Origin of the sequence: Pandoraea sp. PE-S2R-1, assembly GCF_002179865.1 — a bacterium.
Classification (GTDB): domain Bacteria; phylum Pseudomonadota; class Gammaproteobacteria; order Burkholderiales; family Burkholderiaceae; genus Pandoraea.
Genome location: NZ_NGUR01000017.1, coordinates 115,343 through 170,612, shown reverse-complemented (window position 1 = coordinate 170,612; position 55,270 = coordinate 115,343). Strand labels below are relative to the sequence as shown.

The 55,270-nt window shown below is 63.7% G+C and carries 60 protein-coding genes and 1 tRNA gene (2 of these 61 cut by a window edge); 24 read left to right on the top strand and 37 right to left on the bottom strand.

Translation table 11 applies throughout. The annotated features are described in order from the left end of the window. Positions 1-56, bottom strand: the 5' end (the start) of a protein-coding gene (locus tag CDV44_RS24770) for a glutathione peroxidase (protein WP_087691322.1). It extends 460 nt beyond the left edge of the window; only the first 56 of its 516 coding nucleotides appear in the window; it begins with the start codon at positions 54-56; its stop codon lies beyond the left edge, outside the window. 215 nt (positions 57-271) lie between these two features. Between CDV44_RS24770 and CDV44_RS24765 the strand changes: the two genes are divergently transcribed. Together CDV44_RS24765 and proC are read left to right on the top strand one after the other, a co-directional pair. Beyond that, a complete protein-coding gene (locus tag CDV44_RS24765) occupies positions 272-985 on the top strand; it encodes a YggS family pyridoxal phosphate-dependent enzyme (protein WP_087691321.1) in 714 nt (237 codons plus the stop codon). Between the two features lie 112 nt (positions 986-1,097). Then, on the top strand, positions 1,098-1,910 hold the full coding sequence (gene proC / locus CDV44_RS24760) for a pyrroline-5-carboxylate reductase (protein WP_087691320.1): 813 nt from the start codon (positions 1,098-1,100) through the stop codon (positions 1,908-1,910). Between the two features lie 130 nt (positions 1,911-2,040). On the opposite strand, the gene ubiA is transcribed toward proC, so the two are convergent. From ubiA to CDV44_RS28115, 7 genes are all read right to left on the bottom strand, one after another. Next, a complete protein-coding gene (ubiA, locus tag CDV44_RS24755) occupies positions 2,041-2,913 on the bottom strand; it encodes a 4-hydroxybenzoate octaprenyltransferase (protein WP_087691319.1) in 873 nt (290 codons plus the stop codon). 96 nt (positions 2,914-3,009) lie between these two features. Continuing rightward, a complete protein-coding gene (locus tag CDV44_RS24750; protein WP_087691318.1) occupies positions 3,010-4,404 on the bottom strand; it encodes a 4Fe-4S binding protein in 1,395 nt (464 codons plus the stop codon). A gap of 170 nt (positions 4,405-4,574) precedes the next feature. Next, entirely contained in the window at positions 4,575-5,411 is an 837-nt protein-coding gene (locus CDV44_RS24745; RefSeq protein ID WP_058375887.1) for an FTR1 family protein, read from the bottom strand. Between the two features lie 52 nt (positions 5,412-5,463). Beyond that, positions 5,464-5,787 carry a cupredoxin domain-containing protein gene (locus CDV44_RS24740; protein WP_087691523.1) on the bottom strand — a complete coding sequence of 108 codons (324 nt, stop codon included), beginning with the start codon at positions 5,785-5,787 and terminating at the stop codon, positions 5,464-5,466. Positions 5,788-5,889: 102 nt separating this feature from the next. Beyond that, a complete protein-coding gene (locus CDV44_RS24735; protein WP_087691317.1) occupies positions 5,890-6,501 on the bottom strand; it encodes an iron transporter in 612 nt (203 codons plus the stop codon). A gap of 470 nt (positions 6,502-6,971) precedes the next feature. Then, positions 6,972-7,433 carry an Lrp/AsnC family transcriptional regulator gene (locus tag CDV44_RS24730; RefSeq protein WP_087691316.1) on the bottom strand — a complete coding sequence of 154 codons (462 nt, stop codon included), beginning with the start codon at positions 7,431-7,433 and terminating at the stop codon, positions 6,972-6,974. After that, the gene (locus tag CDV44_RS28115) at positions 7,433-7,582 is read right to left on the bottom strand and encodes a hypothetical protein (RefSeq protein ID WP_170936096.1); all 150 of its coding nucleotides are present in this window, start codon (positions 7,580-7,582) and stop codon (positions 7,433-7,435) included. Before CDV44_RS28115 ends, CDV44_RS24730 begins: the two co-directional genes overlap by 1 nt. Before the next feature lie 449 nt (positions 7,583-8,031). Here CDV44_RS28115 and CDV44_RS24720 point away from each other — a divergent pair, with 449 nt between their 5' ends. Genes CDV44_RS24720 through CDV44_RS24705 form a run of 4 tightly spaced genes read left to right on the top strand, consistent with a single transcriptional unit; the run spans position 8,032 to position 11,040 of the window. Then, complete coding sequence (locus CDV44_RS24720) at positions 8,032-8,826, top strand: amino acid ABC transporter permease (protein WP_087691314.1); 795 nt, start codon at positions 8,032-8,034, stop codon at positions 8,824-8,826. Continuing rightward, positions 8,823-9,476, top strand: a complete 654-nt coding sequence (locus CDV44_RS24715) for an amino acid ABC transporter permease (RefSeq protein ID WP_087691313.1) — start codon at positions 8,823-8,825, stop codon at positions 9,474-9,476. The genes CDV44_RS24720 and CDV44_RS24715 overlap by 4 nt, the downstream gene beginning before the upstream one ends. Continuing rightward, complete coding sequence (locus CDV44_RS24710; RefSeq protein WP_087691312.1) at positions 9,460-10,188, top strand: amino acid ABC transporter ATP-binding protein; 729 nt, start codon at positions 9,460-9,462, stop codon at positions 10,186-10,188. The genes CDV44_RS24715 and CDV44_RS24710 overlap by 17 nt, the downstream gene beginning before the upstream one ends. Positions 10,189-10,245: 57 nt before the next feature. After that, positions 10,246-11,040 carry a transporter substrate-binding domain-containing protein gene (locus tag CDV44_RS24705; protein WP_087691311.1) on the top strand — a complete coding sequence of 265 codons (795 nt, stop codon included), beginning with the start codon at positions 10,246-10,248 and terminating at the stop codon, positions 11,038-11,040. A 131-nt stretch (positions 11,041-11,171) separates the two neighbouring features. On the opposite strand, the gene CDV44_RS24700 is transcribed toward CDV44_RS24705, so the two are convergent. Then, on the bottom strand, positions 11,172-11,684 hold the full coding sequence (locus CDV44_RS24700; RefSeq protein ID WP_087691310.1) for a DUF6622 family protein: 513 nt from the start codon (positions 11,682-11,684) through the stop codon (positions 11,172-11,174). A gap of 270 nt (positions 11,685-11,954) precedes the next feature. Here CDV44_RS24700 and CDV44_RS24695 point away from each other — a divergent pair, with 270 nt between their 5' ends. Then, on the top strand, positions 11,955-12,422 hold the full coding sequence (locus CDV44_RS24695) for a cytochrome c family protein (protein WP_087691309.1): 468 nt from the start codon (positions 11,955-11,957) through the stop codon (positions 12,420-12,422). Positions 12,423-12,428: 6 nt separating this feature from the next. Here CDV44_RS24695 and CDV44_RS24690 read toward each other — a convergent pair whose 3' ends face one another. The 4 genes from CDV44_RS24690 to CDV44_RS24675 form a co-directional block, all read right to left on the bottom strand. Further along, on the bottom strand, positions 12,429-13,001 hold the full coding sequence (locus CDV44_RS24690; protein ID WP_087691522.1) for an isochorismatase family protein: 573 nt from the start codon (positions 12,999-13,001) through the stop codon (positions 12,429-12,431). 17 nt (positions 13,002-13,018) lie between these two features. Next, positions 13,019-13,450 carry a MarR family winged helix-turn-helix transcriptional regulator gene (locus CDV44_RS24685; RefSeq protein WP_058375897.1) on the bottom strand — a complete coding sequence of 144 codons (432 nt, stop codon included), beginning with the start codon at positions 13,448-13,450 and terminating at the stop codon, positions 13,019-13,021. A 103-nt stretch (positions 13,451-13,553) separates the two neighbouring features. Then, positions 13,554-14,093, bottom strand: coding sequence for an STM3941 family protein (locus tag CDV44_RS24680; protein ID WP_087691308.1), 540 nt, complete (start codon positions 14,091-14,093; stop codon positions 13,554-13,556). Between the two features lie 172 nt (positions 14,094-14,265). Then, positions 14,266-14,350 (bottom strand) — tRNA-Leu (locus CDV44_RS24675). A 92-nt stretch (positions 14,351-14,442) separates the two neighbouring features. Here CDV44_RS24675 and CDV44_RS24670 point away from each other — a divergent pair. The 6 genes from CDV44_RS24670 (at position 14,443) to CDV44_RS24645 (ending at position 19,766) form a co-directional block, all read left to right on the top strand. After that, a complete protein-coding gene (locus CDV44_RS24670; RefSeq protein WP_087691307.1) occupies positions 14,443-14,646 on the top strand; it encodes a hypothetical protein in 204 nt (67 codons plus the stop codon). Positions 14,647-14,791: 145 nt separating this feature from the next. Continuing rightward, positions 14,792-15,505, top strand: a complete 714-nt coding sequence (locus CDV44_RS24665) for a chromate transporter (protein WP_087691306.1) — start codon at positions 14,792-14,794, stop codon at positions 15,503-15,505. Between the two features lie 10 nt (positions 15,506-15,515). Then, entirely contained in the window at positions 15,516-16,040 is a 525-nt protein-coding gene (locus tag CDV44_RS24660; protein WP_058375900.1) for a chromate transporter, read from the top strand. Between the two features lie 122 nt (positions 16,041-16,162). Next, positions 16,163-17,512: an ergothioneine biosynthesis protein EgtB gene (gene egtB / locus CDV44_RS24655; RefSeq protein ID WP_087691305.1), complete on the top strand. Its 1,350-nt coding sequence runs from the start codon at positions 16,163-16,165 to the stop codon at positions 17,510-17,512. Then, positions 17,512-18,495, top strand: coding sequence for an L-histidine N(alpha)-methyltransferase (gene egtD / locus CDV44_RS24650; RefSeq protein ID WP_087691304.1), 984 nt, complete (start codon positions 17,512-17,514; stop codon positions 18,493-18,495). The genes egtB and egtD overlap by 1 nt, the downstream gene beginning before the upstream one ends. Before the next feature lie 428 nt (positions 18,496-18,923). Continuing rightward, positions 18,924-19,766, top strand: a complete 843-nt coding sequence (locus CDV44_RS24645) for a DUF4088 family protein (protein ID WP_058375902.1) — start codon at positions 18,924-18,926, stop codon at positions 19,764-19,766. Positions 19,767-19,817: 51 nt separating this feature from the next. Here CDV44_RS24645 and CDV44_RS24640 read toward each other — a convergent pair whose 3' ends face one another. After that, on the bottom strand, positions 19,818-20,711 hold the full coding sequence (locus CDV44_RS24640; protein WP_087691303.1) for a DMT family transporter: 894 nt from the start codon (positions 20,709-20,711) through the stop codon (positions 19,818-19,820). 96 nt (positions 20,712-20,807) lie between these two features. Next, positions 20,808-21,770 carry a hypothetical protein gene (locus CDV44_RS24635; RefSeq protein ID WP_141118805.1) on the bottom strand — a complete coding sequence of 321 codons (963 nt, stop codon included), beginning with the start codon at positions 21,768-21,770 and terminating at the stop codon, positions 20,808-20,810. Positions 21,771-22,593: 823 nt separating this feature from the next. Here CDV44_RS24635 and CDV44_RS24630 point away from each other — a divergent pair. Next, positions 22,594-23,070 (top strand): nitrate reductase associated protein, encoded by a 477-nt coding sequence (locus CDV44_RS24630; RefSeq protein ID WP_087691301.1) that lies wholly within the window; start codon positions 22,594-22,596, stop codon positions 23,068-23,070. Positions 23,071-23,104: 34 nt separating this feature from the next. On the opposite strand, the gene garD is transcribed toward CDV44_RS24630, so the two are convergent. Further along, on the bottom strand, positions 23,105-24,637 hold the full coding sequence (garD, locus tag CDV44_RS24625; RefSeq protein WP_212677154.1) for a galactarate dehydratase: 1,533 nt from the start codon (positions 24,635-24,637) through the stop codon (positions 23,105-23,107). A 450-nt stretch (positions 24,638-25,087) separates the two neighbouring features. Here garD and kdgD point away from each other — a divergent pair, with 450 nt between their 5' ends. Together kdgD and CDV44_RS24615 are read left to right on the top strand one after the other, a co-directional pair. Then, positions 25,088-25,999 (top strand): 5-dehydro-4-deoxyglucarate dehydratase, encoded by a 912-nt coding sequence (kdgD, locus tag CDV44_RS24620; protein ID WP_087691300.1) that lies wholly within the window; start codon positions 25,088-25,090, stop codon positions 25,997-25,999. Between the two features lie 10 nt (positions 26,000-26,009). After that, on the top strand, positions 26,010-27,584 hold the full coding sequence (locus CDV44_RS24615; protein ID WP_087691299.1) for an aldehyde dehydrogenase (NADP(+)): 1,575 nt from the start codon (positions 26,010-26,012) through the stop codon (positions 27,582-27,584). Between the two features lie 109 nt (positions 27,585-27,693). On the opposite strand, the gene CDV44_RS24610 is transcribed toward CDV44_RS24615, so the two are convergent. The 9 genes from CDV44_RS24610 to CDV44_RS24570 all read right to left on the bottom strand — a co-directional run bounded on the left by CDV44_RS24610 (position 27,694) and on the right by CDV44_RS24570 (position 34,689). Beyond that, positions 27,694-28,329, bottom strand: a complete 636-nt coding sequence (locus tag CDV44_RS24610; protein WP_087691298.1) for an antibiotic biosynthesis monooxygenase — start codon at positions 28,327-28,329, stop codon at positions 27,694-27,696. 28 nt (positions 28,330-28,357) lie between these two features. After that, the gene (locus CDV44_RS24605) at positions 28,358-28,666 is read right to left on the bottom strand and encodes a UBP-type zinc finger domain-containing protein (RefSeq protein ID WP_039367056.1); all 309 of its coding nucleotides are present in this window, start codon (positions 28,664-28,666) and stop codon (positions 28,358-28,360) included. A 12-nt stretch (positions 28,667-28,678) separates the two neighbouring features. Continuing rightward, positions 28,679-29,959 (bottom strand): NAD(P)/FAD-dependent oxidoreductase, encoded by a 1,281-nt coding sequence (locus tag CDV44_RS24600; RefSeq protein ID WP_087691297.1) that lies wholly within the window; start codon positions 29,957-29,959, stop codon positions 28,679-28,681. 41 nt (positions 29,960-30,000) lie between these two features. Further along, a complete protein-coding gene (locus tag CDV44_RS24595) occupies positions 30,001-30,318 on the bottom strand; it encodes a GNAT family N-acetyltransferase (protein ID WP_058375910.1) in 318 nt (105 codons plus the stop codon). A gap of 125 nt (positions 30,319-30,443) precedes the next feature. Then, a complete protein-coding gene (locus CDV44_RS24590; protein WP_087691296.1) occupies positions 30,444-31,265 on the bottom strand; it encodes an alpha/beta fold hydrolase in 822 nt (273 codons plus the stop codon). A 60-nt stretch (positions 31,266-31,325) separates the two neighbouring features. Continuing rightward, positions 31,326-31,739 carry a DoxX family protein gene (locus CDV44_RS24585; RefSeq protein WP_087691520.1) on the bottom strand — a complete coding sequence of 138 codons (414 nt, stop codon included), beginning with the start codon at positions 31,737-31,739 and terminating at the stop codon, positions 31,326-31,328. A gap of 2 nt (positions 31,740-31,741) precedes the next feature. Next, entirely contained in the window at positions 31,742-33,661 is a 1,920-nt protein-coding gene (locus CDV44_RS24580; RefSeq protein ID WP_087691295.1) for an amidohydrolase, read from the bottom strand. 48 nt (positions 33,662-33,709) lie between these two features. After that, positions 33,710-34,012 (bottom strand): DUF1427 family protein, encoded by a 303-nt coding sequence (locus CDV44_RS24575; protein ID WP_087691294.1) that lies wholly within the window; start codon positions 34,010-34,012, stop codon positions 33,710-33,712. Positions 34,013-34,026: 14 nt separating this feature from the next. Continuing rightward, entirely contained in the window at positions 34,027-34,689 is a 663-nt protein-coding gene (locus CDV44_RS24570; RefSeq protein ID WP_058375915.1) for an isochorismatase family protein, read from the bottom strand. A gap of 219 nt (positions 34,690-34,908) precedes the next feature. Here CDV44_RS24570 and CDV44_RS24565 point away from each other — a divergent pair, with 219 nt between their 5' ends. After that, positions 34,909-35,811: a LysR family transcriptional regulator gene (locus CDV44_RS24565; protein WP_087691293.1), complete on the top strand. Its 903-nt coding sequence runs from the start codon at positions 34,909-34,911 to the stop codon at positions 35,809-35,811. A 4-nt stretch (positions 35,812-35,815) separates the two neighbouring features. Here the strand turns inward: CDV44_RS24565 and CDV44_RS24560 are convergent, their stop codons facing one another. The 7 genes from CDV44_RS24560 to CDV44_RS24530 form a co-directional block, all read right to left on the bottom strand. Continuing rightward, positions 35,816-36,850, bottom strand: a complete 1,035-nt coding sequence (locus CDV44_RS24560; RefSeq protein ID WP_141118804.1) for an anti-sigma factor — start codon at positions 36,848-36,850, stop codon at positions 35,816-35,818. Beyond that, complete coding sequence (locus CDV44_RS24555; RefSeq protein ID WP_058375918.1) at positions 36,850-37,404, bottom strand: RNA polymerase sigma factor; 555 nt, start codon at positions 37,402-37,404, stop codon at positions 36,850-36,852. The genes CDV44_RS24560 and CDV44_RS24555 overlap by 1 nt, the downstream gene beginning before the upstream one ends. 226 nt (positions 37,405-37,630) lie before the next feature. Continuing rightward, the gene (locus tag CDV44_RS24550; RefSeq protein WP_087691292.1) at positions 37,631-38,023 is read right to left on the bottom strand and encodes a hypothetical protein; all 393 of its coding nucleotides are present in this window, start codon (positions 38,021-38,023) and stop codon (positions 37,631-37,633) included. A gap of 271 nt (positions 38,024-38,294) precedes the next feature. Next, on the bottom strand, positions 38,295-39,260 hold the full coding sequence (locus CDV44_RS24545; RefSeq protein ID WP_087691291.1) for an ABC transporter permease: 966 nt from the start codon (positions 39,258-39,260) through the stop codon (positions 38,295-38,297). Further along, positions 39,257-40,156: an ABC transporter permease gene (locus tag CDV44_RS24540; protein ID WP_087691290.1), complete on the bottom strand. Its 900-nt coding sequence runs from the start codon at positions 40,154-40,156 to the stop codon at positions 39,257-39,259. The genes CDV44_RS24545 and CDV44_RS24540 overlap by 4 nt, the downstream gene beginning before the upstream one ends. Further along, the gene (locus tag CDV44_RS24535) at positions 40,153-41,232 is read right to left on the bottom strand and encodes an ABC transporter ATP-binding protein (RefSeq protein WP_087691289.1); all 1,080 of its coding nucleotides are present in this window, start codon (positions 41,230-41,232) and stop codon (positions 40,153-40,155) included. Before CDV44_RS24535 ends, CDV44_RS24540 begins: the two co-directional genes overlap by 4 nt. Positions 41,233-41,258: 26 nt before the next feature. Beyond that, positions 41,259-42,434: an extracellular solute-binding protein gene (locus CDV44_RS24530; protein WP_087691288.1), complete on the bottom strand. Its 1,176-nt coding sequence runs from the start codon at positions 42,432-42,434 to the stop codon at positions 41,259-41,261. Between the two features lie 289 nt (positions 42,435-42,723). On the opposite strand from CDV44_RS24530, the gene CDV44_RS24525 reads away from it, so the two are divergent. From CDV44_RS24525 to CDV44_RS24515, 3 genes are all read left to right on the top strand, one after another. Then, positions 42,724-43,998 (top strand): glucarate dehydratase family protein, encoded by a 1,275-nt coding sequence (locus tag CDV44_RS24525; protein WP_087691287.1) that lies wholly within the window; start codon positions 42,724-42,726, stop codon positions 43,996-43,998. A 108-nt stretch (positions 43,999-44,106) separates the two neighbouring features. After that, positions 44,107-45,282, top strand: coding sequence for a porin (locus CDV44_RS24520; protein ID WP_249277705.1), 1,176 nt, complete (start codon positions 44,107-44,109; stop codon positions 45,280-45,282). 213 nt (positions 45,283-45,495) lie between these two features. Then, positions 45,496-46,239 (top strand): FadR/GntR family transcriptional regulator, encoded by a 744-nt coding sequence (locus tag CDV44_RS24515; protein ID WP_087691286.1) that lies wholly within the window; start codon positions 45,496-45,498, stop codon positions 46,237-46,239. A 35-nt stretch (positions 46,240-46,274) separates the two neighbouring features. Here the strand turns inward: CDV44_RS24515 and CDV44_RS24510 are convergent, their stop codons facing one another. Further along, positions 46,275-46,832, bottom strand: a complete 558-nt coding sequence (locus CDV44_RS24510; protein WP_249277730.1) for an MSMEG_1061 family FMN-dependent PPOX-type flavoprotein — start codon at positions 46,830-46,832, stop codon at positions 46,275-46,277. Positions 46,833-47,016: 184 nt separating this feature from the next. On the opposite strand from CDV44_RS24510, the gene CDV44_RS24505 reads away from it, so the two are divergent. Both CDV44_RS24505 and CDV44_RS24500 read left to right on the top strand, forming a co-directional pair. Further along, on the top strand, positions 47,017-47,805 hold the full coding sequence (locus CDV44_RS24505; RefSeq protein WP_087691284.1) for an AraC family transcriptional regulator: 789 nt from the start codon (positions 47,017-47,019) through the stop codon (positions 47,803-47,805). A gap of 179 nt (positions 47,806-47,984) precedes the next feature. Further along, complete coding sequence (locus tag CDV44_RS24500) at positions 47,985-48,965, top strand: dienelactone hydrolase family protein (RefSeq protein WP_087691283.1); 981 nt, start codon at positions 47,985-47,987, stop codon at positions 48,963-48,965. Positions 48,966-49,069: 104 nt separating this feature from the next. Here the strand turns inward: CDV44_RS24500 and CDV44_RS24495 are convergent, their stop codons facing one another. From CDV44_RS24495 to CDV44_RS24480, 4 genes are all read right to left on the bottom strand, one after another. Then, the gene (locus tag CDV44_RS24495; protein ID WP_087691282.1) at positions 49,070-51,583 is read right to left on the bottom strand and encodes a TonB-dependent receptor; all 2,514 of its coding nucleotides are present in this window, start codon (positions 51,581-51,583) and stop codon (positions 49,070-49,072) included. A gap of 73 nt (positions 51,584-51,656) precedes the next feature. Further along, the gene (locus CDV44_RS24490; RefSeq protein ID WP_087691281.1) at positions 51,657-52,745 is read right to left on the bottom strand and encodes a FecR family protein; all 1,089 of its coding nucleotides are present in this window, start codon (positions 52,743-52,745) and stop codon (positions 51,657-51,659) included. Next, positions 52,742-53,209 (bottom strand): sigma-70 family RNA polymerase sigma factor, encoded by a 468-nt coding sequence (locus tag CDV44_RS24485; protein WP_087691280.1) that lies wholly within the window; start codon positions 53,207-53,209, stop codon positions 52,742-52,744. Before CDV44_RS24485 ends, CDV44_RS24490 begins: the two co-directional genes overlap by 4 nt. Before the next feature lie 168 nt (positions 53,210-53,377). Further along, positions 53,378-53,932 carry a hypothetical protein gene (locus CDV44_RS24480; protein WP_087691279.1) on the bottom strand — a complete coding sequence of 185 codons (555 nt, stop codon included), beginning with the start codon at positions 53,930-53,932 and terminating at the stop codon, positions 53,378-53,380. Between the two features lie 55 nt (positions 53,933-53,987). On the opposite strand from CDV44_RS24480, the gene CDV44_RS24475 reads away from it, so the two are divergent. Both CDV44_RS24475 and CDV44_RS24470 read left to right on the top strand, forming a co-directional pair. Continuing rightward, positions 53,988-54,839, top strand: coding sequence for a hypothetical protein (locus CDV44_RS24475; protein ID WP_371328813.1), 852 nt, complete (start codon positions 53,988-53,990; stop codon positions 54,837-54,839). 178 nt (positions 54,840-55,017) lie between these two features. After that, positions 55,018-55,270, top strand: partial view of an AzlC family ABC transporter permease gene (locus tag CDV44_RS24470; RefSeq protein WP_087691277.1) — the 5' end (the start) only. It continues 479 nt past the right edge of the window; 253 of the gene's 732 nt are visible here — the first part of the coding sequence; it begins with the start codon at positions 55,018-55,020; the stop codon falls past the right edge of the window.

Below are 55,270 nucleotides of genomic sequence, written 5' to 3'. Positions count from 1 at the left end.
ACGGAAAAGTCATAGACCTGACGTGCCTGTGTTGCCTGCTGTGAACTCGCGCTCATCTTTGACTCCCTTTGATTGTCGGCACGCGCAGTCTGCCACAATTCGCGTGCCGTTCTGCGGCCATGCCCCTTCGTTATTGGGTAGCACCTTGTTTTTTGCCGGGGTAGCACCTCCCCATACGCACGGCTATAATCGTTGGCCTGCACCCCCATCGGCGTGCCGGTGATGCACTTCTGCTCCCGCCCTCCGCCCCATCGACGCCCGAACTCGCCTCATGTCGACCATCGCCGCTCACCTCGACGCCGTCCTCTCCCGGATCGCCCAAGCTACCGCCAACGCCCATCGCCCAGCCGGCAGCGTGCAATTGCTCGCCGTCTCGAAAACCTTTGGGGCCGACGCGGTGCGCGATGCCATGGCCGCCGGGCAACTAGCCTTCGGCGAAAACTATGTGCAAGAGGCCCTCGACAAGATCGCGGCGCTGGCCGGCGCGACGGTCGACGGCAAACCGCTCGAATGGCACTTTATCGGGCCGCTGCAAAGCAATAAGACCCGCCCGGTCGCGGAACACTTCGCCTGGGTCCACTCGGTCGACCGGCTCAAGATCGCGGAACGCCTGAGCGCGCAACGTCCCGCCGATATGCCGCCGCTTCAGGTCTGCCTGCAAGTGAATATCAGCGGTGAAGCCAGCAAGAGCGGCATTCCCCCGGCCGAGGTGCCGGAGACGGCGCGCGCGATTGCCGCCCTGCCCAACCTGCAACTGCGCGGCCTGATGGCCATTCCCGAACCCGATGACGACCCCGTGCGCCAACGTGAGCCGCTGCGGGCGATGCGCGAACTGTTCGATGCGCTGCGCGCCGACGGTATGGCGCTCGACACACTGTCGATGGGCATGTCCGGCGATCTGGAAGCCGCCATCGCGGAGGGTGCGACAATGGTGCGCATCGGCACCGCAATTTTCGGGGCCCGTGATTACGGGTCCCACGCCTGAGGCACTACGGATTTAGCGCGCGCAGGCGATTTCGGATGACGGACGAGTCGCAGACTCGCCACGGCATGACACGGTAACGACGCAAACGACTCACGCAACGCAAAGGATGGTTATGAGAATTGCATTCATCGGCGGCGGCAATATGGCCAACGCCCTGATCGGCGGACTGGTGGGACGCGGCACGGCACCGCGCGACATTCTCGCGATCGACGTCAACGAATCGACCCGCGAGGGCCTCGTCAAACAATACGGCATCGAAACCGCCAGCGCGCCCAACGACCGCCTGCGCGACTACGACACGCTGGTGCTGGCCGTGAAGCCGCAAGTCCTCAAGGACGTGGCCCAAGCCCTGCAACCGCATCTGAACACGCAACTGGTCATCAGCATCGCAGCCGGTATCCGCGCGTCGGATCTGGCCCGCTGGCTCGGCGGCCATAACCAGATCGTGCGCTGCATGCCGAACACGCCTGCCTTGATCGGCATGGGCATCACCGGGCTGGCAGCCCTCTCGGGCGTGGATACGGATCAGCGCAAGCGCGCCGAAACGGTGCTCGGCGCCGCCGGTCAGATCGTCTGGGTGGAAAAGGAAAGCCAGCTCGACGGCGTCACGGCGATCTCGGGCAGCGGTCCGGCCTATGTGTTCTATTTCATCGAAGCCCTTGAGCAAGCCGCACAAGAACTGGGCTTCTCGCCGGAACAAGGCCGCCAATTGGCCATCGCCACGTTCACCGGCGCATCACAACTAGCCGCGCAATCGAGCGAACCCGCCAGCGTGCTGCGCGAGCGCGTGACCTCGAAGGGCGGCACCACGTTCGCCGCACTCAGCTCGTTCGATCGCGATTCGATCAAGGCCGCCATCGTGCGCGGTGTGCACGCCGCCAATACGCGTGCGAAGGAACTGGGCGACGAACTCGGCGATGCCTGAAGGTAACTAAGGTTCGACCTCACCGGCACGACCTGCCGGTGAATGCAAAAACGGCGCGAATGATCGACAGATCACCGCGCCGTTTTTCTTTTCTGCGCTCTCCGCAGTTGCGCGCCGCAAGCGCGCGCCTTCAGCCGTGCGCTGTCAGCAGGTAATGTCCGGCGATACCGGCGAAGACTGCTGCGCCGAGCCAGTTGTTATGACGGAACGCCGCAAAGCACGGCATACGCTCGCGCTCGCGAATCAGGAAGTAGTGATAGATGGCGCAACCCACCGCCACCGCGATGCCCAGCCAGAACGGCCAGCCGAAACCCAGATACGCACCCACACCCGCCTGAATGCCCAACGCCACAACGTAGCAAAGCATGATGGCGGCAACGTCGAAGCGGCCGAAGGTGATGGCGGATGTCTTGATGCCGATCTTCAGATCGTCGTCGCGATCGACCATCGCGTATTCGGTGTCGTACGCCACGGACCAGAACACGTTGGAGAGCAGCAGAATCCACGCCAGCATCGGCACTTGGTCCTGCACGGCCGCAAACGCCATCGGAATACCGAAGCCGAAGGCGACGCCCAGATACGCCTGCGGAATCGCCAGAAAACGCTTGGTGAACGGATACGTGCCCGCGACGAACAACGCCGGGATCGACAGCCACTTGGTCAGCGCATTGAGCGGCAGGATCAACAGGAAGCTCGCCAGTGCCAGCGTGGCCGCGACGGCCACCGCTTCCCACGCGCGAATGCGGCCCGAGGTGATCGGGCGCTCCTGCGTGCGCTTAACGTACTTGTCGAAGTCGCGGTCGGCGTAATCGTTGATCGCGCAACCGGCCGAGCGCATCAGGAAGGTGCCGAGCGTGAAGATCAGAACGAGCAGCGGATCGGGATGTCCGTTGGAAGCGATCCACAGCGCGGCGAGCGTCGGCCACAACAGCAGCACGGTGCCGATCGGCTTATCGAGTCGAACGAGTCGGAAGTACAGCGGAAGGCGTTGAGCGAGCAACATGGGCGGCACACAGGGAGACTTGTGGCGACATTGTAGGTCACGCGCCGGATGCCCGCCAATGCGGGGTTCCGGCCAGCGAGACCATGCTTACCGGATTTACCAGATCCAGAACATCAGCAGCCAGAGCCAGTTGACCAGCGCCAGCGCCGCCACGATGCCAGCCATGCCGGCAAGACGACGGCCCAGCGTGCGCGCATGGCGGCCCGTCACGCGCCAGCCCAGCCACAGGCTCCACAGCGTGGTGGCGGCCAGAATGGTGGCACGCACGTCATTGGCCCAGTACACCGGCAGATGCTCGGCGCGCAGCAGGCTGACGGTGGTCGCCGACAGGCCGATGAACACGCCTGCGCCCGCAATCGGAATCAACGCCTGCACCAGATGGTTGAAACGCGAGGTCTGCCACGGGCCCATCGCGCGGTTGGCCAGCGCAAAGATGATCGTGAAGGCCAACCCGAGCAACACGCCGTTGCCAACGATGTAGGCGACGACCAGACCGCCGTCGAGCCACGAGAACACGTCGCTCTGATCGGGATAGTTCGTGAACACGAACCACGGCGCATTGGTCTCGAACGGCCACATGATGTTGCGATCGATGAGCCACGACGCGATCGCCGTCTTGACGGTGACGAACCACGGGTTCACGGTCCAGTGGAACGCGCCGATGGCCACGCCGAGCAGGCCGTACATCAGGAGAATGCTGTCCCACACGCTATTGTTTTCGGTCGCACCGAACTTCACGATCTCTTCGCTAGGCGAACGCCCGGCAAGCTCGATTGCGTCGCGGTGTCCGGCACAGCGGCCGCACATATGGCACTGCGCACCGCCCTTCATATTGCGCAGCGGCACGATGGGCGCGCAATTGACCGGGATGATCTTGTGACCGTTGGTGTGATACGACTGACGCCACGCGTCTTCGTTGACCTTGAAGTGGAACGGCGCGAGGCGCGCCAGCAACGAGAACACGCCGTTGACCGGGCACAGATACTTGCACCAGACCCGCTTGTCGCGTCCGTAGAAGTAACCGATCACCATCGCCCCGATGGTCGAGCCGCCCAAGACGAGCAGCACGGCTTTCGGATACTGATAGACGCTGACCATCTGGCCGTAGAGCGTGGTCCCGGCAAAGGCCACGAAGGGCCATCCGCCCCAGCGCATCCAGCGCGGAATGGCGCGGCCACGGCCGTGACGGCTGGCGAATTCGGAGAGGGTGCCTTCGGGGCAGAGCACCCCGCACCACACGCGTCCCATCAAGACCATGCTGATGAGCACAAACGGCCACCAGATGCCCCAGAAGGTGAACTGGGCGAAGACGGTGAGATTGTTCAGAATGTGCGCCGTCTCGTCAGGCAACGGCATCATGACCGGCACGCAGATGAGGAACGCATAAACCAAGACGATGCCCCACTGCACGCCGCGGATCAGTTTGCCGTGGCGTTGCATCCAAAGGCCCACGCGGGCCAGCAGGTTCGGGACAGGTATGGCGATGCTCATGCTCAACTCGTGCTTCGGGGGGATTGCTTCAGCGGCCTGACGGACTCTTTATCCAGCGTGGTCCGTGCAGGCCGGTCTGGCCAAATGGCCAATCGGGTGGTTCGTGCCGCCCGGGTACGGCTCAGTTACGACTCAACTCATTTACCGCGCATTTACCACGCATTTACCGCTTATGCAGCCTTCACCTGCTTGGCCGGGGCACCTGCGCGCTTCAACAGCGCCCAGATGAACAGCCAGTACAGCGCGTACACCAACAGGTTCATGCCGGCCGGGTGGGCCCGGTAGCCGGTCAGCGTGGCGACCAGACCGCCAAACGGGCTGGTGTCGTCAAGAATCGCGGAAGTATCCCACAGTTGATCGACCAGTGTGGGCACGAGCTCCAGCGAGATCAAACGGTCCAGACCCGACTCCAGCAGGCCCGCGGCGAGGAACAACAACATGATTTCCGTCACGCGGAAAAACAGCCGCCACGAGAACACCTTGCCGCCCAGTTGCAACAGCCAGAACGTCAGCAGCGCCAGCACGAAACCGATCACCACGGCCAGCCACATCGTCAGCGGCACGCTGCCTTGCTGACCAAAACCGATGCCGTACAGGAAGATCGCCGTCTCGCTGCCTTCACGGGCAATCGCCAGCGCCACCAGAATCAGCACACCCCACCAGGTGCCCTGATCGTGCGTTTTCTGTAGCGACGACTCCATGTCGCGCTTGAGCGTGCGGCCATGCCGCTTCATCCAGAAAACCATCTGCACGATCAGCACACAGGCGATCAGCACCATGGCGGTCTGGAAGTAGTCTTGCGCGTCGCCCGAGAGCACTTCGGTGAAACCGACCAGTGCGGCGCCGAGTGCCACGGCGGCCGCAATCCCCAGTGCTACGCCGGCCCACAGATAGGGCAGGCCGCGCTTGGCGCCGTGCTCGGGGTTGGCCAGCCAGGCATGCAGAATGCCTACGACCAGCAGTGCCTCGACGCTTTCGCGCCAGACGATGAACATGACCTGACCCATCGTGCAATTCCTTTAGTGTTGCTCGTTGATACTTGTTGATGCTTGCTGATGCTTACTTGGCGACGATCACGCCTTGCGCCTGCTGATGGAAATCGTCGAAAAACTTGTACTCGCCCGGTTGCAGCGGGGCGATCACGACAAACGACTGCGCGCCCGGTGCGAGCACCTTTTCCTTGCGCAGTTGCAGGCTCTCGAACTCGACCGCGTTCGTGCCGGTGTTATGCACTTCGATCTTGATGCGCTTGCCGGCCGGCACTTCGATGCGGGCGGGGTTGAGCTTGCCGTTGTTCATTTCCAGCCTGAACGTGGGAAGTTCGTCCGCGCGGGCAAGCGAGGGGCCGCCGAGTGCGAACAACGTGGCCAGCACGGCCATCATCGTGGCCAGCAGGCGCGCGATGCGCTGAATCATCCTTCATGCTCCAAATGAAAACAGCGTCGACCCACCAACAGGCCAACGCTGCATCAAGATAGTCCGGGCTTAGTAGCCGCCCTTCTTGCCAATACCGCTGAACGTGAATTCGACGGTCTTCGTGATGGGCTTGAACCACGGACCCACGCCGGTTTCCTTGTCGACGTGACGGCCGAAGCACCACGGGCCCATACCGCCGTGGGCAGCGTGTGCGCCCGATGCGGCCATCGCGCCGCCGCCCATCTTGCAACCGAACTCGGCCAGCGTGCCCGGGGCATTCACCACCATCGTCAGCGTGTACTTGCCCACGCCATCGAGCTTCACGTTGTCGCCGTAGTGCGGGCCATCGCTCGCAACCATCGGCATCATCAGACCTTCGATGACCTTCGCGCTACCGGCCTTTTGCAGCTTGTACGTAATTTCCAGACCCGGAATCCAGTCGCCTTCGGCGTAACCGTTCGGGTTCTTGGCCACGGCGTGAATATCTGCCTCGAGGTGGATATCCGACTTCTTGGCATCGTTCATCATGCCGGCCGGTTCCATCGTGATCGGTTGCAGATAAACGGTGTTGATTTCCATGCCTGCCGTGACCAGCGGCTTACCGATCGGAAACTCGGCGGCTTGCGCCAGGGTCGCTGCACCGGCGAGCAGCACCGCTGCCACGAGGGATTTCACGCGCATACAAACTCCAGATTGTGAGGAAGTTAATGCAAATTATTCTCAATAAGTTTAGCACTATCGCCACTACCCGACAAACCTGAAGTCGACGCTCCATGGGGTATTGCGGGGATTGAGAAGACGATGGGGACGCATTTTGCCCCATTTTTGCGCAGCGCTGGAACGCCTCGCTTCCGGCAGCGAGCCACCGTTGCGCACTGGCCAAAGTCACGGGGACGCCCGACAGGCGCGGGGTTGGCCGCCACAACGCCCCGTCACGCCTTGCTGCGGCGCACCAACGAGGCGCTTCCACCGCGGCATGGCGTCGCAGATTTCTTAGCAAATACCCATCCAGCGTTTACGGAAAATTACCAAGCCTGCGGAAATGCCCGAACGGGATGGCCGAACCGGCGCACCAAGACCGCCGGTCGACACCTTAGCGCCGAAGTCTTAGCACCGAATTAGCGCTGAATCAGGGAGGAACCCTCGCCGGATCAAGGCAACACGCCGCCCCGGTCGATCTTCCGGGCGAGTACCACCGATGTGGTGGTGCGCGTCACACCGTCGATCTCGCCGATGGTGTCGAGCAGCGCGTCGAGTTGATCGGGCGACGCTGCATGCAGCCAGGCCACGTAGTCGAACTCGCCGCTGACGGTGCATAGCAGGTGAATCTCGGGCATCTTGTCGAGCCGTCGCTGGACATCGCGCCCGGAGCGCGGCTGCACGCTGATGCCTACGCACGCCTGCAAGCCGCCACCCACGGCGTCCTGCCCGAGCCGCACGGTGTAGCCGGCGATCACGCCCGCGCGCTCAAGCCGCCCGATACGTGCAAGCACCGTCGTACGCGCCACACCGAGCCGGCGCGCGAGATTGGCCGCACTTTCGCGGGCGTTCACGCGCAACAGCGCGAGCAGATTCCGGTCGAGTTCGTCGAGCGGCGTCGCGGACAGGGCCATCAGACCTCGCCTTGCGACACAGCGTCGCCCAAGCACTTCACGCCCGGATGAACCCGCCCACGCCCATGCTCGGCGCGCCCGGCGCTTGGCTGCGCGAACACCGCAGTTATTGATCTCAGGGCGAGGGGCTTGCGGTCGGTGGTGGTCATGACGGACTCGGCAGATGCGCGGACCCAAGCGAGGCCCGCGAGCGATAAAGCGCAAGTATAAAAGGTCCCTCGCCACGCGACACCCGGCATCTCCCCTCGCCGCCGCCCCTCCCCCGACGTTCTCGGCTCATCGGACTTTCTCACTCAAGAGATACGATGACATAGCGGAAACACGTCCCCGTCAACCGATCGTTGAGGCAGCTTCATAGCCACGCCACACCCCCGCCGCACGGCATCCGGAGCGACTTACCCCTAGTCCTATCAAGGCCATAGCCTCGGGTATCCCCGCAAGCCCGCGCTATTGACAACGCGGAATACCGATGCGCAAAATCACATCACTTATATGACGACGTACAAGGAAGACCCTCCAGCGCAACCGCGGTTGTCATCACCGTGAAGGCACTACCTGGCGCGTCGGCCCCGAACGTCACCGGAGACAGGCGTTAGCCATGCATTTTTCGTTGAATTTCGCCCCGCTGGTCCCTTATTGGCCAGTTTTCCTGGAGGGCGCGTGGCTCACGCTGAAGATGACGGTGTTGTCCGTGATCATCGGCACGGCACTCGGCACACTCGTGGCGTTCGCCAAACGAAGCCGTTATCGCCTGTTGTCACGCTTGTGCGGCATCTACATCGAGTCGGTGCGCAACACGCCGTTCCTCGTCCAGATCTTCCTTCTCTATTTCGGCCTCGCGAGTCTGGGCATTCACATGCCGACGTTCGCTGCGGCGGTCATCGCGATGGTCATCAACATCGGCGCCTACGCGGCAGAGATCATCCGCGCGGGCATCGAGTCGGTGCCGCGCGGCCAGATCGAGGCGGCCGAGTGTCTGGGCCTGTCGAAATGGCGCATCGCGTGGCACGTGATGCTGCAACCGGCCATCGAGAAGGTGTACCCCGCGCTCACGACGCAGTTCATTCTGATGATGCAGGCCTCGGCCATGGCCTCGCAGATTTCTGCCGAAGAACTCACCGCTGTCGCCAACACGGTGCAGTCGGACACGTTCCGCTCGCTTGAGACCTACATCGTGGTGGCCGTGCTCTATGTGGCGCTGTCGTTGTTGGTGAAGCTCGTGGCATGGGCCTTCGGTGAATACCTCTTCAAGCGCCGCCGCACCGTGCGGCGCGCTGCCGCCCAGACAGCACAGGCCGCACGTCGTCGCGCGACAGCCGCGCGCGTGGCCGCAGCAAACCCGGGCAGCGCGACCAACACCAGCGGTACCCCCGCGCAACGGAGCGCGTCATGATCGGCAGTTTTTCGTGGACCTATCTGGGTTATCTCGTGCAGTCGATCGGCTGGACGCTGGTGCTCTCGCTGATCGCGTTCGTGCTCGGCAGCGCCGGTGGCTTTCTCGTGATGCTCGCGCGCATCTCGCCGCGGCGCTGGCTGCGCTTGCCGGCGCAAATTTTCATCGAAGCGATTCAGGGCATACCGCTGCTGATTCTGCTGTTCATCGTGTATTTCGGCCTGTCGGTGTACGGCTTCGAATTGCCCGCCATCGTGGCCGCGGCGCTCGCGCTGATGGTCTACACGAGCGCCTATCTCGGTGACATCTGGCGCGGCTGTGTGGAAGCGATGCCGCAAGCGCAATGGGAGGCGGCCGAGTGCCTGTCGTTCACCCGCTGGCAGACGTTGCGTCTCGTGATCATTCCGCAGGCCATCCGTTTGTCGCTGCCGCCCACGATTGGCTTTCTGGTGCAGATCATCAAGATGACGTCGCTGGCGTCGGTGATCGGCTTCGTCGAACTCACGCGCGCCGGCCAGATCATCAACAACTCGATTTTCCAGCCCTTCCTCGTGTTCTCGCTGGTGGGGGTGTTTTATTTCGTGCTGTGCTACCCACTCTCACGCTGGAGCGCGGCACTGGAGGACAGGCTCAATGTCGGCAATCGTTAAGGTCAACCAGATTCACAAGCGCTTCGGCGACAACCCGGTGCTCAAGGGCGTGTCGTTCGAAGTGGAGCGCGGCAAGATGGTCGCGATCATCGGCGCGAGCGGTTCGGGCAAGAGTACGGCGCTGCGCTGCATCGACCGGCTGGAGACGATCGACGAAGGCTCCATCGAGGTGTGCGGCATTCGCGTGGAAGATCCGAAGATCGATCTGCACGAGCTGCGCCGCGAAGTCGGCATCGTCTTCCAGAGCTACAACCTGTTTCCGCACCTGAGCGTGCGCGAGAACATCATGCTCGCGCTGCGTCATGTGAAACGCATGCCGCGCAGCGAAGCCGAGACCATTGCCAAGCGTGTGCTCGCGCAAGTGGGCCTTGCGGAAAAGGCCGACAGTTATCCGGAACAGCTCTCGGGCGGACAGCAGCAACGTGTGGCCATCGCGCGTTCATTGGCCATGTCGCCGAAGGTCATGTTGTTCGATGAAGTGACGTCCGCACTTGACCCGCAACTCACCGGCGAAGTGCTGCGCGTGATGGAGGATCTCGCCGCCGGTGGCATGACGATGTTGCTGGTCACGCACGAGATGGCGTTCGCGAAGCGCGTGGCCGATCAGATCATTTACATGCATCAGGGCAAGGTATGGGAAGTCGGCCCGGGTGAAATGCTCGACGCCCCGAAGACGCCCGAACTGCGCACGTTCCTCGCCAACGGCCTGTGAGCGCTCGCCCATTCGCTAAACGCAGTTGACAACACACCACGCTAAGGAGACCACTGCATGAAACTCAAGACACTCTTCGCCCAAGCCTGTACCGCCGTTGTGCTCGGCGCCATGGCGCACGCCGCGCTGGCCGATCAGCTCGACGACATCAAGAAGGCGGGCAAGATTCGCGTTGCGATTGCCATGGGCACGCCGCTGTTCTCGTTTGCCGATGCCAACCTGCAACCGGCAGGCTCGGACGTCGAAACGGCACAACTGCTCGCCAAGGATCTCGGCGTGAAGCTCGACATCGTCTCGGTGACCAACGCCGCACGCGTGCCGACGCTGCAAGCCAACCGTGCCGATGTCGTGGTGGCCGACTTGTCGATTACACCCGAGCGCGCGAAGGTCATCGATTTCTCTGTGCCGTACGCCGTGATCTCGATCATTGTCGGCGGTCCGAAGAGCATGAACATCAAGAGCTACGCCGACCTGAACGGCAAACGCATCGGCCTCACGCGCGCCACCGTCAACGACACCGAGACCGCGCAGAATGCCAAGGGCGCGCAGATCGTGCGCTATGAAGACGACGCGACGTTGATCACGTCGATGGTCACGGGTCAGGTGGACATCTTCTCGAGCACGCCGTCGAACCTCGGCGAAATGATCAAGCGCGCGCCGGACAAGAACCTTGAATTGAAATTCACGCAGAAGGACTTCGATCTCGGCATCGCACTCAACAAGGATCAACCGCGCCTGAAAGAGTGGATCAACGAGTGGGTGAAGACCAATCTGAAGAACGGCAAGCTCAACGCGATCTACAAGAAGTACCACGGTCGCGATCTGCCTGACAGCGTGACGAAGGCGTCGTGACCTTCTGATCAACGCGTGAGGGTGTGGCGCCGCAGCGATGCGACGTCACACCTCGATACTCAAAAAATTACGCACAGAATCACGCACAGAATCACGCGCAAAATCACGCGCAAAATCACGCACGACATCACTCAAGACACCAACGGCACCGCCTTGTTGTCTGCCAACCGAATCGCACGGCGAATCGCCAGCCCTCTGCCGAGAAACACACCGGTGAATGCCCCGTAGGCAAGGCTGATCCACGCGGCAAAGCTGCCTTGTTCGTGCAGCGCCGGATGCATGGCCAGTTGCACCGCCACCGCAAATTTCATCGCGAAGATCGCGAGCATCCATACCAGCGGCATCCAGCTTCCCGGCACGAGCACCCTGCGCGACTCAGGCAGCCAGCGCACGTCTCCCCAGATACCCAACGCGGCGCGCATCACTACCACGATCACCACCGCGCTGGTCCACGCGATCAACGATGGCGTGCTCGCGCCAAAGGTATTCGCGACGCCATATGCCGAGAACAACGTCATGGCGACAGGCATCGCCAGTGCCGCCCACAAGGGCTTTTGCTGCGTGCGCGTGGCCGACAGGCCCAAACCCACCAGCGCCAGAAACAGAAACCCGACCCACATCGGGACATGTGACAGAAACGTCATCGCAACTCTCCGGAAGATGACCGCTCAGCAGCGGCGATGACCGAAGCATCGGAGATTGCGAAACACTTCTCGATGGGGATGCGACGAATGGCAGCGGCCCGGCGCGAGTGGCTATCAAGTTGCGTGAATGGCGGAGGTGGCGTGAGGGGCGCGAGCAAGCACCGCGACAGGATGTCGCAACGCTGCACGGCAGAATCGCTGGCCCCGAGATTTAGAACGCGGTAACTTAACGCCTTGCCCCCGCGCCACCTTCCCGACTCCCGTCCGCCGATGACCCGTTTTCCTTTGACTTTTGCTGCCGTGCGCTCCCCGCTTAACCATTCCACCTTGTTGCGGCCATCGAAAACGACGCAGCAAATCGCACGGCTCCGCAAACCCCTTGGCGCGGTACTGCTGGCGCTGACGTTCGCCTCACCAGCCTTCGCTGCGGGAGATATTGCCGAGGGAAAAACGCTCTTCACGTCGCGCTGTTCGTCGTGCCACTCGGTGGGCCCGATGGCGAGCTCGGGGTTCGGCCCGCAACTGAACGCGATCGCGGGGCGTCACGCCGGCAGCCTGAAGGATTTCGAGTATTCGAACGCGATGAAGCAGTCGGGCATCGTCTGGGACGACAAGTCGCTCGCCGCCTTCATCGAGAACCCGGGCAAAGTGGTGCCCGGGACCAAGATGCGCTTCTGGGGTATCAGCAATCCGCGCAAGATCGCGGACTTGCTGGCCTATCTGCACACGTTCAAATAATACGATTCAACTATCAACGCGCTGCGTCAGCGCGTTGAGCACCTCGGCAGTGGTCGTCGTCTCGCCGAGGCGCGGGAAGATTTTCTCGACGCTGTGCTCGTGAGAGACGAGATTCAGGTCGGTCATCGCGTCGAGCACCAACGCCACGTTGTAGCCGAACTCGTGCGCATTGCGCGCGGTGGACTCCACGCCAATGCTCGTGGAAATGCCCGCGAGCACGACCTGCGTGACACCGCGACGACGCAGAAACTGGTCGAGCGACGTGCCGTAAAACGCGCCCCATTGCCGCTTGGTGACCGTGTGATCATCCGGCTGCTGTTCAAGCTCGGGAATGAGTTCGGCCCAATCGGCGGGAAGTCCTGCATGCTTCGGGGCGTCGGTGCGGCCCGGCGGCAGACCGGCAACATTCACCAGCACCACCGGCAGCCCCTTGGCACGAAAGGCACGCAACAGCGCGACGTTGTTGGCCGTGATGTCGGCGACGGGGTGGGCGGTCGGCAGTCTGACGATGCCCTTCTGCATGTCGATGACGACAAGCGCGGGCAAGCCGGGACGGGAATCGAGTTGTGAGAGTGGCATCGTGAGTTTGATGTGCTTCAAGAGTTGCCGAGTCGGCGAATGAGGTCGACCGCAGAGACAAGCGTCTTGCGTTCGGCCGGCGTGAAATCGGCGACGGCATGCATCAGCCAGTCGTGTTTGGCGAGCCGCACCTTGCGCCGCGTTTCGCGGCCGTCGTCGGTCAGCGAAACAAGCATCTGACGGCCATCGTCCGGGTGCGGATACCGCCGGACGAGCCCTTCCGCCTCCATGACCGCCAGCGTGCCGCCCATCGACTGCGGTTTCACGGCTTCGGCACGGGCGAGGTCAGCGGTGGTCATGGGACCGGCCTCTTCAAGGCGCGCCATGACGGCCACCTGCGACCAGCTCAGTTCACGGGTGTTGGTCACCGCCCGCAGGCGGCGCATGAGTTGGCCCATCACCGGCAACAGGTCGGCGATAGCGCTTTCGGATTCGTTGGGAACAGTCATGGACGGAGCATAGAACTCGGAAGGTCAACTTGCAAGTTAACCTTCCAATCTCATGGCACCGTTGAGGAAAACTTCACTGACCGCGATGGCGGCGATGGCAGGGTCAGCCAGTCCAGCCGACGAACTGACTACGCGTGTCTTGCCACGTCGAGAGGTTCTTGAGAATGAGATCGAGGATCGCCTCGGGATCCTCTTTGACGTCGCTGACATTCAGCACGAGCGCGGTGTAGCCGAGCATCGCATTGCCCGCGACCAACATGCGCTGAGTCTTCGACATTTTCTGCCGCCATTTTTCCGGATCTTTGACGTCAAGACAGATGAAGGCGTTGCCCGCTACGGCTTTGATGTAAGCGCCAGTGATCTCCGACCATGGGATCGGGCCCACGCCAAGTCTTCGGTCCAGAATGCCGTTGCCGTCGATCTGCAAACGGGGGCGTCCATCGACGAGTTGCCACAAGGCAATCGGAATGCCTGCACCAAAAAAGACAATGGCCGACCAACCGATCCACAACGCCGAAGCGGCTGAATGCCGGTGCGTCCCGCCAGACCGGATGATGAAAGCACCGGCAATGACGAAGCCGAGACAACCGAGCAACAGCAAAATATATTTGCGCTTGGACCGCTGAACAGAAAGTGATTGCATTCATTCCCCATAGGTAGGTGCCGGATTGACGGCCTTGCACGGCGCAACCGGGCGATGCGGCCGTGCTCGATGACATCAACCAAAGAACGTCATCGGCTCGATTGGGGGAGATCGGGATTCGGAAAGAAGGCGTGACCGGTTCTTCGTGCGCGTGCGCTCAAAGAACGGTGTGTGGTACCGGGGACCGGACTTGAACCGGCAAGCCCGAAGGCGGCGGATTTTAAGTCCGCTATGTTTACCAATTTCATCACCCCGGCAGGGTCGCGCATTCTAACATCCCCACCGCGTTACGTCAGTTGAGTATCATGACGGCATGCGCGCGGTGCGCGCTCCACCGGAGATCGATCCCATGCTGGAGAATCTCGACCGCATCGCCCTGTCGCTCGACGCCATCGAATCCGCTGCCCGCGATGTCGCCATGCAATCCCCTCAGAATGCACAGGCGCTCTACACCGCGTTGATGGAAATTCGTAACGCCATCGCACTCGTCGCTCAGGAAGTCGTCCGGCTGGAGCACGAGATTCATGGCCCATCAGGTACCGGGTCCACTTGATACGGCTACGTAGTGAGCTGATGTAGCCGCTGACAGCGGGCCAACAAGACGCGCAGCATCTCACGCGTTACCGTTCTCAAGGGAAACCGCGCGACACCTTTGTGCGTGTTCCCAGACTCCCTATCCTTTCTATCCCTTCGTCGTCATGCCCGCCGATTCAGATAATTCCGATCGTCACGACGCACTCACCCCGCCTTTCACGCCATCCGCGCCCTCTGCACCATCAGGCACAGGCGCCAAAAGTGCCGTCGGCGGTCAAGCCAGCGCCCCCGGGGAGCACGCCTCGCCGCCTCCCTCCTGCTGGCAACTTGCCGTCGCGTTCGGCAGCGTCGGCGCGACCGGCTTCGGCGGTGTGCTGCCGTGGGCGCGTCGCATGGTCGTCGATCAGAAACAATGGCTCACCGACCGCGAATTCGCCGAGCTCCTGCCACTCGCCCAACTGCTGCCCGGCCCGAACGTCGCCAATATCGCCACCGTGCTTGGCCGGCGCTTTCAAGGGCCGCGCGGCGCGGCCTCCGCGGTTGCCGGTCTCTACTTCTGCCCGACCATCGTCATCATCCTCATCGGCTTCGCCTACGCGCAGTGGGGACAAACACAGGTCGTGCAGCATCTGCTCTCCGGCTTGATGCCCGCCGCCACAGGGCTGGTCATCGCCACCGCCCTGCGCCTGCTCGCGGGGCTGGAACGCCACTGGAGCACGCTGACGTTCGCCGCCGCAACCTTCGTCGGCAGCTTCGTCTTCGGCCTGCCGCTGCTGGCCGTGCTCGGCGTGCTGGGCCCCTGCGCCATCCTCATGGCCTACCACCTGCGACGACAGCGCGACACCGATCGCATGCGCCCGCCGCCGGATGCCGCCTGAGCGCCACGCCATGCACACGCTCATCGATCTCTTTCTGCACGGTTCGCTCTGGTCGCTGCTCGCGGTCGGCGGCACCAACGTCACCCTTGCGGACATCCATCGCTACGCCGTCGAAACCCGCCACTGGATCACCGACGCGCAATTCGTCACCTTCTTCTCGCTGGCACAGGCAGCCCCCGGGCCGAACGGCATGGCGGTCACGCTGATCGGCCTGCAAGCCGCCGGGCTGCCCGGCGCCCTCACCGCCACGTTGGCCAAATGCGCGCCGAGTTCGTTACTCGCGTATCTGGTCGGCGGCTGGGTCGACCGGCATGAGCGCTCGCCTTGGGTGCGGGCCGTGCGCGCCGGGCTCGCCCCGATCACGGTCGGGCTGCTGGCCGCCAGCAGCGCCATTCTCGCCCGCGAAATCGACATCAATCTTGCCCGCACGCTGGTCACGCTCGTCGCCATCGTCATCACCCTGCGCACCCGCTGGAATCCGCTCTGGCTCATCGCCGGCGGCAGCCTGCTCGGACTGACCGGGTGGTTGATGTAGGCCATCGATGTAGGCGCACCGGCTTGCCGTCCGGGCGCTGGCAATGTCCTCCCCGAGTGTCATACGGAGCGACGTCAACAGGTCTACAATAGAGCGCACGTTTCACAACACGGTGTGTCCCCATGACCGTCCCATGTTGTACGTCGCAAGCCGAGGCGCCCTCCGGCACCTCCCCCTCCGCCACTGTCTCGCGCATCGCGCGCGATGGGCCTGATGGCGCATTGGGTGCAGCCGGCCGTGCGTTGACTGGCCATACGCTCGCCGACCGGTTCGATACCGTGCGCGCCGCGTCGGTCGCGTTCGCCGCCGGCCTGTCGGACGCCGATGCCACCGTGCAATCGATGCCCGATGCGAGCCCCATCAAGTGGCATCTCGCGCACACGACGTGGTTCTTCGAGACTTTTCTGCTCGGCGAACACGGCGCGCTCTCCGGCAAACGCTATCACCCCTACGATCCGCGTTTCGCGTTTCTCTTCAATTCGTATTACGAAGCCGCCGGTCCGCGTCATCCGCGTCCGCAACGGGGGCTGCTCACGCGCCCCACGCTCGATGAGATCGTGCGCTATCGGCAACATGTCGACAGCGCCATGCACGAGATGCTGCTGCATGCCGATCTGCCGCGCGAAGTCTCCGATCTGATCACGCTCGGCCTGCATCACGAAGAGCAACATCAGGAACTGATGCACACCGACTTGCTGCATCTGTTCGCGCAGAATCCACTACGGCCCGCGCATCGTGAAATCCTTCGCGACGCCGATCGTGAAGCACATCGCGACCTCCCGTTGCAATGGATCGAACACGACGGCGGACGGCATACCATCGGCCACGGCGGCGAGTCGTTTGCGTTCGATTGCGAAACGCCTGCCCACGACTTCCTTTTACGCCCCTTTGCCATCGCCTCGCGCGTAGTAACCAACGGCGAATGGCGCGACTTCATCGAAGACGGCGGTTATCGCATCGCGGGCCTCTGGCTCTCGGACGGCTGGGCCACCGTGCAGCGCGAAGGCTGGGGGCATCCGCTCTACTGGGAATTGCGCAACGGCGAATGGCACGCGATGACACTCGCCGGCATGCAACCGGTCGACGACAACGCGCCCGTGCGACATGTGAGTTATTTCGAGGCCGACGCGTTTGCGCGCTGGGCCGGCAAGCGATTGCCAACAGAACATGAGTGGGAAGTCGTGGCGCACGCGGCACACGCGGCAAACGCCGCGCACGAGAACTCCCCGATGCAGCAGCTCTATGGCCCGGTCTGGCAATGGACCGCGAGCCCGTACGTCGCTTATCCCGGATTCCGGACGGCAGCGGGGGCCGTCGGCGAATACAACGGCAAGTTCATGTGCGGACAATTCGTGCTGCGTGGCGGCTCGCTGGCAACCCCGGCGGGACACTCGCGTGCGACGTACCGCAACTTCTTCTACCCGCATCAGCGCTGGCAATTCTGCGGCCTGAGGCTCGCGGAGGACCGCTGATGTCGCATGCCACCCAAGCCACGGCATTTGTTTGCCCGTCACTGCCCGAGAACGCGTTTGCCACCGACGTACTCACCGGTCTCGGCCATACCCCCAAGTCGCTGCCCAGTGTCTGGCTCTACGACCGGCGCGGCAGCGAACTTTTCGAGGAAATCACCGGCCTCGACGAGTACTACCAGACCCGTACCGAAACCGCGCTGCTCGGCGAATGCGCCGCCGCGATTGCCGATGTGATCGGCCCGGATGCCGTCGTCGTCGAATTCGGCAGTGGCTCCAGTCGCAAGACCCCATTGCTGCTCGACGCCCTCGTCACCCCTCGGGCCTACGTGCCGGTCGATATTGCCGACGATTTTCTCGACGACGCGGTCGCCGCCTTGGCGCGCCGTTGTCCGGGCATTCCGATGCTGCCGGTGCGCGCCGACTTCACGCGGCCTTTCCGGCTTCCTCCACAATTGCACGACACACAGGGTCCGCGCCTGGGCTTCTTCCCCGGCTCGACGATCGGCAACTTCGCGCCGGGTCAGGCCGCCGCGTTTCTGGCCCACGTGGGCAAGATGCTCGGACCGCGCCGCCGCATGGTCGTCGGGGTCGATGCGTGCAAAGACCCGGCGGTGCTCCTGCCCGCGTACGACGATGCACGCGGCGTGACGGCGCAGTTCGACCTGAACCTGCTGGTGCGCATCAACCGCGAACTCGACGGCAACCTGCCGCTCGACGCCTTCCGGCATGAAGCCCGGTTCAATGCCGCCGCGAGCCGTATCGAAATGCATCTGGTCGCCCAGCGCCCGTGCCACGCCGACGTACTTGGCCAGCGCTTCACATTCGCTGCCGGCGAATCTATCCACACTGAGAATTCCTACAAGTACGGCCCCACGGAATTCCGCGCACTCGCCACGTCGGCAGGTTGGGATGTGGAGCGTGTGTGGCACGACGCGCGCGCTCGCTTTGCCGTGTATCTGCTGGGCCCGGCCGGGAACGCCTGAGCGCCTGAGCGCCCCAAGGCGGTGCAGGTAACGCACAAACGCAGCAGCCCTAAAGTTCTGCTGCGTTTGTGCCGTTTACCTGAGGGGATCCACAACAATCGCTCTGCAAACTGTGGATTCGACAGCGGTTTAATGAATCGCGGTGACTTGCTGGCGACGAATACGCTAGAATCGCCGCCATATGGGGCCACGCACGCCGCGAGACTGCGACGTGTACCGATGGCCATCTTCATAGCGCACGGCAACGACCCGGGCGCACCGATTACACGTATCGCTGCAATGACTTCACGCGCAACGGGGATGCACGTGGCACGGGCTCCGGCGACGCCGCATCCGGCCCGCTGCACTCAGGCAGACGCTCGCCGGGCCATGACAGGCTCGCGTGACGACTGGTATCGCGCCGTCGCAGTGGCCGGGAGCCTGTCACGATGAGCCGTATCTCTCTCACCCTGTCCGACACCGCACTTGCGGATCTGCAAAAGGACTTCGACGCGTTCGTGCGCATTTCTGCCGCCGTCGATCGTCACTTCACGCCGCCCCCGTTCGACGATTTTCTGCGCGCACGCCTGCTCGACAGCACCGTGCCGTTGACCGAAGCCGCCGTCGCGCAACTGCTCGCAGGCGGTCACTACGCATGGGCCAAGCGCACCTTCGACAAACAGTTTCCGGATGTCGTCTCGATCATCCTGAATCAGGCCCGTCAGCATGGTTTCTACTTTGTCTCGCGCCCGGAATGGACGCGCGAAGACATGTCGCGTCAGGCCAGCCGCTGGGCCGAAGGCATCGTGCGTGAAGCGAAGGGAGAAGAGCGCATCGTAGAGTCGCTGGCCGGACAGATCGTCACCTCGGCACAAGACTTGCGCACGCTGGAAGCGACCTTGCAGACCCCCGCGTGGCGCGCAGCGTCGGTGTTGCGCGAACGTGTGTTCGAGGCCAAACGTGGCGTGGAAACGGCGCGCCCGTTGCAGGCGCGCGAGAAGCTGGGGGAATTGCAGGCCTTACTCGATCTCGCCGTGATCTACGGCTCGGTCGGTCGTCAGGAAGCCGATCAAATTCTGGAATATCTGCGCGTGCTGCGCCCCGAGATCTTCAACGACGATCCGAGTGTGTTCGAGCGGCTTGCGGCGTGGCTGCGCCGCCTGCTCACGCCGTCAGCACCGCGCCCGGCACCGAGCGAAACGTCGCCCACTGCCGCGTCCGCGCTGGCGAGTCTGTCCGACGACACCTCCTCTCAGAACACCGAAAGCCTGCGCTCGCCGCTGACGCGCTGACATGTTGACGTGTTGACGCGGTGAATCAACAACGCTCAACGCGCAAACGCCTTAGCGATTGAAGATCATCGCCACACCCGCGCTCGCGATCAACGCCCCGACCCACGCGCCTGCCGCCGGACGTTGACGCGTCCGGATCCACAGCAACGGCAACACCATCACCGGCGTGGTCGCCGAGAGCGTGGCGATCACCCCGGTATTGCCGTGGCCCATGCCGTAGAGCAGCAGCGTCATGCCGACGGCCACGCCGACAAAGCCGGACAACGCGGTCAGCGCCAGCGTGCCGGGCGTGAACGCCGAAAAGATGCTGCGACCGCGCCGTGCGGCCAGTATCGTGAGTCCAAGCGCCGACACCCCCACACGCACCGCCGACGCCCCGACCGGGTCGACCCCTGCCGCCATCACGGGCTTGGCAATCAAGGTGCCGATGGAATGACAGAGCGCCGCCGTCAGGCCGATCAACACGCCCACGCGCACATCGCCGCGTACCGATTCCCAGTGATGCGCATCGTCGCGCCGGCCGCCGAACGCAATGGCCAGCGCCACGCCTGCCGTTACCAGCGCAACGCCGACGATGGCTCGCCAGCCCAAAGCTTCGCCTAGCCAGAAGTAACCGAGCATGGCGGTCATCGGCGCATTGGTGGCGAAGATGATGGAGTTGCGGCGCGGCCCGAGACGGCCGAGCGACGTATAGAGAATGGTGTCGCCCACCAGAATGCCGATGAGACCCGACGCGCACAATCGCAGCCACTGCTCAGTGGTAAGCGACGGCCAGCCGCGCAACACCGCCAGCGCGAAGAGCAACATCGCGAAGACGAGCAGCATGCGGGCGTAGTTGAACGGGAAGGAACCAGCCTGACGAACAGGCGTGATGGCGATCATGCCGCTGCAAGCCCAGCAAAGGGCGGCACCGAGCGCGGCGAGGTAAGCGAGTTGGGTTGTCATGGTCAGGGGGCAGACGGCGCGAAGTCGCAACCGCCCACGCCGTTGGGACGCCATTATACGAGGCGTGCGCCCCAATCGGGTGCCTCTTGTGAGGGCTCAGAGGTCCTCGTCGAGACGATACAACGCGTCGAACATCGCGCGATACGCCGCCGCCACGCCGAACGCGCCGCGCAACATGCGCAGGCGCGCTGCCGCATCGGGCGGCCCGGCCTCCTGCACCCAGAGCGACAACAACGGCGTACCGCCGCAAACGCTGGCATCGTGGCGCGCATGCGCACACACCGCCGCGAAGCCGTCGGCCGCCGAAGGATAGCGCTGTGATAACGCGTCGAACTGCGCTTCGATCTCGCTAACGGCGCGTGCCGCCGCCGGTGCCTGACACAACGCACAGCAGCCGACATAGCCCGGCATGTCGCCCGCCGCTTCGATGATGAAATCGACCAGTGCATGCGTCGCATCAAACGCCCCGCTATCGAGAAACGTGCGCGCCGCCGCACCGCACCGCAACAACCCGGCGGCAAGCATGGTCGCCTGCCCCCGCTGCTCCCGGTACTGGCGCAGCAGAATCGGCCGCAATACGGGGTCGGTACAACGCTCGACGGCAATGCGGTTGTGCACGTCGGCGCCCGCCGCCCGGTGATACATCTGGGCAAGAAACGCGAGCACCTGAATCTCGCTCGATTCGCCTGCGAGAAAGCGCGCCCAGAACGGCGACGCGAAAATGCCGCGCATCCACGCATCGCAGATCTTTCCGAACGCCGGCACGATATCGGGATCGGTGGCAGGCAACACGCTGGCGAGTTCTTCATCGACGAGCGCCGCGAGCCATGTCCCCGGGGTGGGTGCCGACGCCAGCAGCACGCCATGCTGCAAGCGCTCCAGCCATGCGGGCACTTCGGGCGAAGTGCCGCGCAACGTGCACGACACCTCACGCGACGCCACGGTGACCACATCGCCCGCACACGACCACTCCGCATGCGGCGACACGATGAGCCAGACCGCCGGACTCTGCTTCTCGGCGTCCGGCGCAGGACGAGACACATCGGGTGAATTGGACACGACAGGCACCGCGCTCATCGGACAATCGCGCCAAGCAACGGCACGTCGGCGCACGCCACGGCGCGAACGACGTCGATGCGCAGGTCGGCGAGCCCGCTGTCGGGTGACATGACCGGCGTCTGACGCGCGCCGAACGAGACGCTTCGATGGGCAACGCGGGATTTTGATGCTTCGGTGTTGCCGGAAGTGACGCCAGATTTGCCAGATTTTCCCGAGGCGCGGCGAGGCGGGTTGTCTGAAGTGTCCGAGGAAGACGGCGCGTCGGGCGGGGAGATTGCGGAGGCGGTCGCGGGTGTCGAGGGTTTCGCGGGTGTAAGGGATGGCGTTGGGGCCAATGCGGCATGACTCTGTGATGCCGGGCGTGAAGCTGGCACGACGGGCACAAACGGGAAGGGTAGCGGCGAGGCGTTGGTCGGCATGTCGGCTCCTGTCGAATCCTGCGAGCAAACGCTTACCTTAGGAAAACCGGAGGGTTTCGTGATTGGGGCACCGCTCTAGGAATTTTCACAGCGCGGATCTCGTCGTCACTCCGTGGCCGCCGTATAGGACAGCAAGCCTTTCCGTCGCGACCGGTGTGCATTGGGCGGCTGACGGCACCGACAACACCGCGTGCTGCGACCGGCAGTTAACCGCAAGCGTCACGCGCAGGCGTCGCGCGGACCGCCTCGTCATCTCGCTTTGGCAGAGCACTTTCGGAAATCACCCAAGAACCCTCACAGCAACTTCGCAGCCATCACACTATCGTGCGTGCGGTCGCAATGGCTCGCGTCGCGCGGGTACAATCGTCTGGCTACGATATGTCGCCTCACGAGGAGTTACGCTCATGCATCTCTATCAGCGTCTGCCGATCTTTGTCTTCGAGATCGAAGCCTGCGAAGACCTGAAGTTCATCACAATGGCGATTCGCTTCAATCTGGATCACAGCGGCCAGCATTTGTCACTGGCCGACTGGCAACGGTTGCCGTATGAGGCGCGCGAGACGCTGGCCTCCTGTGTACCGGGTGATGAGGATTTTGCGGCCCGTCTGGATGAGATTGCAGAACAACATCTGGGGCAACCGATCGAGCGCAGCATCGACGCGGCGCCCACCGCGTGGCAAGACACCAACGCCCTGCCCCCGGGCTTGCTCAAACAGTGCGAACTGGCCGATCTGCTGCCGCCCGATGTCGGCGACTGGGGCACCCTTACCGCCTTCCGCCGCTATGTGCTGACCAAACTCTCGCGACGCGACACGCTCAACCATTGCTTCGTGCCGGCCATGCTCGAGTTCGGCCTCGCGCAGACACAAGCCGATCTTTGACGATCGGTGACGCCGGCACGCCCCGCGCGTCACATCAAGTCACCGGCGCGGGGTTGAACAGGACGAGCGCGTTGTGTAATCCCCAACGCTCTGCCCACGTCTTCTCGCCGCTGGCCACCGCCAACATCAAGTGGAACAACTGCCAGCCCACGTCTTCGATGGTGGCGTCGCCGGTCGCGATGCGCCCTGCGTCCACATCCATCAGATCGTGCCACCGGCGTGCCAGATCGCTGCGGGTCGCGACTTTGATCACCGGGACTTCGGCGAGACCGTACGGCGTGCCGCGCCCGGTGGTGAACACATGCAGGTTGATGCCGGCCGCCAGTTGCAGCGTGCCGCAGATGAAATCGCTGGCGGGCGTCGCCGCGTAGATGAGCCCGCGCTGGCGTGAACGGTCGAGCTTGTCGCCCGGCGACACCACGCCGTGAATCGGCCCGCTGCCCGACTTCACGATCGACCCCATCGCCTTTTCGACAATATTCGACAGACCACCCCGCTTGTTGCCGGGCGTCGTGTTCGCGCTGCGATCCACGCGGCCGCGCTCAAGGTACGCGTCGTACCAAGCCATCTCCTTGATCATGGCCGCCGCCACTTCGGGCGTTGCCGCGCGTGAGGTCAGTTGATCGATGCCGTCGCGCACTTCGGTCACTTCCGAGAACATCACCGTAGCGCCCGTGCGCACCAGCAAGTCCGTGGCAAAACCCACGGCAGGATTCGCCGTCACGCCCGAGAACGCATCGCTGCCACCGCACTGCACGCCGACGATCAGCTCCGACGCCGGTACCGTTTCGCGCTGCCGCGCATTCAGGCGCTGCAAGTGCACGTCCGCTGTAGCCAGAATCGAATCGATCATCGACAAAAAGCCGACGTGGGCCTCGTCTTGCAGGCAGACCGTGTCGGGTTTGCCGTCGGCATCCGCGCTGCCGATGGGAATGCTGCCCGCCGGGAGCAGACGCTCAGGCTGGAGCTTCTCGCAGCCCAGACTCACCACCATCACCTCGCCGCCGAAGTTCGGATTCGTCGCGATGTTGCGCAGTGTGCGGATCGGCACGATGGCGTCCGGCGCATCGATGGCGACGCCACAGCCGTAGGTGTGCTCCAGTCCGACGACATCGTCGACATTCGGATACTTCGGCAGCAACGTTTCCTTGATGCGCTTCACCGCGAATTCGACCACCCCGGCCACGCACTGCACGGTGGTGGTAATGGCCAGAATATTGCGCGTGCCCACCGAGCCGTCGGCGTTGCGATAGCCCTGAAACGTGAAGCCCTCGAGCGGTGGCAATGCCGCAGGCACGCGCGTGGCGATCGGCAGCCGGTCGAGCGACGGGGCCTCGGGCATGTGCAGGTTGCGTTCGTTGACCCAACTGCCCGCCGGTAACGGGCGCGCTGCGTAGCCGATGACCACGCCGTAGCGAATCACCGGCGCATCCAGCGCGAGATCGGCCAGCGCGACCTTGTGTCCCTGCGGCACCGCGTCGACGAGCACCAGCCCGTCGGCAAAACGGCTGCCCGCAGGCAAGCCGCCGTCGTTCACGACGATGGCGACGTTGTCTTCCGGCTGCATCCGGATATAGCGCGGTGCGGCCGTCGATTTGTTGGAAATATCCGACAGCCCCGATGTTGCCGAAGCTGCCGAAGCCGCCGTTGATCCCGGTGTGCCGGGCCCGGTTTCCTGCGGCGTATCGCCTGCGTGGCGCGTGTCCTGTGTTGAAGACATCTTGCGTACCTCTCCTCCTGCTGACTTGATCCCATCCGGCGTCGTTGATGTTGGCTCAACCCGCCGTCACTTATGCGTCATCATACATCTAGACGCTTGATGCGCGTACGCTTTCGCGGTTACGTCCATATAGTGACAACCCCTTTCCGGGTTTATCCCAACTGCCATTCCAACGGCCACCCTCTTGATCGACCGAATGACATGTTATACGATGACATATAACTAAGCGCCGGACGCTAGTTGAGCGATCCCTTTTATTACCGAATCCGGCCCCGCGGGCCGACAGGAACTGCCGAAATGACCGCACCCCAAGAACTCAAACAGATCGTCTCCGACGGCTTGTTGTCTTTCCCCGTGACCGACTTCGACGCGAATGGCGACTTCAACGCGCGCGCTTACGCGGATCGCCTGGAATGGCTGGCGCCGTTCGGTGCGACGGCCCTGTTTGCGGCTGGCGGCACGGGCGAATTCTTCTCGCTCACGCCGCAGGACTACAGCGCCGTGATCAAAACCGCCGTCGACACCTGCGCCGGCAAGGTGCCGATTCTGGCGGGTGCCGGCGGCCCCACCCGCATGGCCATTCAGTACGCACAGGAAGCCGAACGCCTCGGCGCGAAGGGCGTGCTGCTCATGCCCCATTACCTGACCGAAGCCAGCCTCGACGGCATCGCCGCCCACGTGGAACAGGTCTGCCAATCGGTGAACGTCGGCGTGATCGTCTACAACCGCGCGAACTCGAAACTCAGCGCCGACGAACTCGAGCGTCTGGCCGACAAGTGCCCGAACCTGATCGGCTTCAAGGACGGCGTGGGCGATATCGAACGCATGGTGCAGATTCGCCGCCGTCTGGGCGACCGCTTCTCGTATCTGGGCGGCCTGCCCACCGCCGAAGTCTATGCCGCAGCGTACCGCGCACTGGGCGTGCCGGTGTACTCGTCGGCCGTGTTCAACTTCATTCCGAAGACCGCCATGGCGTTCTACCGCGCCGTGTGTGAAGACGATCAGGCCACGATGGGCCGCCTGCTCGACACGTTCTTCCTGCCGTATCTCGAAATTCGCAATCGTCGCGCGGGTTATGCGGTGAGCATCGTGAAGGCGGGCGCGAAGCTCGTCGGCCACGACGCCGGCCCGGTGCGCGCACCGTTGACCGACTTGCTGCCGCAGGAACTCGAAGCGCTCGACGCGCTCATCAAGAAGGTCGAAGGCTAAGGAGCCCCGCATGCAGATCACCGGTGAGATGTTGATTGGCCGCGCCGACGTGCGCGGCAGCGCGGGCTCGCTGGACGCGTTCGATCCTGCGCGTGGCGAGCGGATTGCGCCCGCGTTCGGCGCGGGCACCCCGCAGGACGTCGACCGTGCCTGCGAACTCGCACGCGCCGCGTTCGATCCGTTCCGCGCGTTGCCGCTGGCCAAGCGCGCCGAATTTCTCGAAGCCGTCGCGCAGGCGATTCTCGATCTGGGCGACGCGCTCATCGAGCGCGCTCATGCCGAAAGCGGCCTGCCCGTAGCGCGCTTGCAAGGCGAGCGTGGCCGCACGGTTGGTCAATTGCGGATGTTTGCGCAGGTGGTGCGCGACGGACATTTTCTCGACGCCACGATCGACCCGGCACAACCTGCGCGCCAGCCGTTGCCGCGCAGCGATTTGCGCCTGTCGAAGATCGGCCTCGGTCCGGTCGCCGTGTTCGGCGCGAGCAACTTCCCGCTGGCGTTCTCGGTGGCGGGTGGCGATACGGCATCGGCGTTTGCTGCCGGATGTCCGGTCGTGGTGAAGGCACACTCGGCGCATTTGGGCACGTCGGAACTCGTAGCCCGTGCCGTGCGCTCGGCCGTGCAGAAGCTGGGGCTGCCGGAAGGTGTCTTCTCGCTGCTCGTCGGTGAGCGCGCGGTGGGCGAGGCACTGGTCGCGCACCCGGCGATTGCGGCCGTCGGCTTCACGGGCTCGCGCACGGGAGGTCTTGCCTTGCAACGTATCGCGCAAGCGCGGGCAGTGCCGATTCCTGTGTATGCAGAAATGAGCAGCATCAATCCGGTGTACGTGCTGCCCGAAGCACTCGCGGCACGCGGTGACGCGATCGCCAAGGGCTTCGCCGACTCGCTCACGATGGGCGTCGGTCAGTTCTGTACGAACCCGGGGCTGGTGCTGGGTATCGCGGGCGATGCGCTGGAGCGGTTCTGCCAGAGCGCCGGTGAAGCGCTCACCGCCAAGGCGGCAGGCACGATGCTGACGGCGGGCATTCATCAAGCTTACGACAAGGGCGTCGCACGTCTGGCTGATGAGGGCAATGTGTCGCTGGTGGCACGCGGTCAGGCAGGCACGGGATGTCAGGGGCAAGCGGCCCTCTTCCGCACGACGGCAGCGGCGTTTCTCGCCACTCCGGCGTTGCACGACGAGGTGTTTGGCCCGGCGTCGGTCGTCATTGCCTGTGAGAACGTCGACGAGATGATCGCCATCACCGAGCGTCTCGAAGGTCAACTCACCGCCACGCTGCAACTCGATGCCGGTGACGTGGAGACGGCACGCCGTCTGCTGCCGAGTCTGGAGCGCCGCGCCGGACGCATTCTCGCAAACGGTTTTCCGACCGGCGTCGAAGTGTGTCACGCGATGGTGCACGGCGGCCCGTTCCCGGCCACGTCGAACGCCATGTTCACGTCCGTCGGTGCCACGGCGATCGATCGCTTCCTGCGCCCGGTCTGCTATCAGGACCTGCCCGACGCGTTGCTGCCGGACGCGCTGCGTCAAGACAATCCGCTCGGTCTGTGGCGTCTGGTCGACGGGGCGTTGAAACAAGTCTGACGTACACGCGATGCACGAGATGCTGCATCGTCAACGCGAAATCTAACGCGTTGACCCCCGTGGCGCAGCGACCCGGTTTGACGAGTCGCTGCGCCACGCCGCTTTCACTTCACTCGTACAACCATCGTGCAGCCGCGCGCGTCACGCGCGGCATGATGACGTACGTCATCAGTCCCACAATGATCGCCGCCGCCAGCAGCTTCGTCACGACGAAGTTGTCGAGCCACGGCAGCTGCAACGCGAGCCAGCGCACGGGAAGCGGCACGATCATCGTCAGCGGAAAAATCACCGAAAGTGTCAGCAAAAACTGCTTGTAACGCTTGGCGGGCTTTTGCCCCGGCGCCGGGTGGAACCAGAACTCAAGCCCGGTCACTGTCTGGCGCTGCTCGTCGCGCGCGAGAAACGGCGTGACTTCACTGAGCAACGTTTGCCGCGCATCCGACTGGAACCAGTCCTCCGCGTGCGGCAGCGAATCGAACCGCAACGTCACCGTATAGACCGTAGAGCCCGACACGGGACGAAGGACATGAACGCCGCGATGCCCGGGAAAACGTTCCGCGATGGGGACGATGCGCTTGAGCCACTGTTCGTACGCCGCGACGGATTCCGCCCGCACGTGATGCTCGATGACTGCCGTCACGCTATCGGGGCGTGGCAGGCGGCGGGCCGACAGATCGTCCAGCGAGGCGCTGCGCAGCGACGGATCGCGCGGATCGACGGAGGGTGTGGACTCTTCAAGTTGCATGAAAACCTCTGCGGGTCATTTAAACGTTTTAGACGTAGCGCGGGATCGGCCCGTTCTGCGGCGTCGTGTCGTCACCCAGATCCAGCATGACGCGATCGACATAGCACCAGCCCCAGCCTTCCGGCGGGTCATAACCTTCGATGATGGGATGGCCGGTTTCGTGGAAGTGCGCGTTGGCGTGACGGTTGGGCGAGTCGTCGCAGCAGCCCACGTGGCCGCAGGTGCGACAAAGTCGCAAATGCACCCAGCGGCTGCCGGATTTCAAACACTCTTCACACCCCAGCGCACTGGGTGTGACGTGTTGAATGCTGTCGGTATGCGTGCAACGTTTGGACATGGCGATCTCTCCTCAAAGGGTTGCGAGATGCTGGTGGATAAACGCAACAGCCATCGCGCCTTCGCCCACCGCGGACGCGACGCGCTTCATCGAACCGTGCCGCACATCTCCCACGGCGAAAGAACCGGGCACGCTGGTTTCGAGTGGAAACGGCGCACGCGCCAGCGGCCAGCGCGCGGCTGTCAACATCGCCGGCGTGAGGTCGGGTCCCGTGACGAGATAACCAGACCCGTCGCGTGCGATCGCCGTGTCGCGTGCCCAATCGGTATTCGGCAGTCCGCCGATACAGACGAACAGATGATGCGTCGCCAGTACCTGCTCGGCACCGCTCTCGCGCTCGCGAACCGTGATCGCTTCCAGAAAATTGCCGCCATGCAGCGCGCTCACTTCGCAGCCCACGACCACCCGAATGTTGGGCGTGCCCTGTATCTTCTGAATCAGATAGTCGGACAGCGTATCCGCCAAGCGCGCGCCTCGCACCAGAATGACGACCTCGCGGGCATACGCGGCCAGATGAATGGACGCCTGCCCTGCCGAGTTGCCGCCCCCCACGACATACACCGTCTCACCGGTGCACATGGGCGCTTCGCTGGCGCCAGCGCCGTAAAAGAGACCCAGTCCCTGCAACCGCGCTTCATCCGGCAAGCCAAGCCGACGCCACTCGATGCCGGTCGCGCAGATGTTGGTGCTCGCGCAAAGCTGTGTGCCGTCGGCCAGATCGACGTGAATGCCGCCGTCGCCAAAGACGGCATAGATACCTTCGCGCAGCCGAAGAATCTCCGCGCCGAAACGCACCGCCTGCTGGCGTGCGCGCTCGGCCAGTTCGCCGCCACCGATGCCCTGTGGAAAGCCCAGATAGTTTTCGATCAGCGACGAGTTGCCCGCCTGCCCGCCGATTGCATCGCGCTCGACGAGCACGGTGCTCAGGCCTTCGGAAGCGGCATACACCGCCGCGCTCAGCCCGGCCGGACCGGCACCGTAGATCGACACGTCGTATGCCTTTCGGCGGGGCTTTTCCACCCATCCCAGCCGCTTGGCGACGTCGGCTACGCTCGGGTTGAATAACCGCGTGCCGTCGGGAAATTCGCACACTGGCAGGCCCGGATCGTCCAGCCCCCGGATACCGGGAATGCGACGCGCGGCGGCCTCGTCCAGTTCTACCCAATCGTAGGTGACTACGCTTCGGCTCAGGAAGTCGCGAATCTCGAACGCGCGTGCGGAATAGGCACCCCCGAGCAGTCGAACCCGGGGATGTTGGACGTCAACTGAATCGGTGGCGGCAAGCGATGTCATGACAGCTCCGTATCGTCGTAAGGTCCGGCGTCTATCGATCGTCAGAGGCCCAACAAGACGCGGCCTTCCTCAGCCAGCAAATCGTGCGTCTCGGGATGGGCACGCATGTAGGCCGCAAAGACGGGGCACTGCGGAATGACCCGCAGTCCGCGCTCACGCGCAGAGGCGAGCCCCGCGAGCACAAGCTTCGTCGCGATCCCCTGCCCACGCAGCGCATCGGGCACCAGCGTATGGATGAACGTGATGACGTTGCCTTCGATCGAATAAATCGCAACGGCGTGCTCGCCCTGTGCCAGATATTCGAAGCGATGCTTCGACGGGTTGTCGTGAACCTGAATCGGCGTGGATGACGTGGTCATGTCAATGTCTCGGTGAGGGGCGCTGATTTAAGCTTTCCGCGCCCCCGGGGCACCCGCCCCTTCTTTCTCTTAGCCTCTTTGCCTCTTAGCCTCTCGGCCTCTCGGCCTCTTGGCCTCTTGGCCTCTTAGCCCCGGATGAACGCCAGCAGGTCGGCGTTGAGCTGATCGGCGTGCGTGCTGGCGGTAGCGTGCGGCGCACCGGCGTAGACCTTGAACTGTGCCCCCTTGATCATTTCCGCCGCGAGCTTGCCCGTAGCTTCCATCGGCACGACCTGATCGTCATCGCCGTGGATCACGAGGGTCGGCACGTCGATCTTCGCCATATCGGGACGGAAGTCCGTTTCTGAGAAGGCAGTCACGCAGTCGATGGTGGCTTTGATCGACGCCTGCAACGCGATCTGCAACGTCTGCTTCAAGACACCCTGCGACACTTTCGCGCCCGGACGATTGGTGCCGTAAAACACTGTGCTGAAGTCGTCAATAAACTGCGGGCGGTCGGCGGCAAGCCCGGCACGGATTCCGGCGAACAGCGAGGCATCGGGGCCCTGCGGGTGGTCCGCCGTCTTGACGAACAACGGCGTCACCGCGCTGATGAGCGCCAGCTTGGCAATCCGTGAGCTGCCTTTGCGTGCGATGTAGCGCGTCACGTCGCCCCCGCCCATCGAGAAGCCCGCAAGGATCACGTCCTTCAGATCGAGGGCTTCGATGAGTTCCGCAATGTCGTCGGCGAACGTGTCGTAGTCGTAGCCGGTCCACGGTTGGCTCGACCGGCCGAAACCCCGGCGATCGAACGCGATGGCACGGTAGCCGCGTTCGGCGAAAAACAACATTTGCGCGTCCCACATGTCGGCGCTCAGCGGCCAGCCGTGGCTGAAGAGGATGGGCTGGCCCGAACCCCAGTCCTTGTAGTAAAGCTCGGTGCCGTCGCGCAGTGTCAGAGTCGTCATGATGCGTTCCAAATAGGTGAGGAAACAGGATCGAAAAAACGAAGCACTTACCGTTGTCGTTCAGGCATCCGCACGTGACTTCCAGTCGTGCCATGCCACCAGCAGAAAACCGCCAACCAAACCCAGATGCTCGAAGAACGCGTTCTCGGCCATGAAGCGCCCGGGTTGCGGCATCTCCCAGAAGCGCAGGGCCACGAACGTCGCGAACAGCGTGAACGCCGCCAGCGCCACGGCCCCGAGCCAGCGGTAGACGCCCGTGAGGATGAGCGCAGACGCGCCCAACTCAAGCACGATGACCGCGGCGGCCATCGGCGCCGCCGGCGACACGCCGAAGTGCTGCATCTCGGCGATGGCCCCATTGAAGTCCATCGCCTTGTCCAGACCGCCCTGCAAGTAGGCGGCGCACAACAACAGCAGGGCAATCCACCGCAAGGCGGGCGCGGGTTGCCAACGCGCAACGGTTGACGTGGCCATCGTCACACCGCCCAGCAGGCGCAACCCAACGCGCCCCAGAAGCCCTTCAGGTCGGAGACCGGCAGCTTGCTGCTCCACGCCGTGGCGTGCTGGTGCGCGTGCACATTGCAGTTGTTGGCGCAGGCGCACGCTGCTGCTGCGTTGTGCAATGCCTTTTGCATGGGCGTGCCGTTTGCCGGCGCTTCCTTGTCGGCCCAACCGGCGTAGCCACCGAAGGTGCGCGCAGGCGACCAGTCGGGCATGGCCACCGGCGGCGTGCCTTCGTCGAGCGACGCGAACGGACCCGCACCGTAGACAACCTTGCCGCCGACCATCGTGAGCAGCGCCGTCGTGTCGGCGATGTCCGATTCAGGGCAGCCGAAGAAGTCGCGGTCGGGCACGATCAGGTCAGCCAACTGGCCTGCCTCGATACGGCCCTTCTTGCCGACTTCGTTGGAGAACCACGTGACCTTCTCGGTCCACATGCGCAACGCGGTCTCACGGTCCACGCAGTTCGCCTGCGGGTAAAGCTGCATGCCGCCCACGGTCTTGCCCGTGACCAGCCACGACAGCGATACCCACGGGTTGTAGCTGGCCACACGCGTCGCGTCGGTACCGGCGGACACGTTCACGCCCTTCTCCAGCATCCGCTTGACGGGCGGCGTGGCCTCGGCTGCGCCCGCACCGTAGCGCTCGACGAAATACTCGCCCTGATAGGCCATCCGGTGCTGCACGGCAATGCCGCCGCCGAGGGCTGCGATGCGGTCGATCGACTTCTCGGAGATCGTCTCGCAGTGGTCGAAGAACCAGTTCAGGCCTGCGAGCGGCGTGTCCTGGTTGACCTTCTCGAACACGTCGAGCGCACGTTCGATGGTTTCGTCGTAGGTCGCATGCAGGCGCCACGGCCAGCGGTTCTGCGCGAGCACACGCACCACCTCTTCGAGTTCGCCCTCCATCTCGGGCGCCATGTCCGGGCGCGGCTGACGGAAGTCTTCGAAGTCGGCCGCAGAAAACACCAGCATCTCGCCCGCGCCGTTGTGGCGGAAGTAATCGTCGCCCTGCTTGTACGTGGACGTCGCGGTCCAGTTCAGGAAGTCTTGCTTCTCCTGCTTCGGCTTCTGCGTGAACAGGTTGTAAGCCAGCCGGATCGTGAGTTGGCCCGCATCGGCCAACTGCTGGATCACCTGATAGTCCTCGGGGTAGTTCTGAAAGCCCCCGCCTGCGTCGATGGCGCCGGTCACGCCCAGACGGTTGAGCTCACGCATGAAGTGACGCGTGGAATTGACCTGATACTCCAGCGGCAGCTTCGGGCCCTTGGCCAGCGTAGCGTAAAGGATGGAGGCATTCGGCTTGGCCAGCAGCAGCCCTGTCGGGTTGCCCGCGCTGTCTCGCACGATTTCGCCGCCCGGCGGCGCAGGGGTATCTCGCGTGTAGCCCACGGCGCGCAGCGCCGCCCCGTTGAGCAGCGCACGGTCGTAAAGGTGCAGGATGAAGACGGGGGTATCGGGGGCCACCGCGTTGAGCTCGGCGATGGTCGGCAGGCGCTTCTCGACGAACTGATGTTCCGTGAAACCACCCACCACGCGCACCCATTGCGGGGCGGGCGTGATCGCCACCTGACGCTTGAGCATGCCCATGGCATCGGCCAGACTGCGCACGCCGTCCCAGCGCAATTCCAGATTGAAATTGAGCCCGCCGCGAATGATGTGCAGGTGGTTGTCGATCAGACCGGGCAATACCGGCTTGCCTTGCAGATTGACCACCCGGGTGGCGCCGCCGGCGAGCGGCAGCACGTCTTCGGCGCGGCCGACGCGCACGAAACGGCCGTCCTTGATGGCCACGGCACTCGCCGTCGGATTGGTGCGGTCCAGCGTGGTGAAGCGCCCGTTGTGCAGGATGAGGTCGGGAGCAGTCGAGGCAGTCGAGGCAGTCGTATCGTGCATGTCGGTTTCCTTGGCTTGACGAAGTGGAGCGTCGCAATTCCGCGAGGATCAGGTGCGGTCTTTCTGCGTGGAGGGCGTGGAGGTCGTGGAGGGCGTGGCCGCGACATCGGTCTTGTCGCAGCGCGGCAATTCGCCGAACACATGCGGCTTGACCTGCTGGCGCAACCACGAGGTCGTAACAGCATCAGGCTTGACCCACCCTTTGACGAGCGGCGGGATCTGCTCGCCGAGCAGAATCCCGAGAAGCCCTACCAGAGCGATCACTGGCGGGGCCGGCGAGCGCACGTGGAACAGCGCGTAGATCACGCCAACGAGCATCCCGATGGCCAGTGACAGAAGGTAGGGCTTCATTGTGACGCTCCGGCTCAGGCTTCGTGGGCGTTGAACATCGTCTTGGCGTAGTTGATGCCGATACCGTACGAGCCGCCCCACTTCTTCGCAATACCCGTGGTCATGTCGTAAGTGTCGGTGCGCGCCCAGTCGCGTTGCAACTCAAGCAGATACTGCAAGGCCGTCATCGGGCGGGCACCGGCCTGAATCATGCGCTCGACGGCACGCTCATGCGCCTCGGTCGACACATCGCCGCTGGCGTCGGTAATCACATACACCTCGAAGCCCTGATCGATCGCCGAGAGGGCCGGCCCGACGATGCACACGCCGGTCCACAGGCCCGCCAGCACGATGCGCGACTTGCCGATCTCGTTCACACGGCGGATCACGCCCTCGTCTTCCCACGTATTCATCGAGGTGCGGTCCAGCATCGCCTGACCGGGGAACGGTGCCGTCACTTCGTCGAACATCGGGCCGCTGAAGCTCTTTTCCGCCACGGTGGTGAGGATCGTCGACACGCCGAAACCGGCAGCAGCGTTCGCGACCAGCGCCGCGTTGTTACGCAGCGTGACGGCGTCGATGGAGTGCGTAGCGAAGGCCATTTGCGACTGGAAGTCGATCATGATCAGCGTGTGGTCTTGCGGCGTGAGCAACAGAGCACCGGGCTTGGCAACGGCGACGGGTTTGGTGAGGGCCATGGTAAGTCTCCTAATGTCAGAAAAAGAAAAAATGAACGGGAAATTGCGTCTTGCTGTTCGATAAAATTCACTAAATCAACATCGGCGGCTCATGTATGCTTTCGTCTGTGTTTCCCGCCGCGTTGGAAGAAGTTTCGTCGGAATCAAGGCACCCAAGGTTGAAGGTTTTGTCGACTTACCATCGAAAATTTCGATGATGGAAATTTTGGAGATTCATCCGTGCTCAAACTGTCTCTGGAAGCCATCGAAATCGTCGATGCCATCGCGCGCTACGGCTCGTTTGCCGCCGCCGCCGAGCGGCTGCACAAGGTGCCGTCGACCATCTCTTACGCTGTCTCCAAGCTGGAAGATCAGCTCGGCATTGCGCTATTCGTGCGCAACGGCCCGAGGGTCACGCTCACCGACGCGGGACAGGAAATGCTCAAGGAGGGACGCTGGCTGCTCGCGGCTGCGGGCCAGCTCGAATCGCGCATGCGGCAGATCGCCACCGGCTACGAGGCGGAAATCCGGCTGGTACACGACTCGCTGATCCCCACGAGCGCCTTCAATCCCGATATCTGCGCGTTCGAAGATTTGAGATGCGGCACGCGTCTGCGCATTGGCACGGAGACGCTCACGGGCACGTGGGAGTTGTTGCGTGAAGGGCGGGCCGATCTGGTTGTGGCCGCCGGGGAAGGGCCGGCAAGCGGCGGCTACAAGGCGGTGGCGATCGGCACGCTGGATTTCGCGTTCTGCGTGAGCGCCACCCACCCGTTCACCAAGCTGAAGCGCCCGCTCACGCGGGACGATCTGCTGGAGAACACCGCTATCGTCGTGGGCGACGGGGCGCGCTCGCTGGCCGATCGTTCAGTGGGGTTGTTGCTGGGTCAGCGCCGGATTACCGTGCCCGGCATGCAGGCGAAGATTGCGGCGCAGTTGGCAGGACTAGGGCACGGTTTTCTGCCGCGCGCCTGCGTGTGTGCGGAACTGACGCGGGGCGCGCTGGTGGAATTGCAGGTCGAGGAGCCCCGCCCGCCCGAGACATTCTGGCTGGCATGGCGTACCGAGCGCATGGGCGAGGCGTTGAAGTGGTGGAGTCAGCGGCTCAACCGGCCGCTGCTGCCGAACATTCTGTCGCTTTGAACGCTCAGGACGCCGGGCGCTCGGCCGCGGCCACCGACAGCCCCGGCACTCCCAGCATCCCCGGCATTCCCGGTGACATCAGCCAGCCGTACAACGGCGTCACCGGCCCTTCGGCGAGTGCGCTCGCAATCGCTTTCAGGTCCGCCGAACCCGGCGCACCGATCAACGCATAACCGACTTGCCCCTTGCGCCACGTGACCACGCCCATGCGGTCGATGTGCTGCTCTGCCACGCCCTGATCGGGACGCGGATCCTTCACCACACACAGCGCGATCGGGTCGCCCTTCTCGGGCAGATACACCATCTGAACCAGCGCACGATCCTGCCAGCGCAGCCGCTGCACGCGCTTGAACGTCAACCCCTGCGCCTTCAGATCGGGCACGCGGATATCGAGCTTGTCGTCGCGCTGAATGTCGGCCACGGTGCGCGCGGTGTCGCCGTCATCCACATTCGTCGACGCCACGGTATCGCGGGCATAGAGTTGCTGATACTCGGCGGCGGCGCGCACCCACGTCACCCCTTGCGGCGACTTCGGCGGCGGTGTCGTGGCACTGGTCAGCACCGCGCCGCCGAGTCCGGCTTTCTGCAACACGCCCGGCAACAGCGGCATGGTGACGGCCGTTGCGGCAACACCCGCCGCAAAGGCTGCGGCCAGCCACCACGGACGCACACGGCGCCCCGGTGCCGACGTGTTGGATGACGCCAACGATGCTGGCGGTTCGTCGTTCGCGACAGTCGCCGCCGGTCGGGCAATACCGCCGCCGCCACTGACGCCACCCTCGCCTGCCCCCGAGCCCATCGGCTGACGTTGCGCATGCGCGCGCAGCAAGGCGTCGAGATTGGCGCTCAGACTTTGGGGAACCGGTGGCAGCGACTGCGACGCGAAGGTTTCGCGATACGGCAGGCGCGATGCGCGCAGCGAGGCCACCACATCGGCCAGTACCGGCGACTCGGCCAGCGCGGCTTCGACTTCGGCGCGTTCGGCCGGGGCCAGTTCGTTATCGACGTACGCGAGCAGGCGGATATCGTCTTCGTTCATCACGCGTCCTCCTCACGTGCGCCGGCAGTGTTATCGATCCGGCGGGGTTGCCCCTCGGGGTTGCGGAACCGGTCGCCGATGGTGCGGCGAGCGCGTGACAGACGGCTCATGACGGTGCCGATGGGCACGTCGAGCACCTGTGCGGCCTCCTGATAGCTCAGGCCTTCGACCGCGACGAGCAGCACCACGAGACGCTGCGCCTCCGGCAACTGGTCGACGGCGCCGAATACCTGGTGATAGCTGGCGAGATCTTCCGGCGTCGCGGCGTGCAGGTCGGGCACCGTTTCCACGTCGGCGTCTTCCCACGCAAGGCTGCCGCGCGAGCGCACGCGGCGCGAGCGAATCTCGTTGATCCAGGTGGTATGCACGATGCTGTACATCCAGCTCAATGCCGACGTACCGGGCTGCCATTGATGCACGCGCTCAAGCGCATGCACGCAGGCGCGTTGCACGAGGTCTTCGGCATCGTGACGATCGCCTGCGATGCGCAGAGCGAATGCCCAGAGGCGAGGCAGCAGGCCCGGGAGCATGCTGGGCAAATCCTGACCGGTCATCGGCGAATTTCCTGGCGGAGAGTGCCTGGCGGCAAGCCAGTCCGAAGCGTCGCCGGCGATGACCGCCAGCGTACGCCGCGAAATTATACTGAGCCGCCGCGAAACCTGCCCGACGGGAGTTCGCATCTGCGGCCTCCCGCTTCGCCCAGCCGGCGTTGGGTCACCTGCGTGAAATGGTCCAGACACCCCAACGCCTCGCTCACCAAATTCACTTCCTTCACTTCACTCAGGGCTTGATGGTGTGCCACACGTCCTTGAAGTTATCGCCCTTCATGTCGCCCGGGGCGGCGTCTTTCGTGAACAGATACATCGGCTTGCCCTTGTAGGCCCACTGCTTCATGCCGTCGTCACGCGTGATGATCGTGTAGTTGCCTTCTGCGGCGGCACCCGACGTGGCCATCACCGGCGGCCAGGCCTCGGCACACGGGCCGTTGCAGGTGCTTTTGCCGCTGCCGGCCACATCCTTGTCGAAGGTGTAGACGGTACGGTTCTGGCCGTCGACCATCATGCCGTTCGAGGCTTTGAACGGAACTTCCGCGTGCGCAGCGGTGGCGGCAAACGCGCCGGCGGCGACGACGAGAGCGGTCAGAACAGCGGACATCGATTGACGTTGGTTCATCAGATTGGCTCCTCAGGTAATTGTCGGTGTCGACATTCACAGAACGTTCGCCCGCAGCGCTTTATTCCATCGCGAGCTATCGATATTTTCCGCTTGTCACCAACGCCCGTGGCCGCTTTGCGCCGCGCCCTTAGGTGCAGTGCAGCATTTACATTTCGTCGCTGCACACGACAACGGCCATCCGAGCCCCCTCGGATGGCCGTCACCGGGCAGACCGCGCCGGGGGATATTCGGCGCACCTGCCTGACAAACCGCTTTTCGTTGCTTTCGTCTACTCGCCCTTCGGCGCTTCCTTCACACGGCTGACCAACTGCGTCGGGCTCACGAATTGCAGTGCGATGAGCACCCACAGCAAGGTGATCGCCATATAGATCATTGCCATCGCATCGATCGACTGCGGCGCTCGCACGCCGGTAGAAAACACCGCGTAGTACAACGCCACGACCAGCGTCTGTGTATCGGGCCCCGCCGTGAAGAACGTCAGCTCGAACATGCCGATGGTGCGCACCAGCACCAGCAGACCCGCCGCGAGCATGCCCGGCACCAGCAGCGGCAGCAGCACGTGGCGGAAGTACTTGAACGTGTTGGCACCGAAGATGCGGGCGGCCGCTTCGAGATTCGGATCGATCTGCTCGATGAACGGCGTCATCACCAGAATCACGAACGGCAGCGATGGCACGAGGTTCGCGAGAATCACGCCCGAGAGCGTGCCGCCAAGGCCGATCTTGTAGAGCACCGTCGCCATCGGAATGCCGTACGTCACCGGCGGCACCATCAGCGGCAGCAGAAACACCAGCATCGCAATACGTTTGCCCGGGAACTGCGCGCGTGCCAACGCATACGCCGCAGGCACACCCAACGCGATCGACAGCAACACTACGGCACCCACCACTTCGAACGTCACCCACAGCACGTTGGCCAGTTGAAAGTCGTTCCACGCCTGCGCATACCAATGCAGCGTGAAGCTCTCGGGCAGCGGCGTGCCGAACCAACGTGTGGCCACCGAGTTCATCGTGACGGTGGCAATCATCAGGCCCACGTTCACGAGGAAGAAGATCATCGCGCCCCACACCAGCACGCGCCAGATACGCGCGCCCGGCCCTTCGCGGCGGGACTGGCGGCGTGTGGCCTTTGCTTCGCGAGAAGCGGTGGTATTGCCCGCGGATGACGGCGTGGTCATGAAGTCTCCGTTCTGCACGGCCATGGCACCGGCCAGAGGTTTGTCTGCGGCGCTCATCCTTTGCCTCCCGAGGTCGGACCGCTATAGAACGCCCGGCGTGCGCCGAGCATGCCCGCCACGATCAGCAGTTGCACAAAGCCCATCACGATCGCCACGCACGAGGCGAGCGAATAGTCGTAGCTTTCGAACGCGGCTTCGTACGCCGCAATCGACACCACCCGCGTGGCACCGGCCGGCACGCCAAGCAGCACCGCAGACGGGAACACCGAGAACGCCTGCACGAACGACAGACACGCCGCCATCGTCAGCCCCGGCACCAGCAGCGGCAGATAAATCAGCCGGAACTGTTCCCACGGTCCGGCGCCGAGCGTGCCTGCTGCGCGGGCGAGCGTCGGGTCGATACCCGTGACGTACGACAGAATCAGCAGGAACGCGAACGGGAAACCCGAGATCACCAGCGAGATCAGCACGCCCCAGTAGTTGTGCGTCAGGCGCACTTCGTCGCTATACAAATGCAACGCGTGCAGCGCCTGCGGAAACCAGCCGTTAGGGCCGTAGTACGTCAGCATGCCGTCGGCGATCAGCACGGTTCCCAGCGTGACCGGCACAACAAGCAGCATCGTCACCAACTTGGCCGCCGGTGTGTTGCGACGCAGCGCAAACGCGGCCGGAATCGACATGCCCACGTTAATCAGCGTGGCCGGCACTGCGAGCTTCAGCGTGATCCAGACGGTCGGCCAGAGCGTGGATTCGGTGAAGAACTTGAGATAGTTCGCGAACACCCCGCCGCCGTCCATCGGCTGGAACGACAGGAACAGGCCATAGGCGAACGGATACACGAACATCGCCACCAGCACCGCGAGCGCCGGGACGACCAGCCAGCCCCGTGCATCAAAACGCCACCCGCGCTCCCCACGCTCACCGGCCGGTGCCGAAGACGTGGCGGCACTCATGCCCGCTCTCCGGCATAGACCAGCGTACGATCCGCCGGCACGTGCAGCGGCACGCGCTCGCCCACGGCGAAGTCGCCGGGCAGGCGCGCATAGAGCGGGCCGAACGGCGATGCCACGCGCAGCAGCGAGTCGTGTCCACCGTATTCCACGGTTTCCACCACTGCCTCGAACGCGTTGTCATTAGCCGCCTGTGCACGTTCGAAGTCGTCGGGACGAATCGCCACGCTGACCTTGCCGCCGTTCGGCGACTCCATCAGCACACCCTCGAACGACGCACCGCCCGCCGACACGCGGGCGTGATCGCCCTGCGTCGACGTGACCGAGAAGTCCAGCACGTTGCGATAGCCCATGAAGCGCGCCACGTGCAAATTGCGCGGACGGCAATAGACGTCGCGCGGGATACCGATCTGCTGCACCACGCCTTCTTTCATCACGACGATACGATCGGCCATCGACAGCGCCTCGTCCTGATCGTGCGTGACGTAGATCGTGGCGCGGTCGAGCTTGCCGTGAATGCGGCGAATCTCGGCGCGCATCTCGATACGCAGTTTCGCGTCGAGATTCGACAAGGGTTCGTCCATCAGCACCACCGGCGGCTCGATCACGATGGCGCGCGCAATGGCCACGCGCTGCTGTTGCCCGCCGGAAAGCTGACCGGGCAGCTTGCGCTCGTGCCCCACGAGTTGCACGAGTTGCAGGGCGTCGCGCGCCCGCTTCTCGATCTCGGCACGCGGCACGCCGCGCATGCGCAGGCCGAAGCCCACGTTCTCGAGTACGGTCATGTGCGGAAACAGCGCGTAGTTCTGAAACACCATGCCGAAGCCGCGCTTCTCGCTGGGCAGTATGTCGATGCGCTCGTCGTCGAGCCAGATCGCGCCGCCCGTGAGCGGTGTGAGCCCGGCAATGCAGTTGAGCGCCGTGGACTTGCCGCAGCCCGACGGGCCGAGCAAGGCGATGAACTCGCCCCGCTCGATCGTCAGGTCCAGCCCGTTCAGTGCGGCAACGGACTGGCCTTCGGCGTTGGTGAAACTACGCGCAACGTTGTCGAGGCGCAGGTGCTGAAAGTTGTGCTTCATGACGAAACCCTTGTGAATCGGCCGAGTTACTTCGACTTCAGAGCGCCGATCTCGGCATCCCACTTCTGGAAGGCCGCCACCATCGCGGTAGCGTCGAGCGGCACGGCGTGCGGGAAGTCCGCGATCAGCTTGGTGTACTCGGGACGGCCATACTTGGCGATCACTTCCTGACTCTTCGCGGGGGCGGCCGTCAGCGGCACGTCCTTCACGGCAGGGCCCGGGTAGAAGTAGCCGTCGTCGTAGGTCAGCGCCTGCTGTGCCGGCTCAAGCATGAAGTTGATCAGCTTGATGATCACGTCCATCTTTTCCTTCGACACGCCCTTCGGCACCACCATGTAATGCGCGTCGTTCACCCACGTGAACTTGTCGAACGCCTGCACCTTGAAGCTCGCCGGCACGATGCCCAGCGCGCGCGGGTTGATGTCCCAGCCCGTGACCGTCAGGGTCATGTCGCGGCTGCCTTCGCCCAGTTCCTTCATCACGGCCGACGTGCCGCCCGGGTAGTACGGAATGCACGTGTCGAGTTCTTTCAGGAACGCCCACGTCTTGTCCCAGCCCTTGATCGGATCGTGCGGGTCTTTGTCGCCGAGCAGATACGGCAGGCCCATCAGGAACGTGCGGCCCGGGCCGGAGTTGGCCGGACGCGCGTAAATCAGCTTGCCCGGGTTCGCCTTGCACCACGCGAGCAGTTCAGCAGGCGTCTTCGGCGGGTTGCTCACCTTGGCCGGATTGAATTCCACCAGCGGGCCGGCCGGCATGAAGGTCACGGCGAGGCCATAGCCCTTCGAGAGTTCCTGCATCGCGCGCACATTCGGCGCGTACTTGTCGAGCACGCCCGGCAGTTGGGCGCTGTAGTCGGGCAGCAGACGTTGCCAGAGGTTTTGCTGGATACCGGCGGCGAGCGCATCGGTGCCGGTCAGCACGATGTCGATGTCGGCGCGGCCAGCGGCCTGCATGGCCTTGATCTTGCCCGGCAATTGCGGGGCAGGTGCGTTGGTGAAGGTGATCCGGGAGACCAGATCCGGGTACTTGTCACGGAACGCTTCGAAGCCCTTCTGCGTGAGCGCGAGGTTGCCCGCCACGTCCACGATGTTGAGCGTCACCGGCGCGGCAGCGGCGGTGTTCGCGATGCTCCCCACTACGGCGGCACATGCCAGTGCGCCTAGCGTGCGTTGCCAGAATCCCCTGCGGCTGAAGGCCATGCTGTCTCCTCTTTTGGTTAAATTTCTCGTAAGTCATCATATGACTGACGTTGTCATTTTGCAATTGGGGGACGCCGCGAAACACCTCAGAGATTTCCCTAGGATGACGAGACACCTTTGTTTTTATTGCGTTTAAAGCCCTATTTCAATGGGAAACAATGGCAACGATCAGGGGAAACACCGATAGAGAGACGCCGGATGCGTCACCTAAATTACGGCCAGTCATACGATGACGTAAAAGATATCAGCGCACCGCAGATTGCGGTGCCGCAGACGAGGCCGATACACCGTGAAAATTCAGCGCATCACCATCACCCCGATTGCCTTTCGCGACCCGCCGCTGCTCAACGCGGCCGGCATCCACGAGCCCTACGCGCTGCGCACCATTATCGAAATCGAGACCGATAACGGCCATGTCGGGCTGGGCGAGACGTATGGCGACGCGCCGGTGCTCACGCTGTTGCAAAACACCCGCGAGCATCTGATCGGCATGGACCCGTTCGACACCAACGGCCTGCGTGCCCGGGTGGCGGCGGTGGTGGCGCGCGGCGTGGGTGGCGAGCGCGTCGAGTATGAGTTGGCACCGGGCACCGACCCGCGCAAGGACGCCGAGAAGATCTACTCCGCCTTCGAAGTGCCGTTTCTCGATTTGCAGGCGCGGCATCTCGGCATTCCGCTGGTCGAATTGCTCGGTGGCGCCGTACGCAACGAGGTTCAGTACAGCGCGTACCTGTTTTTCAAGTACGCCCAGCACATCGACCACCCGTATGCGCCCGACCCTTGGGGCGAGACGCTCGACGCCACGCAACTGGTGGCGCAAGCCCGCACCATGATCGACACCTACGGCTTCGGCAGCATCAAGCTCAAGGCCGGGGCACTCGATCCGAACGAAGAAGTGAAATGCCTCAAGGCGCTCAAGCGCGCCTTCCCCGACAAGCCGCTGCGTATCGATCCGAACGGCAACTGGTCGCTCGCCACGGCGATCCGGATGGGCCGCGAGCTGGAGGGTGATCTCGAGTACTACGAGGACCCGACGCCCACGCTCGAAGGCATGGCCGAACTGCATCGCGCAACCGGCATGCCGCTCGCCACCAACATGGTCGTGACCGATCTGCGCCAGTTCCGCGAGAACGTGCGCGTCAATGGTGCGCAGATCATCTTGTCCGACCACCACTACTGGGGCGGTCTGCGCGACACGCAAGTGCTCGCCCGCATGTGCGAGACGTTCGATCTCGGCCTCTCCATGCACTCCAATTCGCACCTTGGCATCAGCCTGATGGCCATGACGCATCTGGCGGCGAGCGTGCCGCGCCTGTCGTATGCCTGCGATACGCATTACCCGTGGCAAGCGGCCGACGAGGAAGTCGTACGCGGCGGCAAGATCGCGATCCGCAACGGTGCGGTGGCGCTCACAAAGGCCCCGGGGCTCGGGCTCGAGATCGATCAGGACCAGTTGGCCAAGCTGCACGAGCAGTACCTGCGTTGCGGGGTGCGTACCCGTAACGACGCGGTTCAGATGCGCAAGTACCAACCCGGCTGGAGCGGCAAGGCACCGCGCTTTTGAACTTGCTTCTGAACCCTGCACACGCGGTATCCGAAGTCCCGAAGTACTGAAGCACCGATGCACCGTAATTTCAGAAACACAAGAAAACACACCACCTGAGGAGATGTCGTGAGACAAACGAAACTGATTGCCGGGCTCGCATTGGCCGGGCTCGCCGCCGGCGCCGTACCGGCGTTCGCACAATCGAACGTCACGCTGTACGGGATCGTCGACGATGCGTTGACGTACAGCAGCAACCAGAACGGCAAGTCCAACACGTATCTGCGCAACGGCAATCTGGCAGGCAGCCGCTGGGGCATTCGTGGCACCGAAGATCTGGGCGGCGGCACCAAGGCGCTGTTCCAGTTGGAAAACGGCTTTGACGTCAACACGGGCGCGTTCAGCTCGGCAGGCGTGATGTTCAATCGTCAGGCCTTCGTGGGTCTGAAGAACGACACCGTCGGCACGGTCACCATCGGCCGTCAGTACACGCCGTACTACCTGATGGTCGGCACGATCGGCCCGGTCGCCTACGTGACGGGCGCGACCGGCGCACACCCGGGCGATATCGACGGCCTGGATACGACCATCCGCATCAACAACTCGGTGACGTACACGTCGCCGGTACTGTGGGGCGTGACGGCCAGCCTGCAATACGGTTTCGGCGGACAACCGGGGGCCTTCAGCAAGGGCAATACGTATTCCGGCGCGTTGCGTTATGACGGCGGCCCGCTGTCGTTGGCAGCCGGTTACCTGCGCATGAACAACGTGGGTGGCGGCGGCACGAGCTGGAACAGTGCATCGACCGGCACGTACGGCACCTCGGCCGTCAATCAGGGCTATGTCACGGCCGACGTGCTGCAACACATCGCGTTTGCCGGTGTGTACACCATTGGCGGCCTGACCTTCGGTGCGAGCTACAGCAACGTGCAGTACAAGCCGGGCGCCGCGTCGCTGTTCCACGACACGGCAATCTTCAACACGGCCGGCGTGCATGCGTCGTGGATCGTGGCACCGCAGTGGCGTCTGGCCGCCGCGTACAGCTATACGGCCGCGTCCAAGGCCAACGGCATCAACGATGCCGCGACCTATCATCAGGTCTCGCTGGCGCAGGTGTATTCGCTCTCGAAGCGCACGTCGCTGTATGCGCTCGAAGCGTGGCAGCACGCCAACGGCAAGTCGCTCTCGGCGAATGCCACGAGCATCATCAACGCCGGTCCGGTGGTGGGCGACTCGCAGAACGCCACACCGTCGTCGACGAGCTCGCAGTTCGTCGGCATGCTGGGCATTCGCGTCGACTTCTGACGTCTGCCTGTCTGTTGTCTGTTCCGATGGCCGGCGCCGTGCGCGCGCCGGCCGGTGCTTCATGAGTGGTCGCGAGAAGGCGCACTTTGGGCCGTCGGTGCCTTATCCGGCGTCGGCGGTCGATTCTTATCGGTTGTCGTATGTATGCGACGGTCGATAAGGTAAACTGGGGGCGTTTTTTTCGTCATCACCTCTTTATCCGACGCCATGTCCATGAACAGCTCGTTGCCCGCACGTCCTCGCCGCAAGTCTCGCAGCCTCACGGAAGAGGTGGTGAGCGCCTTGTCCGAGCAGATTCGCGCCGGCACGTTCCGGCCCGGCGACAAGCTGCCGACCGAGTCGGCCATCATGGAAAGTCTGGGCGTGAGCCGCACCGTGGTCCGCGAAGCGATTTCGCGACTGCAAGCGGCGCAACTGGTGGAGACGCGTCACGGCATCGGCACCTTCGTGCTCGAAGCGCCGCGCGAGAACGCGTTGCAGGTGGACACCAACAGCATCCTCACGATGCTCGATGTGCTGGCCATTCTGGAGTTGCGCATTTCGCTGGAAACCGAAGCGGCAGGGTTGGCGGCGAACCGTCGTACCGACACGCAGCTCAAGCTCATGCGTCAGGCGCTCGACGACTTCGAGATGCACGTACGTCAGCGCACCGGCAATGCCGTGACGGCCGACGTCGCGTTTCACTTGCAAGTGGCGACCGCCACCGGCAATCGCTATTTCCACGACATCCTCGAACAGCTCGGCAACACGATCATTCCGCGTACCCGCGTGAACTCCGCTGCGCTCGCCGACGACGATCAGGTGACGTATCTGAATCGCGTGAACCGCGAGCACGAAGACATCTACAACGCAATCGCCCGCCGCGATCCGGAAGCTGCCCGCGCGGCCATGCGCACGCACCTGACGAACAGCCGCGAGCGCCTGCGCCGCGCGCAGGAATCGGCCGCGCAAAACTGAGTCACGCCGCCGTCGGCGCAAGCGACTCGGTCAGCTCAGTAGAGATTGCCTCGCACCGCGCGGTAATACCCTTCATCCATCTCCTGCGCCTTGGCTTTATCGATGCCGGTCAGCGAGGCCTTCATCTCGCCTAACGACGGCACCGCCTTGCGGTCGAGTTGCGACTCGGCCCTCCAGAGCTTCGCGCGGTTGATCGCCTTCCCGCAGTGAAACAGCACTTCGTCGATCGTGACGACGATGGCCGTCTTCGGCGTGCGCTCGTTTTCCTTCAGTCGCGCCAGCAAGTCCGGCGACGTGGAAATCTGGCCATGCCCGTTGATGCGCATGAAAACCTCCAGCCCCGGAAACAGAAACAGCATACCGACGCGGCTGTCTTCGCTCAGATTGCGCAGCGAGGCGATGCGGTTGTTGCCCGGCCAGTCGGCAAAGGCCACCGTCTTCTCATCGAGCGCGTGAACAAAGCCGGGTTCGCCGCCGCGCGGTGAGGCATCGAGCCCCTGTGCGCTGCCTGAAGCCAGACAAAAGAACGTCGCGGCTTTCAGATAAGCGACGTGAAACGGCAACAGACTCGGCATGACACCTTTGACGATCATTTCCGACGGCGGGTCGTAGAGTTGATCGAGATCGATAGCGGTGTGTGTCACAGACGTACCCTCCTTTACAGGTTTGCTGACGCAGCATATCGCCGGGGCCGGTGGCAGTGATAGATTATTTCTGCCATTCAATAGCGCAAATACGCCACAATTAACGCGCACCCAACGAATCACGACACCCGTCATGACGTATCCCGAACACCTGCTGCCGAAGATCGCGCGCGTGCATTGCATGGACGCGACCGATCCGCCGATCATCGCTGTGATGGGACGTATCGACGAGCCTCGCGGGTCGCAAACGCATCAGCATGATTCGGGGCAATTGCTCGGGCTGCTCGCCGGGTTGCTGACCGTGCGCACGAGCTTCGGCACGTGGGTCATCCCCACGACGCGGGCCGTGTGGATTCCGCCGAATCATCCGCATGCGGCGTTTTCGCACGGGCCGTTTTATGGCTGGGCGGTGTACGTGCGCCCCGATCAGTGTGGCGGCCTGCCCGACACGCCGCGCGCCATCGAAGTCACCGGCCTGCTGCGCGAGGCGGTGTTGCGCGCCGCTGAGTGGGATCTGGATCAACCGGATCGCAGGCAGACGAGCGTCGTCAACGTGGTGCTCGACGAGATTTCCGCGAGCGATGCCGATACCTTCCTGCTGCCGATGCCGGGCGATGCGCGCTTGCGACGCATCGCCACCGCGCTCGTCGACAACCCTGCCGACGCGCGCACGCTTGACGAATGGGCCGCGTGGGCCAATACCGCGCCGCGCACCGTGAGCCGCCGCTTTGTGGAAGAGACCGGGCTGACGTTTACCGCGTGGCGGCAGCGTGCGAGGCTGCTTCGTGCGGTGGAACTACTGGCCGCGGGCGCGCCGGTGAACACCGTGGCGCTCGATCTGGGCTACGACAATGCCAGCGCATTCATCGCCCTTTTCCGGCGGACTTTCAACACGACGCCCGGGCGCTACTTTGCTTCGTAAGCCGAGTAATACGGCATAACACTTCGCCGGTGCGGCACCCTTCGCAACCTGTTCCCGGTGGCATTTGGCGGGGGTAGTATGTCGGCGAACCGAGTCGCGCTTCGCTCGTTACGCTTCGATCATCGCGCTCACTCGCTGCATCTTCTCGCCGCATTTCCTCACTGAAGGCAAATATAAAAATGATGCCCGCCACCCCACGCGTTCGCCTGCTGCCTCGCCGACTTGCCCGCCGCTACCGCGCTGCGATCTTCGCGGCCATGCTGCCGATGACGGTGCTCGCCAGCACACCGTACGCACATGCAGAGGAAAACGAGTCCGAGGCCCCTGCCGCGACTGCGGCTACGGCTGAGATCAAACCGGAGATCGTCGCCATTCCGATGCCCGGTGCAGGCACGTTCGGCAGCGACGTGTCGATGCGCGCCGAAGTCTACAAACCCAGCGGCACTGGCCCGTTCCCCGTCCTGATCTTCGAACATGGCCGCTCCGGCGATCCGTTGGTGCGCGCCAAGCTGGATCACCCGATTCTTCAGGGGCATGTGCGGTTCTGGCTCAGAAAAGGCTTCGCCATCGTCGCGCCGATTCGTGTCGGATATGGCGCCACGGGTGGCCCGGATCGGGAAAACTCCGGGGCATCGTTCGGCAATGCAGGGGAATGCAAGCGCCGCCCCGATTTCCGTCAACTCTGGAAGGTCACCTCCGAGGCGAATCTGGCGGCAGTGAATTGGACACGAGCACAACCGTGGGCCGACAAGGACCGCATCGTTCTGGAAGGCCGCTCGGTCGGTGGCTTCACGACGGTAGCAACGGCCGCCGCACGGCCGCCCGGTGTCGTCGCCTATATCAACTTTTCCGGCGGGGCCGGGGGCTCACCCGACAAGGCGCCGGGTCATAGCTGCGACCCCGAACAGATGAAGGCGATCTACGGCGAGATGGGCAAGACCACCACGATCCCCGGTCTATGGCTCTATGCGAAGAACGACCAGTACTGGGGACCGGACGCGCCGAAGGGCTGGTTCGACGCCTTCGCCGCTGGCGGCAGCCCGGTGCAGTTTGTCCACACCGACGATCTGCCCGGTCACGACGGCCACATGCTGCTCACCTACGGCGGCAAGATGTGGTCGGTGCCGCTCGATAAATTCCTGAAGCAAGTCGGGTTTTGAGTGAGTCCGCGACGAGCGCTCAGGCCCGCTGCCGGGTCTGGCGCTCATGCGGATCACTCGCGTGAATCACGCGCACTCGGAAGCGATGTGTCAGAAGCGATATGTCAGAAGCGATATGTCAGCTTCACCCAGCCATTACGCGGTGCACCATAGGTGTAGCCGTTGTAGCCGCCCAACCCTGCCCAATAACGCTTGTCGGTCACGTTGCCGAGATTGAGCGACACGCTCAACTGACGCGTCACGTCGTAGCGCGCCAGCAGATCGATCAGCGTGATGCCGCCCTGACGCGCCGTCAGCCCGCTGTACGTCTCCACATACGTGATCGCGCTCTGATAGCTCAGGCTGCCGCCGATCGTCACCTTGCTTAATACGCCCGGCAGTCGATACGTTGTCGCGATGCGCAGGAGTCGCTGCGGATACGTCGGATTGACCAGCGCGCCGGAACGGTCGCGCTTGGCGCTGTACGTATAGCCGGCCTGCACCTGCCAGCCCGGGAGCACCTGCCCCGCAACGGTCGCCTCGAAGCCTTGCGTCTTCGCACCGCTCACCGCCTTGTAGGCGGCGGTGCCGCCCGGCGTGAGCGTGCCGTCGGCCACGGCGAGGTTGTCTTCATACGTGCGGAAGATCGCCACGGCGGTGTTCAGGCGTCCACCGAAATGCTCGCCCTTCAGGCCCAGCTCGATGTTGTTGCCGCGCTTGGGCGCCAGCGTATTGCCCGAGGTGTCCTGCACCGTGTTCGGCGTGAAGATGCTCGTGTAACTCGAATACAGCGAGAAGTCCTCGCTGACATCGACCACCAACCCCGCGTACGGCGTGAACACGGCATTCTGTTCGATCGGCGCACCGGTCACCATGGCACCGTTCGTGCCGTTGTTCCAGTACCGCGCCCATGACGTGGCGCGATACCACGTGAAGCGCCCGCCGAGAATCACCGACACGCGATCGATCGGCTTGATCTGCGTCGCAGCGTAGATCGCCGTTTGCTGTGTCGTGCCGCCGAGCCGGTTGAGCGGATAGGCAAACGACGGCATGGCGATGCTGCCGAGATCGAGAATGTTGACCGGACGTCGATCGAACGCATTCGGCACCGCCGAATCGTTGCCGTAGTTGTAGTCGTTGTGATTGATGCTCGCCCCGAACGTGGCCTGATGCGTGCGCCCGAACAGGTGATACGGCCCCGTCGCGTAGACATCGAACGCCTTGTTGATGCCGTACGCCGGATTGCTCGCGAGCTGCATCGTGCCCATCTGCGTGTTGGCGTTGATGTTGGCCGGATACAGCCAGATATCGCCGCTGTAGCGCTCGCGCTGATTGCGCGTCCACGAGCCTTCCGCCTTGACCTTCCACCCCGAGTCGAAGCGATGATCGAGATCGACGAAGACGCGATCGGTCGTCATGTTCCACAGGCTCCACGGCGTGGAGGAATTGAACGAGCGCGGCAGGTTGGTCGCGGCACCCTTGCTGTAGAACAGCGGGCTCTGGCCGAAGTTGGCGCCGTGAATCTTGTTCTTCTGATACTCGTAGCCGACCGAGATCGTGGTGTTGTCGGTGACGTCGGCTTCGACAATGCCGTAGAACACGTCTTCGCGCGAGCGCTTGTCGTCCACGAAATTGTTGCCCGCCGTGTGCGAGCCGACCACGCGTGCGCGCAACGAGCCCGATTCGTTGAGCTTGCCGCCCACGTCGGCTTCGAGATCGTAGCGGCCCCACGATCCACCACCGGCGGTGACGTAGCCTGCGAACTCCTTGCCCGGGCGTTTGCGGACGAGATTGATCGCGCCGCCGGGATTGCCGACACCATTGAGCAGGCCGGCCGGCCCGCGAATCACGTCGATCCGGTCGTACATCACCATGCTCAGCAGATTGCGCATGCCGGCGATGGTGTCGTACGAGAGGGTCGGCACGCCGTCGATCATGGTGGCGAGATCAAAGCCACGCGACGAAAAGCTCGCCCGCTCGTCGAGCGTATCGACCACGATGCCGGGCGTTTGCCGCAGCACGTCGGTCAGCGACATGAGGTTTTGATCTTCGATCTGCTGGCGCGTGATGACCGTCATCGACTGCGGTGTTTCGCGCAGCGACAGATCCATGCGCGTTGCGCCATCGGTCACGCGTGTCGTGTACGAGCCGGTGCCCTCGGTCACACGTTGCGTACCGGCAGTGACGTTCGTCGCGGGTAACGCCACCGTATCCGCATGAATCGACACCGTGCGGCCCGAGATACTCACCGCGAGGCCCGAACCGGCCAGTGCCCGTGCGAGGGCGTCGCCCAGTGTCATACGGCCTTGCAGTGCCGGGGCGACCTTGCCGACAGCAAGGCTCGCGTCGTAGCCGATACCCACGCCCGACTGACGCGCCAGCGCGTCGATGGTGAGGGCGAGCGGTTGTGCGGGCAGCGTCAGGTCGAGCGGCATGGCGGCCACACTCGCGTTGGCGGCCGTGGGGGTCTGAGCACGGACCTCCGTCGGGAGCGAGGCCGCGCACAGGCAGGCGACAGCAATGCTGATGAGCGTGGCACGTTGCCAGACCTGACGGTCGCGGCGAAGGTCAATGGCGCGGGAATGCGGCAGCGTGGCCGAGCGTTTCGAGTTGGGCAAAGCGTGCAGATGTCTGGTCATTTCCGTGAGTCTTCTGTTGGCTTACCCGGTGAAGACGCACGAGAACGCAAAAGACAGACAAAAAGTTTTTGACTTAATGAAGTGCCGTGATGAGGGCCTGACCGTTCTCCCGGCGCACACGCACCGGCAGCATCGCGGGCAAGCCTTGGAGAAAGCCCGCCGGATCGGACACCGGGAACGTGCCCGTCAGTTGCAACGCGCGCAAGGTGGCGATATCGGCATCGGCAATGCGAATCTGCTGCGCCGGTTGCGACAGAAAGTCGTTCCACTGCGCGATGGCCTGCGGCAGCGGCGTGGCCTGAAAGACGAGCCACCCTTCGCGCCAGGCCCCCACACTCTGCGACGTGACGACTTGCGGTGAGCCGATGCCACGCGGCGTGGTTCCCACGGCTTGGCCCGCGCTCAGCGTGACGTCGGGGTCGCGATTCACATGGACCTCGCCGTCGGGCGAGCGCGCCCACACGGCGACGCGCCCGCGTGCGACCGCCACGTCCATGCCATCGTCGCGCAGCGCCACGGTGAAGACCGTGCCCAGCACGCGCACATTGCCGAACTGCGTGGCGACGCTGAGTGGCCGCGACGTATCGGGTTGCACGTCGAGATGCAGTCCGCCGCGCGAGAGTTGAAACTCGCGGCGGTTGCGGTAATAGGTGATCTGCACGTCGGTGTGCGGCGCGAGCGTCACGACGCTGCCATCGGGTAACGTATGCGGGCGCACTTCCCCTTTGCCGGTGCGCAGCGCCAGTGTCAGCGTCGGCTGCAACCATTGACGCCGTGCAGCGCCGCCGAACACGATCGCGAGCCCGCCAACGCCGAGCCACGTCAGCATCTGGCGGCGAGAGTGACGCGCTGCGCTATCGCTTCGCTTCGGCACGGCGACACGGTCGCGCAACGCGGTACCGTCGGTCTGTTCCCAATACGATTGCGCGATACCGGCAGCGGCATCGTGCACCGGGGCCTCGGCGCGCCAGTCGGCGAGTTCGCGGGCAGCAGCGGCGGCGTCATCGGCGTCGCCGTGATGCGTGCGTCCAATGAGCGAGAGCGCGTGGGCGATCTGGCGGCGAGACGGCTTCAACGCGCGCGAGTTGGGTGTGGTGGGCGTGGTGCCGGCAGAATCGGGAGTGCCGGGAGTGCCGGGAGTCCGGGTGGCGCGGGCGTTCATGGGCGGTAACTCACGCAATCCATGACGGCGCGCACGACGTGTTTGTCTATCGCTTCGAGGGACACCTGCATGTGGCCAGCCGCTTCGACATAGCTCATGCCGTGAATGCGCACGAGGATGAACGCGTCGCGGCGTTTGCGCGGCATGCGTTCCAGACGGCTGAGCAGCCGCTCGAGCTGCTGCCGGATATCCACGTGATGTTCGGCCGACGGCGCATGATCGGTGCCAATGAGCGCCAGCGTCTGGAGCATACGGGCTTCGGCATCATGGCGGCGCGCGTCGCTCACGATCAGGTGCTTTCCCGTGCGATAGAGCAAGGCGCGCCAGTCACGAATCTCCGTGCCGCGCGTCTGCAAGGCGAGCACCTTCGCATAGGCCTCTTGCACCAGGTCTTTCGCGTTGTCGCGATTGTTCAGCGACTTCGCGAAGAAATTGACCAGCTCGGTGTAGTAATGCGCAACCACGGCAGTCTTCCGGCAGCCCGCCGCATCCGCGCACGGAAAAGTTAAATGAGAATTACTCGCATTATGGCCGTGAGTGACAACGGGACGCAAGAAGGATTTTGGGGAATGGAACGAGACCGGCCGTGGCGTGGCCGGTTGTGACAAGGTATGCCGGTCTCCGAATCGACCTCAGGACTGCCGTTCGATGCGCACGGGACTTTCCGCTTCGCGGCGAATGCGCGCCAGCATGCGGCGCCGGATGAGGCCGCTGACCGGGCGGATGACATACCAGTACGGGGCGAACTTGCGCCAGACGGCAGGCGATGGGCAAAAGACGCGTGTTTCCGTCGTGAGGATGCTTTCTCCCCTGCCGTTCGTCTGCACGTCGAAGCCCATCACGAGTTGGCAGACGTCGTTGTTGTCGATGCCACGGAAGGCGTCCGCCGAGTGGATTTCCACCAATCCGTAATCGCTCTGCCAGAACGCGCCGATCAGACCGAAGGCCACGCTTTGGTCGGCGTCGCGGCCGAGGAACGTGAAGTCGCCGAGATCGAGCGGCGGCCGGTTTGAGCGGCCGAGCCACCGCGCGGGTGTTTCCCGGATCCGGATGGCCAACCGGACCAAGGGGTCGTCCTGCGCACGCTGGCGTTGCACGCAATCCAGAATGACAGCGGACGGCGCGCGAATGTCGATCGCGTGAGATTCACGAAAATCAAAGCGCGGCAGGAAGTCGTCGATCAGCATGGCGTCGGGGGGCGGGAGCGGTGCCCGCGTGAACGGCGTATCCTAGCACGGCCTTTTGAGCCTTCTTTTGGCCAGTTCGGCCCTCACCCCCTCTCAAAACTATCAAGTGCACGACGCGTCGACCACCCTCACTTCCCTCTTCTGGCATGACGACACACTGCGCAGTCGCCGCGTGAGCGGTGTTGTGCTGTCGGGTGTCGTTGACGTGCCGGCGCCGCCCGAGCGATTGGTCGCGGATTGGACGCGCGACATTTCGTCTCACATGGCATTGGCCGCCGGCGATGTCGAGCCGATGCCGCTCGCGCGGGCGCGCATGCGTTGGCCGGACTATTCTCAATGCGTGCAGGCAGCGTATGACTGGACGGCGTCGCAAGGGCTGCCGGGTTTGCTGTCGGCTAGCGATGTCGCGCTGATGGCGTGTCGCGGGGCGCGCTATCACCACGATGGCGAGCAGTACGGCGGCTTTGTGTTCTGCAACCTGTTCCTGAGCGACGACTGCGGACTGGACGTGCATTTCCCGTATGCCGGGAATGGCCGGGATGGCGGGTATCGCATTCCCCTGAAACGCGGCACGATGCTCGTGTTCGACACCTGTCAGCCGCATGCTGTCATCCGGCGAGATCACGACGGCTTTGATGAAGCCGATTTCGCGAACCCTGTGAACCCTGCGAACCCTGTGAATGCGCTGGCCGACGTGCAGATGTTCCTCACGTGGGAACTGCCGGTGGACGATAGCCGTGTCGTGCAGGCGCTAGGGATGGCCTTCGACGTGTTGCCGTCGAATTCGGCAATGCCGCAGGACGCACAGGTTCTCGCGAATAGCGCCGCCGCCGTGTTGTGTGCGAATTCCGGGCGATGGTTGCCGGTGTCGGATGCCGTGTCAGTGGATAGACCGGTAAGCCCCTAAGCAGGTAATTCCCCTCTGAAGTCCTCAATCGCAAGATCGTACAAGCCAGCCCCCTGTCGGCTGCGCTAGTCTTTCGCTCTCGCATTCCCACACGACGGGTTCCAAAGAGAAGACTGCGTGTTCGATGTCACGACGCGACGCCGCGGTTGGCGTCAGCGTTTTTGTAGAAGGAAGTGTAATGAGTGGTTTGTATTCGCCATCGGTCGCGGCGCAGGCGTCGCCGTTTCGCACCGAGTTGGCACGCGGCATGCGCGCGGCGCTGCCGGTGATGGTCGGTTTTATCCCTTTCGCGTTGGTGCTCGGGGCGCAAGCCGCCCAGAAGGGCTTGAGCGCCATCGAAGTGCCCCTGATGACCGGCCTCAACTTCGCGGGCGGCTCCGAGTTCACGGCGATCCGCATCTGGACATCGCCGCCGCATATCGCGCTGATCA

Coding starts and splice junctions, on each gene's coding strand:
- CDV44_RS24765 (WP_087691321.1), top strand. CDS start 272: ATGTCGACCATCGCCGCTCACCTCGACGCCGTCCTCTCCCGGATCGCC.
- proC (WP_087691320.1), top strand. CDS start 1,098: ATGAGAATTGCATTCATCGGCGGCGGCAATATGGCCAACGCCCTGATC.
- ubiA (WP_087691319.1), bottom strand. CDS start 2,913: ATGTTGCTCGCTCAACGCCTTCCGCTGTACTTCCGACTCGTTCGACTC.
- CDV44_RS24750 (WP_087691318.1), bottom strand. CDS start 4,404: ATGAGCATCGCCATACCTGTCCCGAACCTGCTGGCCCGCGTGGGCCTT.
- CDV44_RS24745 (WP_058375887.1), bottom strand. CDS start 5,411: ATGGGTCAGGTCATGTTCATCGTCTGGCGCGAAAGCGTCGAGGCACTG.
- CDV44_RS24740 (WP_087691523.1), bottom strand. CDS start 5,787: ATGATGGCCGTGCTGGCCACGTTGTTCGCACTCGGCGGCCCCTCGCTT.
- CDV44_RS24735 (WP_087691317.1), bottom strand. CDS start 6,501: ATGCGCGTGAAATCCCTCGTGGCAGCGGTGCTGCTCGCCGGTGCAGCG.
- CDV44_RS24730 (WP_087691316.1), bottom strand. CDS start 7,433: ATGGCCCTGTCCGCGACGCCGCTCGACGAACTCGACCGGAATCTGCTC.
- CDV44_RS28115 (WP_170936096.1), bottom strand. CDS start 7,582: ATGACCACCACCGACCGCAAGCCCCTCGCCCTGAGATCAATAACTGCG.
- CDV44_RS24720 (WP_087691314.1), top strand. CDS start 8,032: ATGCATTTTTCGTTGAATTTCGCCCCGCTGGTCCCTTATTGGCCAGTT.
- CDV44_RS24715 (WP_087691313.1), top strand. CDS start 8,823: ATGATCGGCAGTTTTTCGTGGACCTATCTGGGTTATCTCGTGCAGTCG.
- CDV44_RS24710 (WP_087691312.1), top strand. CDS start 9,460: ATGTCGGCAATCGTTAAGGTCAACCAGATTCACAAGCGCTTCGGCGAC.
- CDV44_RS24705 (WP_087691311.1), top strand. CDS start 10,246: ATGAAACTCAAGACACTCTTCGCCCAAGCCTGTACCGCCGTTGTGCTC.
- CDV44_RS24700 (WP_087691310.1), bottom strand. CDS start 11,684: ATGACGTTTCTGTCACATGTCCCGATGTGGGTCGGGTTTCTGTTTCTG.
- CDV44_RS24695 (WP_087691309.1), top strand. CDS start 11,955: ATGACCCGTTTTCCTTTGACTTTTGCTGCCGTGCGCTCCCCGCTTAAC.
- CDV44_RS24690 (WP_087691522.1), bottom strand. CDS start 13,001: ATGCCACTCTCACAACTCGATTCCCGTCCCGGCTTGCCCGCGCTTGTC.
- CDV44_RS24685 (WP_058375897.1), bottom strand. CDS start 13,450: ATGACTGTTCCCAACGAATCCGAAAGCGCTATCGCCGACCTGTTGCCG.
- CDV44_RS24680 (WP_087691308.1), bottom strand. CDS start 14,093: ATGCAATCACTTTCTGTTCAGCGGTCCAAGCGCAAATATATTTTGCTG.
- CDV44_RS24670 (WP_087691307.1), top strand. CDS start 14,443: ATGCTGGAGAATCTCGACCGCATCGCCCTGTCGCTCGACGCCATCGAA.
- CDV44_RS24665 (WP_087691306.1), top strand. CDS start 14,792: ATGCCCGCCGATTCAGATAATTCCGATCGTCACGACGCACTCACCCCG.
- CDV44_RS24660 (WP_058375900.1), top strand. CDS start 15,516: ATGCACACGCTCATCGATCTCTTTCTGCACGGTTCGCTCTGGTCGCTG.
- egtB (WP_087691305.1), top strand. CDS start 16,163: ATGACCGTCCCATGTTGTACGTCGCAAGCCGAGGCGCCCTCCGGCACC.
- egtD (WP_087691304.1), top strand. CDS start 17,512: ATGTCGCATGCCACCCAAGCCACGGCATTTGTTTGCCCGTCACTGCCC.
- CDV44_RS24645 (WP_058375902.1), top strand. CDS start 18,924: ATGAGCCGTATCTCTCTCACCCTGTCCGACACCGCACTTGCGGATCTG.
- CDV44_RS24640 (WP_087691303.1), bottom strand. CDS start 20,711: ATGACAACCCAACTCGCTTACCTCGCCGCGCTCGGTGCCGCCCTTTGC.
- CDV44_RS24630 (WP_087691301.1), top strand. CDS start 22,594: ATGCATCTCTATCAGCGTCTGCCGATCTTTGTCTTCGAGATCGAAGCC.
- garD (WP_212677154.1), bottom strand. CDS start 24,637: ATGCAGCCGGAAGACAACGTCGCCATCGTCGTGAACGACGGCGGCTTG.
- kdgD (WP_087691300.1), top strand. CDS start 25,088: ATGACCGCACCCCAAGAACTCAAACAGATCGTCTCCGACGGCTTGTTG.
- CDV44_RS24615 (WP_087691299.1), top strand. CDS start 26,010: ATGCAGATCACCGGTGAGATGTTGATTGGCCGCGCCGACGTGCGCGGC.
- CDV44_RS24610 (WP_087691298.1), bottom strand. CDS start 28,329: ATGCAACTTGAAGAGTCCACACCCTCCGTCGATCCGCGCGATCCGTCG.
- CDV44_RS24605 (WP_039367056.1), bottom strand. CDS start 28,666: ATGTCCAAACGTTGCACGCATACCGACAGCATTCAACACGTCACACCC.
- CDV44_RS24600 (WP_087691297.1), bottom strand. CDS start 29,959: ATGACATCGCTTGCCGCCACCGATTCAGTTGACGTCCAACATCCCCGG.
- CDV44_RS24595 (WP_058375910.1), bottom strand. CDS start 30,318: ATGACCACGTCATCCACGCCGATTCAGGTTCACGACAACCCGTCGAAG.
- CDV44_RS24590 (WP_087691296.1), bottom strand. CDS start 31,265: ATGACGACTCTGACACTGCGCGACGGCACCGAGCTTTACTACAAGGAC.
- CDV44_RS24585 (WP_087691520.1), bottom strand. CDS start 31,739: ATGGCCACGTCAACCGTTGCGCGTTGGCAACCCGCGCCCGCCTTGCGG.
- CDV44_RS24580 (WP_087691295.1), bottom strand. CDS start 33,661: ATGCACGATACGACTGCCTCGACTGCCTCGACTGCTCCCGACCTCATC.
- CDV44_RS24575 (WP_087691294.1), bottom strand. CDS start 34,012: ATGAAGCCCTACCTTCTGTCACTGGCCATCGGGATGCTCGTTGGCGTG.
- CDV44_RS24570 (WP_058375915.1), bottom strand. CDS start 34,689: ATGGCCCTCACCAAACCCGTCGCCGTTGCCAAGCCCGGTGCTCTGTTG.
- CDV44_RS24560 (WP_141118804.1), bottom strand. CDS start 36,850: ATGAACGAAGACGATATCCGCCTGCTCGCGTACGTCGATAACGAACTG.
- CDV44_RS24555 (WP_058375918.1), bottom strand. CDS start 37,404: ATGACCGGTCAGGATTTGCCCAGCATGCTCCCGGGCCTGCTGCCTCGC.
- CDV44_RS24550 (WP_087691292.1), bottom strand. CDS start 38,023: ATGAACCAACGTCAATCGATGTCCGCTGTTCTGACCGCTCTCGTCGTC.
- CDV44_RS24545 (WP_087691291.1), bottom strand. CDS start 39,260: ATGAGCGCCGCAGACAAACCTCTGGCCGGTGCCATGGCCGTGCAGAAC.
- CDV44_RS24540 (WP_087691290.1), bottom strand. CDS start 40,156: ATGAGTGCCGCCACGTCTTCGGCACCGGCCGGTGAGCGTGGGGAGCGC.
- CDV44_RS24535 (WP_087691289.1), bottom strand. CDS start 41,232: ATGAAGCACAACTTTCAGCACCTGCGCCTCGACAACGTTGCGCGTAGT.
- CDV44_RS24530 (WP_087691288.1), bottom strand. CDS start 42,434: ATGGCCTTCAGCCGCAGGGGATTCTGGCAACGCACGCTAGGCGCACTG.
- CDV44_RS24515 (WP_087691286.1), top strand. CDS start 45,496: ATGAACAGCTCGTTGCCCGCACGTCCTCGCCGCAAGTCTCGCAGCCTC.
- CDV44_RS24510 (WP_249277730.1), bottom strand. CDS start 46,832: ATGATCGTCAAAGGTGTCATGCCGAGTCTGTTGCCGTTTCACGTCGCT.
- CDV44_RS24505 (WP_087691284.1), top strand. CDS start 47,017: ATGACGTATCCCGAACACCTGCTGCCGAAGATCGCGCGCGTGCATTGC.
- CDV44_RS24500 (WP_087691283.1), top strand. CDS start 47,985: ATGATGCCCGCCACCCCACGCGTTCGCCTGCTGCCTCGCCGACTTGCC.
- CDV44_RS24495 (WP_087691282.1), bottom strand. CDS start 51,583: ATGACCAGACATCTGCACGCTTTGCCCAACTCGAAACGCTCGGCCACG.
- CDV44_RS24490 (WP_087691281.1), bottom strand. CDS start 52,745: ATGAACGCCCGCGCCACCCGGACTCCCGGCACTCCCGGCACTCCCGAT.
- CDV44_RS24480 (WP_087691279.1), bottom strand. CDS start 53,932: ATGCTGATCGACGACTTCCTGCCGCGCTTTGATTTTCGTGAATCTCAC.